Below are 57,671 nucleotides of genomic sequence, written 5' to 3'. Positions count from 1 at the left end.
CATGGATGAAATTCGTCAAGCAGGTAACATCGTACTGTTTATTGATGAGTTGCATACGTTGATTGGTGCTGGTGGAGCTGAAGGTGCTATTGATGCTTCTAATATTTTGAAACCAGCATTGGCTCGTGGTGAACTACAATGTATCGGTGCGACAACACTTGATGAGTACCGTAAATATATCGAAAAAGATGCAGCCTTAGAACGTCGTTTCCAACCTATTACTGTAGATCAACCTTCACCTGATGAAGCGGTTCAGATCTTAATGGGATTGCGCGATCGTTATGAAGCTCATCACCGTGTAAAAATTACAGATGAAGCGATTGTACAAGCTGTTAAATTGTCTGATCGTTATATCACAGATCGTTTCTTACCAGATAAAGCGATTGATTTGATCGATGAAGCAGGATCTAAAGTAAGATTAAACTCTTATACAATCCCGCCAAATCTTAAACAATTGGAAAGTCGCTTAGAAGATATCCGTAAAGAGAAAGATGCTGCTGTACAAAGCCAAGAGTTTGAAAAAGCAGCTGCTTTACGTGATACAGAACAAAAAATTCGTGAAGAATTAGATACAACGAAAAATCAGTGGAAAGAAAAACAAGGTCGTACGGATTCTGAAGTAACTCCAGAAGATATTGCTGATATCGTAGCAAGCTGGACAGGTATTCCGGTAACGAAATTGAAAGAAGAAGAAACAGATCGTCTATTGAACATGGAAGAACTGTTGCACCAACGTGTTATCGGTCAAGATGAAGCTGTTGTAGCTGTTAGCCGTGCGATTCGTCGTGCTCGTGCTGGATTGAAAGATCCTAAACGTCCAATGGGTTCCTTTATTTTCTTAGGACCTACAGGGGTTGGTAAAACAGAATTGGCTCGTGCTTTGGCAGAATCTATGTTTGGTGATGAAAATGCGATTATTCGTATCGATATGTCTGAATACATGGAGAAACATTCTACTTCACGTTTAGTAGGGGCTCCTCCAGGATATGTAGGCTATGAAGAAGGCGGCCAATTGACAGAGAAAGTACGTCGCAAACCGTATTCTGTAGTGCTATTGGATGAGATTGAAAAAGCTCACCCAGAAGTATTTAATATCTTGTTACAAGTATTAGAAGATGGACGTCTTACCGATTCTAAAGGACGTGTTGTCGATTTCCGTAATACGTTGATTATTTTGACTTCCAACGTCGGTGCAGATGCAATTCGTCGTAATTCTACGCTTGGATTTACAGCTGCTGTAGATTCTGGGGCAGATTACAAAAACATGAAGGGTAAAGTAACCGATGAACTGAAACGTAGTTTCCGTCCTGAGTTCTTGAACCGGATTGATGATACAATTGTATTCCACTCCTTGGAACAAAAACATATTGCTGAAATCGTAACGTTAATGTCTGAAGAATTGCGTAAACGTCTACGTGAATATGCAGTAGACTTTACTTTGACAGATACAGCTAAAGCATTCTTGGCAAAAGAAGGATTCGATCCTGCTTATGGTGCACGTCCATTACGTCGTGCAATCCAAAAACATATCGAAGACAAATTGTCTGAAGAATTGTTAACAGGTGGTATTGTCAAAGGAGATACGTTGATCATCGATGAAAAAGACGGTGCTTTGACTGTAGAGAAAGTAGCTAAAACAGAAGCACCTGTAGAAAACATTTCGATTGATGAATCTACATCGGATGAAGCTAAATCTTCGAACTAAGTGTAACTTATTTATCATCATTTACGTCTAACTAAAGGTTGGTCCTTGAGAGCAGAAATTGCTCCGGGATCAACCTTTTTGATGTTATAATAGAGAAGATGTATCGCAAAGATGTAAAGTTTACAATATTGTTTTACGATAAAACGTATAGAATGTTAAGCTTATAATAAGTTGACATCAATATAGAGGGAGTTATCCATGGCTAAAGTCAAAACCAAGTTTTTTTGTACAGAATGTGGATACGAATCTCCAAAATGGTATGGTAAATGTCCGGGATGTCAGTCTTGGAATAGTATGGTTGAAGAAAAAGAAAGCAATGTAAAAACACAAGGGATGAATTCTTCTTTATTTCAGACACAGACGAAGCAAAAACCGCAAGCCATTACAGAAATTGAAAGCGGCAAAGAACCTCGCATCCAGACAGGGATTGGAGAACTAAACCGTGTATTAGGTGGTGGTGTTGTTCCAGGTTCGCTAGTCTTAGTCGGTGGAGATCCGGGTATCGGTAAGTCTACATTGTTATTACAAACTTCCTATGCGCTAACACAAGCTGGATTACGTGTTCTTTATATATCAGGAGAAGAGTCGGTAAGACAGACCAAGTTACGTGCAGAACGTCTTGGAGCTTTATCAGATCAATTATTTGTACTTTGTGAAAGTAATATGGATCTGATCGAAGAAGCGATTGATCAATTAGATCCTCATTTTCTAGTGATCGATTCTATACAGACGGTATATCAACCTGAAGTTACTAGTGCACCAGGTAGTGTATCTCAAGTACGTGAGTGTACATCACGATTTATGAGAGTAGCCAAAATTCGTGGAGTGGCTACAGTGCTTGTAGGGCATGTTACCAAAGAAGGTGCAATTGCAGGCCCAAGGATGCTTGAACATATGGTAGACTGTGTACTTTATTTTGAAGGGGAACGTCATCATACGTACAGAATATTAAGAGCTGTTAAAAATCGCTTTGGTTCTACCAATGAAATGGGTATTTTTGAAATGCATGAAGATGGATTGATCGAAGTCTCCAATCCGTCTGAATTATTTATATCAGAACGTTCGATAGGTGTAGCCGGCTCTACAGTGGTTGCTAGTATGGAAGGCACACGCCCTATGCTTGTTGAACTGCAAGCGCTTGTTGCTGCAACTCATTTTCCTTCTCCACGTCGTATGGGAACAGGTGTTGATCATAACCGATTGAGTCTGATTATTGCCGTATTGGAAAAGCGGATGGGGATGTTTCTACAAAATCAGGATGCTTATCTGAATGTAGCAGGCGGAGTGAAATTAGATGAACCTGCTGTAGATCTAGCGATTGCAGTCAGTCTAGCTTCTAGCTTCAAAGACGTTCCGACCAAACCAGATGATGTGATATTTGGAGAAATTGGATTGACTGGCGAAGTGCGTGGTGTATCTCGGGCAGAACAACGGGTTAAAGAAGCTGCCAAGTTAGGATTTAAACGAGTGATTTTACCCGAAAAAAGTCTGAAAGGATGGAAGCATCCTAAAGGTATACAATTAATCGGTATTAATACAGTAGCAGAAGCATTAAAGGCTGCGTTAGATTAGGGGGACATAATGATGAAAGAACTCAGTCAGCTTGAGAAGATGAATAATTTGTTGAAAATGGTTGCGCCTGGTACAGCTTTTCGCGATGGATTAGAGAATGTATTGCGTGCCAAAACAGGAGCATTGATTGTGGTTGGTTACAGCCCGCAAGTTAGAGAAGTTGTCGATGGAGGATTCTCAATTGACTGTGATTTTTCACCAAACTATCTGTACGAACTGGGCAAAATGGATGGAGCGATCATTTTAAGTGATGATCTCAAGCGTATTTTATATGCGAATACACAGTTGATTCCTGATTCTTCGATATCTTCATCCGAAACAGGGATTCGTCACCGTACGGCAGAGCGTGTAGCCAAGCAAACAGGAGAGTTAGTCATTTCGATTTCACAGCGTCGGAATATCATTACGCTATATCAGGGTAATCTTAGATATGCACTGAAAGAAATTGGTGTTATTTTGACCAAAGCCAATCAAGCGATTCAGACATTGGAACGTTATCGGGCGGTGTTGAGTCAATCCTTTACCAACCTGACAGCTTCTGAGTTCGAACAATTAGTGACGATTACAGAAGTAGCAGGTGTAGTACAACGTGTAGAAATGGTACTACGTATACAGACAGAGATTCGGCGTTATGTTAATGAGTTGGGTGTTGAAGGTCGTCTTATCACCATGCAAATGGAAGAATTAATTGGCAATACCGAAGAAGAATTTCTATTGTTGCTTAAAGACTATGGTCGGGATAGTAGCGATGAACGTCTTAATGAAATCACCAACAGTCTCAAACGTACAACAGAAAACGAATTGTTAGATATTACACAAATTATTAAGTTGTTAGGGTATCCGACAGCAGCAGCTCAATCTGAAGAAGTTATTTCTTCTAGAGGATATCGCGTACTTAGCAAAATTCCACGTTTGCCGAATGTGATTATTCATAATTTGGTGGAACGCTTTGGTGCATTGCATCATGTGATTGCAGCAAGTATTGATGATTTGGATGAGGTAGAAGGTATTGGGGAAGTACGAGCACGGACGATTCGAGCAGGGTTACATCGCATCCAAGATCAAGTATTCATTGACAGACAAATTTAATTTAGCTACAATCGTGAGATGAACTGGTTAATATATCCATCTTTGAGGTGAAAAAATGATAACAAAGTCAATTCCAAACATTTGTACGTTATTTAACTTATGTCTTGGGATGGTAGCTATTCTAATGGCGCTTAATGATAATTACAGTCTTGCAGCCATTATGATCATAATAGCGATGTTGATGGACGGTCTGGACGGTCGTATGGCACGTGCGCTTAATGCACAGAGTGAGTTTGGAAAAGAGTTGGATTCACTGTCTGATCTTGTTTCTTTTGGCGTAGCACCTATTATTATTATGTATGATATAGCATTTAAAGAGTTAAATCCGGTATTAGCTATTTCGGCATCTTTAATTTTTCCAATGTGTGGAGCACTTCGTCTAGCAAGATTTAATGTACGGGCTGGGGTTCCAGGGTATTTCACAGGATTACCTATTCCAGCAGCTGGTGGTGTGTTAGCTACATTGTCTTTATTTCATAATGATGTGACTACACCGTATATGATTATAAGTACTATTTTATTGTCTTATTTGATGGTCAGTCGTGTGCGCTATCCTAATTTCAAAAAAGCAGGTATTCCACGTAAAGCTTTATGGTTAGCTCCTTGGGTCATTATTGCTGCGGTCTTTATTGCAGTGATGTTTCCTAATCAGGTATCCAAATTAATTTTTGTGCCGTTAGCGTTATATGCGTTATTGGGCGTGAAGCAAAGTATAGACCGCCTCATTCGTCGACGTTCTAAAAAAGAAAAAGAATCACTTCGATAACTTTTACAGCACATGTTATGCTTAAAAGCATTTATTTCTCTACTTCCCGGGAAATGAATGCTTTTTTTTCATGGAAAAAATAGATAATGTAAGGAGATTAAAAGCATGTGGCAACAATTAATAGGATCGCCCAAAGGATGGATCCAAGCACAAGAAGGTATGAATGAACTATGGATTAGTCTAGCATTTGTGATTGTAGTATTGACGGTAGCTGTACTGAGTGTACGTAAGCTCGTTTATTATGTGGAGTATACCAAGAATCATTTACTCACTGTACCTATTTCACTTGTGATGACAGGAACGATTGGACTAACGATAGGCTTGCTTGTGGGCTTACTGAGTTCATTTATTATGATATGGTTAGGGAGTATAGGAGAAATTATTAGAGCTATTTTGATGAGTATTTTTGGTTATATTGGACTGCGAATAGGACTTGCCAAAAGTCAGGATATTCTTTCATTTTGGAAAAGTGAACCTGTTGCTGTATCTCTACCCTCTACCGATCACAAAATGATCGACAGTAATATAGCGATCGATGGGCGTATTATAGAATTGTGTCAGGATCGATTTATCGAAGGACCATTACTTGTACCAGATTTTATACTTCATGAATTACAACTTCTTGCCGATTCTTCAGATACATTACGTCGTCACCGTGGAAAACGAGGACTTGAAGTGATTACTCATTTGCAACAATTAGAATCTTTGGAAGTCATTATAGAGAATACAAAGTATGAAGAAACAGAGCATACAGACAACAAGTTAATTCGACTCGCTTTGGACAAGTCAGCTACGCTTATAACCAACGATAGTAATCTACAACAACTCGCTCAGCTACAGCATATCCATGTGTTGAATCTTCATACCCTTGCTTCGATTATGAAGCCTATTCTGCGTGCAGGACAAATCGTTCAAACAACCATTATGAAATCAGGCAAAGAAGCAGGGCAAGGTATCGCTTATCTAGAGGATGGAACAATGATCGTGGTAGAGGATAGCCAATCTTATATTGGGCGAGAGTGCGAAGTTATCGTGACCAGTGTGCTACAAACAGCGAATGGAAAAATGATTTTCGCTAAATTATATCGTACGGAATAAGCTACGATTCAAAGCCAATTCCTTTTAATTGTTGTGCTGTGCCTATAGAGGGGTATATTATTAAGGAATGGAGTTTGGCACTTTGATATCTATTAAAGGGCAGGACAGCAGGTTAAGGATGGGGATTATGGAAAATAAAGCAGGTGTTATTGTTGTTGCCGCGGGTAAAGGTTCACGGATGGGCACAACAGAGAGTAAGCAATATCTAAGACTGCAAAATAAGCCGATCCTGATACATACACTGGAAGTCTTTGAACATTCATCTATTATTGATGAAATTGTTATTGTAACAGGTAAAGACGATGTACAGCGTTGTGAGGATTGGATTACAGAGTATAAACTGACCAAAGTGAAGCAAGTGGTAGTTGGAGGCTATGATCGCCAAGAATCTGTTGCTCACGGTTTACAGTATATACACTCTAATTGGATCATGGTGCATGATGGCGTACGCCCTTTTATAACACAGGATCAGATTATGGATTGTTATCACAGTGCAGTTACAACAGGAGCATCTGTATTGGCTGTACCGGTTAAAGATACGATCAAACAAGTCGATCTACAAAAACATATCTTAAGCACACCAGATCGCAGTCAATTATGGGCGATTCAGACACCGCAAACGTTTCGTACTGCTGACCTTAAACAAGCGCATCAACAAGCACTAGCTGAAGAATTTCGTGGGACAGATGACTCCATGTTGATTGAACGTATGGGTGTGACTGTATCCGTAGTAGAAGGCAGTTATGAAAATATCAAAATCACGACACCGGATGATCTGGATTATGCATCTTATTTATTGCAACGTAGGGGAGAGAAAATATAATGATTCGTATTGGCCAAGGATTCGATGTACACCAGCTTGTAGAAGGAAGAGACTGCATTATCGGAGGCATTACCCTTCCTTATGAAAAAGGATTGTTAGGTCATTCTGATGCAGACGTGCTACTACATGCCATTACAGATGCGGTATTAGGCGCACTAGCGATGGGAGATATCGGTAAACATTTTCCAGACACAGATCCTGAATTTAAAGATGCAGATAGCTTGAAATTGCTTAATCATGTATGGGCACTTATTCGTGAGCGTGGATATCGTCTAGGAAATATCGATGCAACGATTATTGCGCAAAAACCTAAAATGGCTCCTTATATTCCGCAAATGGTTGAAGTGATTGCTAAAGCATTAGAAGCTGAACTGGATCAGGTGAATGTAAAAGCAACGACTACAGAACAATTAGGATTTGCAGGCCGTGGAGAAGGTATTGCTGCACAAGCAGTGGTATGCTTAATTAAAGAGTAATAAGTGAGACTAACCGTAATACACTGAAGGAGGAAATAACAAATGACTAACGAAATTCGAGTTCGATACGCACCAAGTCCAACAGGACATTTACACATCGGGAATGCACGTACAGCCTTATTTAACTATTTATTTGCTCGTAGTCAAGGGGGCAAATTCATTATAAGAATTGAAGATACAGATATCAAACGTAATATTGAAGGTGGCGAAGAAAGCCAGCTGACGTATTTGAAATGGTTAGGTATGAATTGGGATGAAAGTATTGATGTAGGTGGCGACTATGGTCCTTATCGTCAGACAGAACGTCTAGACATCTATCGTGAATACTGGCAAGACCTGCTTGATCGTGGTCTAGCTTACAAATGTTATTGCACAGAAGAAGAACTAGAGCAAGAACGTGAAGAGCAAATTGCACGTGGCGAAAATCCTCGCTATTCAGGTAAACACCGTGATCTAACAGATGAGCAGCGTGCTGCTTTTGAAGCAGAAGGTAGAGTAGCAAGTATTCGCTTCCGTGTACCGGAAAACAAAACATTTACATTCGATGATATCGTTAAAGGTGAAATCTCATTCACAACTGAAGATACAGGCGATTTTGTTATTGTCAAAAAAGACGGTATTCCTACGTATAACTTTGCGGTAGCGATTGATGACCATTTGATGAAAATCTCTCATGTGCTACGTGGAGAAGATCATATTTCCAATACTCCTCGTCAATTGATGATCTATGAAGCGTTGAACTGGGAAGCACCTATTTTCGGACATATGACACTAATTGTGAATGAAAATCATAAAAAGTTAAGCAAACGTGATGAGTCGATTATTCAGTTTATTGAACAATATGACAATTTAGGTTATTTGCCAGAAGCGATGTTTAATTTTATTGCTTTGTTAGGCTGGTCTCCAGAAGGCGAAGAAGAAATTTTCTCTCGTGAAGAATTGACCAAAATCTTTGATGCTAAACGCTTATCGAAAAGCCCGGCTGTATTTGATACACACAAATTGTCTCATTTAAATAATGTGTATATCAAAAATGCAGATACAGATCGTATTACAGCGTTGGCTGTTCCTCATTTGCAAAAAGCAGGACGTTTACCAGCGGAACTCAGTGAAGAACAACAACAATGGGCACACGATCTTGTAGCATTGTATCAAGAGCAAATGACTTCTGCTTCCGATATTGTAGAATTATCTGAAGTGTTCTTCCGTACGCATTTACAAATGGATCATGAATCGCAATTGATTATTGGTGAAGAGCATGTAAGTACAGTGCTTAGTGCTTTACTTGAAAAAATCAAAGCTTCAGACGAATTCAGTCCTACTCGTGCAGCAGCATTGATTAAAGAAGTCCAAAAAGAAACAGGATTTAAAGGCAAACAACTATTTATGCCGATCCGTGTAGCGTTGACAGGTGAAATGCATGGACGTGATCTTAACCATACGATCTACCTTTTAGGACGCGATCGTGTTATTGAACGTCTAGCTTCACAAATAAAAGGCTAATTGGTGAACAGACTGTATTGTCTAATCGCATAGAGTTCGTTATAATGATGACCTGAGAATAATTGTTGTATACCTATAAATAGCGATGATCAGGAAAAGTAAAATGATATTGTGAATCCCAGAGACGATGATCGGATTAGATAAGAATATTATCTAATGTTGGCTGGAAATCATCTATTTACAAACATTTGAACATGCACCTGTGAGCTGTATATTTGAACCATTTCTGCCATCTTTTATCCGTATTGATTAAAAGATAGCAAGTATGAAGTAAAATATACCGACCGTTCCTCGTTAAGGAACATGATAAGTAGAGTTATTTTATTTACGTATACATCTTTTATAAGATGTAATCAATAAATAACTCAAGCAGAGTGGAACCGCGTCAATTCACGCCTCTGCAGCCTCTAAGGGGCTGTGGGGGCGTTTTTTTAATGAAGCGCAGGTTAAAAGGGGAAACGTAATGCTGAAAAATATGCGATCTGATATACAAGCTGTTTTTGATAATGATCCAGCCGCACGTAGCTGGTTTGAAGTGATTTTTACGTATTCCGGATTACACGCAATTTGGTGGCATCGGATAGCTCATGCTTTTTATCGTCGAGGTTGGTTTACAGTTGCACGAACTCTTTCACAATGTAGTCGGTTTATGACAGGGATCGAAATTCATCCAGGAGCTACAATTGGACAACGATTATTTATTGATCACGGTATGGGTGTAGTCATTGGAGAAACTTGTGAGATTGGTAATGATGTTCTGATTTATCAAGGGGTTACTTTGGGAGGAACAGGCAAAGAGAAAGGGAAACGTCATCCTACGATTGGGAATAATGTCGTGATTGGATCGGGAGCTAAGATTCTGGGTTCTTTCAAAGTAGGCGATCAAAGTAATATTGGTTCCAATTCAGTCGTTCTTCGTGAAGTTCCACCGGATAGTACAGTTGTCGGCATTCCTGGTAAAATTGTTCGACAAAATGGACAGCCTGCTGATCGCTTAAGACATCAAATGCCTGATCCAATAACAAGTAAACTCAATGAATTACAATCTGAGATCGATCAATTACGCAAACAATTAGCTACCTGCGAAGCAGAAATTAAAAAAGAGTAATGATGACCTGTTACTTTTAAACATATTCGATAAGTACTAGAGCAACATATACGAAAGGGATGACAGTATGGCATTGCAAATATATAACACGATGAGCCGTATGAAAGAAGAGTTTGTCAGTATGACGCCAGGAGAAATTAAAATGTATGTATGCGGACCTACCGTGTACGACTATATCCATATTGGTAATGCAAGACCGATGATCTTTTTCGATGTCGTTCGTAGTTATTTAGAAAATCAACAGTATAACGTAAATTATGTAGTTAACTTTACAGATGTAGATGATAAATTAATTCGCAAAGCTGAAGAATTAAATACAACAGTCGCTGATGTAGCAGAACGTTTTATTGCGGCTTACTTTGAGGACCTTGAAGGATTAGGGATTCGTCATGCAACAATGCATCCACGTGTAACAGAGAACATGGATATCATTTTGGAGTTTATCCAGAGTCTGGTAGATAAAGATTATGCTTATGCTAAAGAAGGCGATGTGTATTTCCGCACTCGCAAATTTGCAGACTATGGTAAGTTATCCCATCAGAAATTAGATGAATTACAATTTGGGATTCGTGTAGAAGTCGATAAGCGTAAAGAAAATCCAGAAGATTTCGTATTATGGAAAGCCGCTAAGCCAGGTGAAGTATCATGGGAAAGTCCTTGGGGAGCAGGTAGACCGGGTTGGCATATCGAGTGCTCTGCTATGGCGCGTCATTACTTGGGAGATACGCTAGATATTCATGGAGGCGGACAAGATTTGCAGTTCCCGCATCATGAGTGCGAATGTGCTCAATCAGAAGCTGTTACAGGCAAGCCACTTTCTAATTACTGGATGCATAATGGATTTATTCGTATAGACGATGAGAAAATGTCCAAATCTTTAGGTAACGGTATTTTGGTTAAAGATTTGCGTAAAGCACACAAACCAGCAGCGATTCGTTACTTCATGTTATCTACGCATTACCGTAATCCATTGAACTACAATGCAGATACTATTCAACAAGCCGAAAATAGTGTAGACCGTATTGCGAATGCCGTAAATAATGTGAAGCATCGCCTTTCTGCTTCAGACCAAGCTTCACCTGTAGAAGAAAGCTTGAACCGACGCTTGACTGAGATTCGTCATCTGTTTCATGAGAAAATGCAAGATGATTTCAACACACCGGATGCAATCACAGCTATTTTTGAATGGGTCAATGAAGCTAATTTGTTGTTACAAAAAGAAGTTGTAGCCAAAGCTTCGCTTGAAGCATTGCTAGATTTGTTTGATGAAATGAATGAAGTACTTCGTATTTACTGGAAAGAGGAAGAATTGGTAGATGCGGATATCGATCAATTAATTACAGAGCGTGTAGAAGCTCGTCAAAATAAAAACTGGGCACGTGCTGATGAGATTCGTGATCTGTTATCTGCGCAAGGGATCATGTTAGAAGATACTCCACAAGGCATGAGATGGCGCCGCAAATGAGTGAAGAATCGTTGAATCCCGCTCAATCTCAGAAAAGTAATAAAGGATGGTTCAGTTTTGACCCTTCCAAGCCTGTAGAGCAACTTCCCCCACTGGCACTTGCCTATATGGGGGATGCTATTCATGAAGTAGCCATCAGACAGTATTTATTATCAGGTAAAAATTTGCGTCCTCATCATTTACATCGCTCTTCTACAAGCTTTGTATCTGCGGGTGCCCAAGCCAAAATCTTAGCTCATCTTGAACCATCGTTAACAGAAGCTGAAAGTAATGTAGTACGCCAAGGGCGAAATGCCAAATCGGGAACTATTCCTAAAAATGCAAGTGTGATTGATTATCGTTATGCGACAGCATGGGAGTGTCTTTTGGGTTATCTATATTATAAAGGTGAACATGCACGTATGGAGCAGTTAATCACTGAAGGAATCCGTCATTTGGAAAAACAGTCCTAACACGGATGATACAACATTAGGAGGAAACGGTATGGAAGAGGAATATATTGCAGGTAAGCATTCAGTAACAGAAGCTTTACGTGCTGGACGTAGTATCAATAAGATCTGGATTGCTGAAGGATCGCAGAAAAATCTAACACAACCAATTATGACAGAAGCCAAGAAAAAAGGAATCGTGGTGCAATTAGTAGACAAGCGTAAGCTAGATACACTTGTGCCTGATGTACAGCATCAAGGCGTTATCGCTCAAGCTGCTCCTTATGAATATGCAGAAGTTGAAGATCTTCTACAAGCTGCTCAAGCCAAAAACGAAGCTCCATTTTTGCTTTTGCTTGATGAAATCGAAGATCCTCATAATCTAGGTTCTATTCTACGTACAGCAGATTGTACAGGTGTACATGGAGTGATCGTACCGAAGCGTCGCTCTGCTTCAATCACAGCTACCGTATCCAAAACATCAGCAGGTGCTGTTGAATATGTTCCGGTTGCACGTGTGACGAATTTAGGACAAACGATAGATCGTTTGAAAGAGCAAGGTGTCTGGGTCGTGGGAACAGACGTAGATACAGACAGTAGCTTGTATGATGCTGAAGTATTCACAGGTCCAGTAGCGATTGTTATTGGAAATGAAGGTAAAGGTATGGGGCGATTGATTCGTGAAAAATGCGATGTGTTGATCAAACTACCAATGCAAGGTCAAATTAATTCATTGAATGCTTCTGTTGCAGCAGGTGTTGTGATGTATGAAGTGCTGCGTCGCAGACAATCTTTAGGTCAAGGTTAAATGTGATGACCGATTTACGGGATGTTCTTCTAGTAGATGGCTACAACATGATCGGAGCTTGGCCTGAACTGGCTCAGCTTTCCGAAATCGGTTTAGAGGAAGCTCGCGATCGTTTATTAAACAGATTGGCTAACTATCAAGCTTTCTCAGATCGCCGAGTGATTGCTGTATTTGATGCGTACCGAGTAATCGGTCTAGGCAAATCTTTTAATCAAGGTAAAGTCGAAGTCTATTTTACAAAAGAAAAAGAAACAGCTGACGAAGCGATTGAGCGGTTTGTTCGTGAACTTGGACGCAAACGCAGACAAATTTATGTGGCGACTAGTGATATGACAGAGCAACACGTTATTTTTGGACAAGGTGCGCTCAGAGTGTCAGCAAGAGAGCTATTGATCGAAGTTCAGCTTAGTGAAAAAGAAGTAAAACAAAAAATTATAGACCATAAACAAAGTGGAGCACGTAATACGTTAGATGGTAAATTAAATTCAAAACAACGTGATCTGTTTGAAAAGTGGCGCAGAGGAGAGTGAGCTGTCAATCAAATGACAGCTTACTTACGAACCTGCGTTCTATTTAATGCTAAATATCAATAAATGTCATCAAATAAGCGGTAAATACGACATAAGTTGTTGACGATGTGAGGTTACATAATATATACTTGGGCTATATTTCATAGGGTAACGGAGACCTTGCGTTGCAACCGGAGGGATTGTTTGTGAGTGTCGACCTCAAAGATATGATGGTGTCACCGTACGATTACCAAAGTGATGAAGATCTTGTAGAAGCCGTCCGGCAAGGCGATTCTCAGGCACTAGAGTACTTAATTACTAAGTACAAAAATTTTGTGCGTGCGAAAGCCCGATCTTATTTTTTGATTGGTGCAGATCGCGAGGATATTGTGCAAGAAGGTATGATTGGTCTGTACAAGTCGATTCGTGACTTTAAAGGCGATAAACTTTCTTCGTTCAAAGCCTTTGCTGAATTATGCATTACTCGTCAGATTATTACAGCTATTAAGACGGCAACACGGCAAAAGCATATTCCGCTCAATTCGTATGTGTCACTAGACAAACCGATCTATGATGAAGATTCTGATCGAACCCTGCTTGATGTCATTTGCGGTTCTCAGGTATCTGATCCCGAAGAGCTTGTCATTAACAAGGAAGAGTTCGTAGGATTGGAAGATAAGATGTCTGAGATTTTGAGCGATTTGGAACGTAAAGTTCTAATGCTCTATCTGGATGGTCGTTCGTATCAGGAAATTGCGGTTGATCTTTGTCGTCATGTCAAGTCTATTGATAATGCACTACAACGTGTCAAACGTAAACTGGAACGCTATCTCGAAGTACGTGATAATTGAATCCGGAAGCAATCAAGCAAAGACTCTTACTCTGGAGTCTTTTTTATTTGCTCAAGGGTGTATCAAAATAGTGACCCTATGGATGGAAAATATTTGTTAATCGTTGTGCTTTATTCGTTGACAGGGTTGGAACGCTATGATAAAGTGTTTTAGGTAGGCCTAATTTCGCCTGCTTTTTAATGTGTCAACCTTTGCTTTGCGGCAAAATGATTGCATTTAAAGCAAGTGTAACCACCCTGACCGCATGGGATGCGGAATGCACTAGTTCCAGAACTTGTGATTCTCATCATGTAACCAGATAGTCTTTTGGAGGTGTAGTCGTGGCACGAAGCTTCAAGTCTGTGTTTTCCTTTTTCTCCGAAAGCTGGGCTGAACTTAAAAAGGTTCGCTGGCCTAATCGTAAAGAGCTGACTAACTATACTCTTATCGTTATTGGTACGATTTTGTTTGTCGCCATTTATTTTTGGGTTCTAGACATCGGCATTTCCGCTGTGATCGAAGCGATAATTTAAGAAGGGTTCCAGGTGGCTTGATATGGAAAAAAGATGGTACGTCGTTCATACCTATTCAGGGTATGAGAACAAAGTCAAAGCCAATTTAGAAAAACGCGTTGAGTCTATGGGCATGGAAGACAAAATTTTCCGCGTTCTTGTTCCTATGGAAGAAGAAGTGGTAAACAAAGACGGTAAGAAAAAAACCGTTATGCGTAAAGTTTACCCCGGTTATGTTCTTGTCGAAATGGTTCAAACTGACGATTCTTGGTATGTTGTGCGTAATACTCCTGGTGTAACTGGCTTTGTCGGTTCAACAGGTGCTGGCTCTAAGCCAACCGCATTACTACCAGAAGAAGTAGAACAAATTCTCAAACACATGGGTATGGATGAGCCGAAGGAAACTATTGAATTCGACATCAATGAATCTGTACGCATTAAAGTAGGACCGTTTGCGAACTTTGTTGGCTCCGTGGAAGAAATTTTGGTTGAAAAGAGCAAGCTGAAAGTACATGTTAACATGTTCGGACGGGAAACCCCGCTTGAGCTAGATTATACTCAAGTGGAAAAGATATAGTAGGTTTCTAGGATGACACGGGGAATCATTGATGATCTCGTATCACAATGGCTCCTGACCAGTGCTTCCAGTTTTACCGCACTTATGTGATTATTTCGATTTTCGTATAATGCGGCGTTTTGCGTGGGAGGGCAGCAATGTCCGTCTACCACTATTCGCAAGGAGGTGTTTTACATGGCTAAAAAGGTAATCAAAATGGTGAAACTGCAAATTCCAGCGGGTAAAGCGAATCCGGCTCCTCCAGTAGGTCCGGCATTGGGTCAAGCAGGTGTCAACATCATGGCATTCTGTAAAGAATTCAACGCTCGTACAGCTGATCAAGCAGGTTTGATCATTCCGGTTGAAATCACAGTGTTTGAAGATCGTTCTTTCACTTTCATCACTAAAACTCCACCGGCTGCAGTTCTTTTGAAAGTTGCTGCTAAGATCGAAAAAGGATCTGGCGAACCTAATAAGAAAAAAGTTGCAGTTGTTAAACGTTCCGCAGTTCGTGAAATTGCAGAACAAAAAATGCCTGACTTGAATGCAGCGTCCGTAGAAGCGGCGATGTTGATGGTTGAAGGTACAGCACGTAGCATGGGTATCACGATCGAAGACTAATTCACTCTTGTAGTGAATAGTCTCAGTACTGAGTTCGTATGAATTCAGTAATTGTGGGAGGAATATCCGCTAATACCACAAAGGAGGAATATAAAATGGCTAAACACGGTAAAAAATATTTAGAAGCTGTTAAGCTTATTGATAGCGAAGCAACTTACGAGCCTTCAGAAGCTGTTGATCTAGTGAAAAAGGCATCTACTGCAAAATTCGACGAAACTGTTGAAGCAGCAGTACGTTTGGGCGTAGACCCGCGTAAACAAGACCAAGCTGTTCGTGGTGTAGTTGTATTGCCACACGGTACTGGTAAAACTCAACGTGTCTTGGTATTCGCTAAAGGAGAAAAAGCAAAAGAAGCAGAAGCTGCTGGAGCTGATTTCGTAGGCGATCAAGATATGATTAACAAAATCCAACAAGGATGGTTCGAATTTGATGTCTGCGTAGCTACGCCTGACATGATGAGCGAAGTTGGTAAATTGGGTCGTTTGCTTGGTGGTAAAGGTCTTATGCCTAACCCTAAAGCCGGCACAGTAACTTTCGACGTTACCAAAGCTGTTCAAGAAATCAAAGCTGGTAAAATCGAATACCGTCTAGACAAAGCAGGACAAATTCACGCTCCTATCGGTAAAGTATCTTTCTCTGCTGAGCAATTAAACGAGAACCTTAAAGCTCTTGTTGAAGCTCTTAACCGCGCTAAACCAGCTGCGGCTAAAGGTATCTACCTTAAAAACATTGCGATTTCTTCGACAATGGGACCAAGCGCACGCGTAAACGCTTCTATCTACAAATAATTAGTTGTTGACAATAGTCAATATACTTGATATTATGTAAAAGTTGTGAATATGCTTGAACTTTGTACTTGCATTTACATTTGAATATGTTTAACCGTAGACAGTAGGTGCTGTAACAGGCTTAATTTCCTACCGAGGTGTTATGATAGAATACCGGATACTTGAGAGCGCAGATTAGTCTGCGTCTCGGTTCCGCTCAATCAAGCCTTCGTCATTCTGCGGGGGCTTTTTTTAATGTCCGTGTAGGAAAGTCTTTTCTTCTGACTTCTACGGAAACAGAGAAAAGCTAGAATACGATCAGGAGGTGTCCAATTTGGCAAACGCAAAAGTAATCCATGCAAAACAAGAAGCGGTAGAAGTTGTTGCAGCAAAATTGCGCGAAAGCACAACTACTGTTGTAGCTGACTATCGTGGTCTAAACGTAGCTCAAATTACAGAATTACGTAAGCAATTACGTGAAGCTGGAGTTGAGTTCCAAGTATTGAAAAATACATTGGTTCGTCGTGCTACTGAATCTGCTGATCTTGCTGGTTTGAATGAAATTCTTACCGGTCCTACTGCTATTGCTTTCAGTAAAGATGATGCAATTGCTCCAGCTAAAATTTTGAATGACTTCGCTAAGAAAAACGAAGCTCTTCAATTAAAAGGTGGAGTGGTTGAAGGACGTATTGTTGGAGCTGAAGAAATCAAAGCGTTGGCAGAATTGCCATCACGCGAAGGTTTGTTGTCTATGCTTCTCAGCGTGCTTCAAGCACCAATGCGCGGTTTTGCACTGGCTGTCAAAGCTGTTGCAGAAAAAGAAGAGCAAAGCGCGTAAGCTTTTTGCTCAACCGTTACATCTGTTTAACAGATATAACGATGGCTGTGTGATCAGCTAAAATCGATTTAAAAATAAAACCATTATATGGAGGGTTTACAAATGAGTAACGAACAAATCCTTGAAGCCATCAAAGGCATGACAGTTCTTGAATTAAACGATCTTGTAAAAGCAATTGAAGAAGAATTCGGTGTAACTGCTGCTGCTCCTGTAGCTGCTGCTGGTACTGGTGGCGGCGAAGCTGCTGCTGAGCAAACAGAATTCGAAGTTATCTTGACTTCTGCTGGCGGATCTAAAATCAACGTAATCAAAGCAGTACGCGAAATCACTGGTCTTGGCTTGAAAGAAGCTAAAGAAGTAGTAGACAACGCTCCTAAAGCAATCAAAGAAAACGTTGCTAAAGAAGAAGCTGATTCTATCAAAGAAAAATTAGAAGCAGCTGGCGCATCTGTAGAAGTAAAATAAGAGGTTTCCTCTTATTTTCGGCAAACCCCTTGAATTCGTTCAAGGGGTTTGTTTTGTAGATCAGCTTGAAAAGAGGGAGCGGAGAATATGGGAGACCATTATTATTCCAATCAGCCAGGAGCGGCACACGATCGGCGAGTCCTGGAAGCAACCTTGCGAGGTAAAGTATTTCGTTTTACAAGCGATGCCGGTGTTTTTTCCAAAACAGGCATTGACTATGGAAGCCGGGTCTTAATTGAAGCAATAGATATTGCTGAGAATGCTCATGTGTTAGATGTAGGTTGTGGTTATGGACCTATGGGGCTATCTGCGGCTTATCTTGCGACTAAAGGTCATGTAACGATGGTTGATGTGAACGAAAGAGCTGTTCAGTTAGCAAAAGAAAATGCTAAATTGAATGGGATCAGTAACGTAACTATTTTGGAAAGTGATTTGTTTAGTGCAGTCAAAGGAAAGATGTTTGATGTGATTCTGACAAATCCACCTATTCGTGCAGGTAAATCGACAGTTCACACTATTTTTGAAGAGGCAGCAGAGCATTTGCATAAAGGTGGTACACTGTGGATTGTGATTCAGAAGAAACAGGGCGCTCCTTCAGCCAAAGCAAAATTGGAAGAATTGTTTGATACTGTAGAGGAAGTAACGAAAGATAAAGGCTATCGGATTTTCAAAGCTACTAAATAAAAGTTGCTTTAGGATCATTGACTCGAAGTTCTGAACATGGTATGATTACAAAATGTCAGTATTAAGATGCCCTTCTTGGCTTTAGTTTTCTGAAATAATCATGAAAATTAGTCATCCATGAAGGTGTTTAATATTGTCTATAATCGTATATTAAGGGGTATTTCGGTCAATTTCAGCCGTAATACAGCATTCAAATGTGTAATCACATTCGTTGGTAGTTGATGCTGCTCTTTTTTCGAAAGTATTCGATAAGGGCTTTTCTCTATTTTATGGATGTGAACTTCTATGTATGCACCTATTATACGTGATCCAAACAGTAGTTCGCAATGAAATTTTTAAGCGAGTAGACATTAAGGGGTGAGTTTAAGTTGGCAGGACATCTTGTTCAATATGGTCGACGCACTCGGCGAAGTTATGCACGAATTAACGAAGTTCTTGAAGTACCTAACCTGATCGAAATCCAACAGAAATCATATCAGTGGTTTTTGGAAGAAGGTTTGCGCGAAATGTTTCACGATATCTCGCCAATCCAAGATTTTACAGGCAATTTGGTTCTCGAGTTCATCGATTACAGCCTTGGTGAGCCGAAATATACAGTAGACGACGCAAAAGAGCGTGACGTTACTTATTCTGCTCCACTTCGGGTAAAAGTCCGTCTTATCAACAGAGAAACGGGTGAAGTCAAAGAGCAGGAAGTATTTATGGGTGATTTCCCGTTGATGACGGAAACCGGTACCTTTGTTATTAATGGTGCAGAACGGGTTATTGTCAGCCAGTTGGTTCGCTCTCCCAGCGTCTATTTCAGCACTAAAGTCGATAAGAATGGTAAAACATCATATACTGCTACAGTTATTCCTAACCGTGGCGCATGGCTTGAACTTGAAATGGATGCTAAGGATATCATTTATGTTCGTATTGACCGTACTCGTAAGATTCCAGTTACAGTACTATTGCGTGCACTTGGATTCGGTACAGATGCTGAAATCCTAGACCTACTTGGTAACGATGAATATATCCGCAATACTTTAGATAAAGATAACACGGATTCTACAGACAAAGCGCTGATTGAAATTTATGAGCGTCTTCGTCCAGGTGAACCACCAACTCTCGACAATGCGAAGAGCTTGTTAGTAGCGCGTTTCTTTGATCCAAAACGCTATGATCTTGCAAACGTAGGTCGTTACAAAATCAACAAAAAACTCCATATTAAAAACCGTCTTTTCAACCAACGTTTGGCTGAGACGCTAATTGATACGGATACTGGTGAAATTATTGCTGAAGCTGGACAAATGGTAGACCGTCGTCTTTTAGACGAAATCATGCCGTATTTGGAAGGCGATTTGAATCATAAAACATATCACGTAGCTGGCGGCGTATTGGATGATAATGATATCCCAATGCAAAGCATCAATGTATTCTCTCCAATCGAAGATGGTAAAGTTGTGACTTTGATTGCGAACGGAATTATTGATAAAACAGTTAAAAATATTACTCCAGCTGACATTATCGCTTCAATCAGTTATTTCTTGAACTTGTTGAACGGTATTGGCGATACAGATGATATCGATCACTTGGGTAACCGTCGTTTGCGCTCTGTAGGTGAGCTTTTACAAAACCAATTCCGTATCGGTTTGTCCCGTATGGAACGTGTGGTTCGTGAAAGAATGTCTATTCAAGATGCTAACGTCATTACACCACAAGCTTTGATCAATATACGTCCTGTTATTGCATCGATTAAAGAGTTCTTCGGTAGCTCCCAGCTTTCACAGTTTATGGACCAAACGAACCCATTGGGTGAATTGACGCACAAACGTCGTTTATCTGCTTTGGGACCCGGCGGTTTGACTCGTGAACGCGCAGGCTTTGAAGTTCGTGACGTCCATCACAGTCACTATGGCCGTATGTGTCCGATCGAGACTCCAGAGGGACCGAATATCGGTTTGATTAACTCCTTGTCTACATTTGCACGTATCAATGAGTATGGCTTTATTGAAGCTCCATACCGTCGTGTAGATCCTAAGACAAATCGTGTTACAGATCAAATTGATTATTTGACTGCTGATGAAGAAGATAACTATGTTGTTGCTCAGGCGAATGCAGCGTTGAATGAAGACGGATCTTTCACTGACGAAATGGTTATCGTTCGTTATAACAAACAAGCGGATAACATTTTACCAATGCCAAATGAACGTGTTGATTATATGGACGTATCCCCTAAACAGGTTGTGTCTGTAGCAACAGCATTGATTCCTTTCTTGGAAAATGATGACTCCAACCGTGCATTGATGGGTTCTAACATGCAGCGTCAGGCTGTGCCTTTGCTTATTCCTAAAGCACCACTTGTTGGTACTGGTATGGAGCATAAAGCAGCAAAAGATTCAGGCGTTTGTATCGTAAGTAAACATGACGGAATCGTTGAACGTTCTACTGCTAACGAGATTACAGTACGTCGTATTGAACTCGTAGATGGCAAAGAAGTAAAAGGCGATCTTGTTAAACATAAATTACACAAATTTATGAGATCGAATCAGGGAACTTGTATTAATCAACGTCCTATCGTTAAAACAGGCGATTACGTTCAAAAAGGAGATATCCTTGCTGACGGTCCTTCGACTGAGATGGGCGAGATTGCTTTAGGACGTAACGTAGTCGTTGCCTTCATGACTTGGGAAGGTTACAACTATGAAGATGCGATCCTATTGAGTGAAAAACTTGTTAAAGAGGATGTATACACTTCGATTCATATCGAGGAATACGAATCTGAAGCTCGTGACACTAAACTTGGACCTGAAGAAATCACACGTGATATTCCTAACGTTGGTGAAGAAGCACTCAAAAATCTTGACGAACGCGGAATTATTCGTATCGGTGCTGAAATTGCTGCTGGTGATATTCTTGTTGGTAAAGTAACACCTAAAGGTGTAACTGAACTAACTGCTGAAGAACGCCTTCTGCACGCTATCTTTGGTGAAAAAGCTCGTGAAGTTCGTGACACTAGTCTTCGTGTACCGCATGGTACTGATGGTATTGTTGTAGACGTTAAAGTATTCACTAGAGAAAATGGCGATGAATTGCCACCAGGTGTTAATCACTTGGTACGTGCATATATTGCGCAAAAACGTAAAATCTCTGAAGGCGATAAAATGGCGGGACGACATGGTAACAAAGGTGTTGTAGCACGTATTTTGCCGGAAGAAGATATGCCGTTTATGCCTGATGGTACTCCAGTACAAGTTGTATTGAATCCACTAGGTGTACCTTCCCGTATGAACATCGGTCAGATTCTTGAAGTCCATTTAGGTATGGCTTCTATGAAACTTGGTATTCATGTTGCTACACCAGTATTTGATGGAGCAAAAGAGTATGATGTATTTGATACAATGGAAGAAGCAGGTATGCAACGTAACGGTAAAACGATCCTTTATGATGGTAGAACCGGTGAAGAATTTGAACGTGAAGTAACTGTTGGTGTCATGCATATGATCAAGCTGGCACACATGGTTGATGATAAAATCCATGCTCGTTCTACAGGTCCTTACTCTTTGGTTACGCAACAGCCGTTGGGTGGTAAAGCTCAATTTGGTGGACAGCGTTTCGGGGAGATGGAAGTATGGGCACTTGAAGCTTATGGTGCTGCTTACACCCTACAAGAAATCCTTACAGTCAAATCTGATGATGTCGTTGGTCGTGTGAAAACATACGAATCCATCGTTAAAGGCGAGAATGTTCCTGAACCAGGTGTTCCTGAGTCATTCAAAGTTCTAATCAAAGAATTGCAAAGTTTGGGTATGGACGTCAAAATTCTCAATGAAAATGAGAATGAGATCGAAATGCGAGAATTGGATGATGAAGAAGAGGCGAGCACGAACGATAAGCTCAGTCTTAATCTAGAAGGTTCTGAAGTCGGAGCCGAGTAACTATTGCCACTACACATTCCCTATGTGATCTAACAATGAAGATAGACCGGAGATTTATCCCGGTCTATCCCTTATTGATGAGAGGGTATATGGGAATTCATACAGTTTTTGATAAGAATGACAATAAACAGGATTTGGCCTTAGGAGGGGTGTCTTTTGATAGACGTTAACAATTTCGAATTTATGAAAATTGGGCTAGCTTCCCCAGACAAAATTCGTTCTTGGTCCCGCGGAGAAGTTAAAAAACCGGAGACAATCAACTATCGTACGCTTAAACCAGAGAAAGACGGGTTGTTCTGTGAACGTATTTTTGGACCAACCAAAGACTGGGAATGCCACTGCGGTAAATACAAACGTGTACGTTACAAAGGCGTAGTCTGCGATCGTTGCGGCGTTGAAGTAACACGCGCTAAAGTACGTCGCGAACGTATGGGACACATTGAGCTTGCAGCTCCTGTATCTCACATTTGGTATTTCAAAGGTATTCCAAGCCGTATGGGTCTAGCACTTGATATGTCTCCACGTTCTTTGGAAGAAGTAATCTACTTCGCATCTTATGTTGTAACAGATCCAGGTGAGACACCGCTGGAGAAAAAACAACTTTTATCTGAAAAAGAATACCGTAGCTACCGTGAAAAATACGGTCATGGTTTCCATGCAGGTATGGGTGCAGAAGCGATTAAACGATTGCTTCAAGACCTTGATATTGATAAAGAACTAGAATTTTTACGTGAAGAGCTACGTACAGCTCAAGGTCAACGTCGTAATCGTGCGATCAAACGCCTTGAAGTTATCGAAGCATTCCGTAACTCTGGTAACTTCCCTGATTGGATGATCATGGATGTATTGCCAGTTATCCCTCCAGAACTTCGTCCGATGGTACAGTTGGATGGTGGACGTTTTGCGACGTCTGACTTGAATGATTTGTATCGTCGTGTAATTAACCGTAACAACCGTCTTAAACGTCTATTGGATCTAGGTGCACCTGACATTATCGTACAAAATGAGAAACGTATGCTTCAAGAAGCTGTCGATGCTCTTATTGATAATGGTCGTCGTGGTCGCCCAGTAACAGGACCAGGTAACCGTCCATTGAAATCTCTTAGTCATATGCTAAAAGGTAAACAAGGACGTTTCCGTCAGAACTTACTAGGTAAACGTGTCGATTATTCTGGTCGTTCGGTTATCGTTGTAGGTCCTTACTTGAAAATGTACCAATGTGGTCTTCCAAAAGAGATGGCACTAGAGTTATTCAAACCTTTTGTTATGAAAGAATTGGTTAACAAAGGTCTTGCTCATAATATCAAGAGCGCAAAACGCAAAGTAGAACGTGTAAGTCCAGAAGTATGGGATGTACTTGAAGAAGTTATTAAAGAACATCCAGTTCTTCTAAACCGTGCACCTACTCTGCATAGACTTGGTATTCAAGCATTTGAACCTATTTTGGTTGAAGGACGTGCAATTCGTCTTCACCCACTCGTATGTACAGCATATAATGCTGACTTTGATGGTGACCAAATGGCGGTTCACGTTCCATTGTCTGCTGAAGCGCAAGCGGAAGCACGTATCTTGATGCTTGCATCTGGTAACATTTTGAACCCTAAAGATGGTAAACCAGTTGTTACTCCTTCACAGGATATGGTCTTGGGCTCATTCTATCTAACTATGGATAATGATGAAGCTAAAGGTTCAGGTATGATTTTACGTACAGTGAACGAAGCAGTATCGGGTTACCAACGTGGCGTTGCTTCATTGCATGCTCGTGTAGCAATCCCTGTTAAAGCTTTGAACAAAACAAGCTTTACAGAGAAGCAACAAACAGGAATGATGGTAACAACTATCGGACGAATTATCTTTAACGAGATTTTCCCTGAATCATTCCCTTACATTAATGAGCCAACGCGTCGTAACTTGTTCCAAGGTACACCGGATCATTACTTTATCTATGATAAAGGTGTGAATATCCGTGAATTTATCAGTAGTGTTCCTCAAACAGGCGCTATCGGTAAAGAGTATTTAGGTTCAATTATCGCTCGTTGTTTTGAAATCTACCATACAACATTAACATCTATTATTTTGGATAAAATCAAGCAACTTGGATTCACTTATTCTACGCGTGCAGGTATTACTGTTGGTGTATCTGACGTTATTGTTCCTGTTGAAAAACAAGGAATCTTGGATGAGTCTGATAAAAAAGTTGCTGTTATTACGAATCAATACCGTCGTGGTTTGATTACGAATGAAGAGCGTTATGATCGTGTTATTGAGATCTGGTCTCGTACGAAGGATGATATTACTGAAGTCCTTATGAAATCAATGGATCGCTATAACTCTATTATGCTTATGGTTGACTCCAAAGCTCGTGGTAACAAATCGCAGATCACTCAGCTTGGTGGTATGCGCGGTCTGATGGCGAATCCATCGGGTCGTATCATCGAACTTCCAATTAAATCGAATTTCCGTGAAGGTCTGACAGTATTAGAATACTTCCTTTCTACTCACGGAGCGCGTAAAGGTTTGGCGGATACAGCACTTCGTACTGCTGACTCAGGTTACCTAACTCGTCGTCTAGTTGACGTAGCACAAGATGTAATCGTACGTGAAGAAGATTGTGGAACAGATAAAGGTTTCACTGTAAGCCGTATTCAAGATGGCAAAGAAGTTATCGAAGATCTTTATGATCGTTTAGAAGGTCGTTATTGCTTCGAAACTGTTCGTCATCCAAAAACAGGTGAGATTCTTGCTCGTCGTAACGAATTGCTAGATTCGGATAAAGCTGAAGCGATCGTTGAAGCTGGAGTTGAAAAACTTCAAATCCGTTCAGTATTAAGTTGTCGTGCAAAACACGGAGTATGTAAAACATGTTACGGTCGTAACCTTGCTACTGGTAAACACGTTGAGATTGGTGAAGCAGTTGGTATTATTGCAGCACAATCTATCGGTGAACCAGGAACACAGCTTACAATGCGTACGTTCCATACTGGTGGTGTTGCAGGGGACGATATTACTCAAGGTTTGCCGCGTATTCAAGAGCTTTTCGAAGCGCGTAATCCTAAAGGTCAAGCAATCATCAGTGAAATTGATGGTGTGGTTAAAGAAATCCGTGAAACTAAAGACCGTCGTGAAATCGAGGTTGAAGGTGAAGCAGAGACTAAAGTTTACCCTGTAACTTACGGTTCCCGCCTAAGAGTTAAAGAAGGTATGGAAATCGAAGCTGGGGATGAACTAACAGATGGTTCGATTGACCCTAAAGAAATGCTACGTATCAAAGGTATCCGTGGCGTACAGAACTATATCCTGCAAGAAGTACAACGTGTATATCGTAACCAGGGTGTAGAAATCAATGATAAGCACGTTGAAGTTATGATCAGACAGATGTTACGTAAAATCCGTATCATCGATGCTGGTGAAACAACATTGTTGCCAGGTTCATTTGTTGATATGTACGAATATGAGAATGCGAACAGAGTGGCAATCATGGCTGACAAAGAGCCAGCAGTTGCTAAACCAGTATTGCTTGGTATTACTAAAGCATCTCTGGAAACTGATTCCTTCTTGTCTGCGGCATCCTTCCAGGAAACAACTCGTGTCCTGACAGATGCAGCAATCAAAGGTAAAGTCGATAAATTACTTGGTCTTAAAGAGAACGTTATTATCGGTAAGTTGATTCCAGCTGGTACAGGGATGAACCGTTATCGTAGCGTTAAATTTGAAGATGCAGAAAAGTTTGAAGCCAAGAAACCTGGTCTTGAAACGGTAACTGTTGAGTAATTTGTTAATCTCGTTATAATGTAATCTTATATTGCTCATAAATAAGCGGCTGAACTGAACAACAGTTGATGTTATTCAGTTCTAGCTGCTGTTTAATGGGTGAAGTCAAAGAAATATAATGATTATTTATGAAATAGAATTATAGTTATCTATTGACAGTATCCTTTAGCTAATGGTACTATAGCAAAGGTGCGTGAATAGCATGCTGATCCCTGATCTTTTGGAGGAAATCGGAAGATGACTAATGACAAAGGATTAAAGGATGCCCGGATCAAAGTAGGCACAAAGCAGACAATGCGGATGGTCGAGACGGGTCAAGCTGAAGAAGTCTATGTTGCGCAGGATGCGGAAAATCATCTCATCTCGAAAATCGTTCAATTATGCTCGACTCATTCTGTTAAGATCACATATGTGGATACAATGAAAGAATTGGGCAAAGCTTGCGGAATCGAAGTGGGAACTGCTATGGCCGTTGTCCTTAAATAATGCAATCAGGAATGTTTTTGCTGGTCGTGAGTGGCAGGCAAGGACTTTTCATTTGTTCTTTTATGAACCACCTGGGTCTGTGGACTTAAGATATGGTTTATATTGGAACTACAAATATGGGAAGGGGGTGGCAACACAATGCCAACTATTAATCAATTAGTCCGTAAAGGACGTCAAGCTAAAATTGAGAAATCAAAATCACCTGCACTTCAAAAAGGGTATAATGCTTTGAAACGTCAAGAGACGAACATTAGCGCTCCACAAAAACGTGGTGTATGTACTCGTGTAGGTACTATGACTCCAAAAAAACCGAACTCCGCACTTCGTAAGTATGCTCGTGTTCGTTTAACGAACCGTATCGAGGTTACTGCTTACATTCCAGGTATCGGTCATAACCTTCAAGAACACAGCGTGGTACTTATCCGCGGTGGACGGGTTAAAGATTTACCAGGGGTTCGTTATCATATCGTTCGTGGTGCTTTGGATACAGCAGGCGTAAACAATCGTATGCAATCACGTTCTAAATACGGTACAAAACGTCCGAAAGAAAAAAAATAATCCAGTAGCGCAGATCACTGCGCTTTATATCTAAGGAAGGGGGATAACCATGCCAAGAAAAGGTCCAGTAATGAAAAGAGACGTATTGCCAGATCCTATGTATAACAGCAAGTTGGTTACACGTTTGATCAACCGCATTATGGTCGACGGAAAACGTGGGGTTGCTCAAAGCATCCTTTACAATTCTTTTAAATTGATTCAAGAACGTACAGGTAACGATCCTATGGAAGTATTTGAGGCGGCAATCAAGAACATTATGCCGGTCCTCGAAGTTAAAGCTCGCCGTGTAGGTGGCGCTAACTATCAAGTTCCGATCGAAGTTAAACCTGAAAGACGTACTACATTGGGACTTCGTTGGTTAGTGAATTATTCACGTAGCCGCGGAGAGAAAACAATGGAAGAACGTTTAGCAGCTGAAATCATTGATGCTTCTAACAATACAGGCGCAGCAGTGAAAAAACGCGAAGATACACACAAAATGGCTGAAGCGAATAAAGCATTCGCTCACTACCGCTGGTAGGATCAAAGCCTTTATTTCAAAAATTGATATTTTTGAAGGGAGCACCCATTCATGGCAAAAAGAGAGTTCTCCTTAGAAAATACACGTAATATTGGTATCATGGCTCATATCGATGCTGGTAAAACTACCACTACAGAACGTATCTTGTTCTATACAGGCCGTACGCACAAAATCGGTGAAGTTCACGAAGGCGCTGCTACAATGGACTGGATGGAGCAAGAGCAAGAGCGCGGAATCACTATTACATCCGCAGCTACTACGGCTCAGTGGAGAGGCTACCGCGTTAATATCATTGATACTCCAGGTCACGTTGACTTTACAGTTGAAGTTGAACGTTCCCTGCGTGTATTGGACGGAGCAGTAGGCGTATTTAGTGCAAAAGAGGGTGTAGAACCACAATCCGAGACTGTTTGGAGACAAGCAGATCGTTATGGTGTACCTCGTATAGCATATGTTAATAAAATGGATATTATTGGTGCTGACTACCTTAACGTTGTTAAAGACATGCGTGAACGTCTGCAAGCGAACGCAGTAGCGATTCAATTGCCGATCGGCGCAGAGAATGACTTCGTTGGTATTATCGATATCATCGAGCAAACAGCTATCGAATATCAAGATGATCTTGGACGCGATCCAGTATCTATCGAAATTCCAGAAGATCTTAAAGCAACAGTTGAAGAACTGCGTGCTGACTTGATCGAAAGAGTTGCAGAACTAGATGAAGATCTAATGATGAAATATCTTGAAGGAGAAGAGCCAACAATCGCTGAGATTAAGGCTGCTCTACGTAAAGGTGTTTGTGACGTTAAAATCTTCCCAGTAATCTGTGGTTCTTCTTACCGTAACAAAGGTGTTCAACCTATGTTGGATGCTGTTATCGACTACCTTCCGGCTCCTACGGATGTTCCGGCAATTAAAGGTTTGCACGAAGACGGCACAGAGGCAATTCGTCATTCTTCTGATGAAGAGCCATTTTCTGCACTAGCGTTCAAAATTATGACAGACCCTTACGTGGGTAAACTTACGTTCTTCCGCGTATATTCTGGCGTATTGCAATCCGGTTCTTACGTTCTAAATGCTACTAAAGGCAAACGTGAACGTATTGGTCGTATCCTGCAAATGCATGCTAACGCTCGTCAAGAAATCAGCGAAGTTTTCGCTGGTGATATTGCAGCAGCTGTTGGTTTGAAAGATACAGGTACAGGTGATACACTATGTGATGAAAAAGATACTGTTATCTTAGAATCCATGAATTTCCCTGACCCAGTTATTGAAGTTGCAGTGGAACCAAAAACAAAAGCTGACCAAGATAAAATGGGTATTGCTTTGTCCAAATTGACTGAAGAAGATCCAACTCTTCGTGCTCATACGGATGAAGAAACTGGCCAAACAATCTTGGCGGGGATGGGTGAGCTTCACCTTGAAATTATCGTTGACCGTATGCGTCGCGAATTCAAAGTGGAGACTAACGTAGGTAAACCTCAGGTTGCTTATCGTGAAACATTCCGTCAACCAGCTCGCGTTGAAGGTAAATTCGTTCGTCAATCCGGTGGTCGTGGTCAATACGGTCATGTATGGGTTGAGTTCGAACCATTGGAAGCAGGTACAGGTAGCCAGTTCGAAAGTAAAGTTGTCGGTGGTTCCGTACCAAGAGAATATGTTGGTCCTGCATTGCAAGGTATTGAAGAAGCAATGAAGAACGGTGTTATCGCCGGTTTCCCACTTGTAGACGTAAAAGCTACAGTAGTAGACGGATCTTATCATGATGTCGATTCCAATGAAATGGCATTTAAAATTGCCGGATCTATGGCGCTTAAAGCTGCAAAAGACAAATGTCGTCCTGTATTGCTTGAGCCACTTATGAAAGTTGAAGTAACAGTACCTGAAGAATACATGGGTGATGTTATGGGTATGCTGAACTCCCGTCGTGGTCGTATCGAAGGTATGGACTCACGCGGTGGTACTCAAATCATTCGTGCAAAAGTACCTTTATCTGAAATGTTTGGATATTCCACAACACTTCGTTCTGGTACACAAGGTCGCGGTGTATTCTCTATGGAACTTTCTCATTATGAAGAAGTACCTAAGAGCATCGCTGACGAAATCAGTACCAAAGCAAACGGCTAAGTTTTCAATCCGTTTTCACTTATGGGATGTACAGAAAGTAGCATGACTGCTCTCTGTACGTTTCAAACTAAAATACAAACAAAACTCTACCTTCAAGGAGGCAACGTTTAACATGGCAAAGGCTAAATTTGAACGTAATAAAACGCACGTTAACATCGGAACTATTGGTCACGTCGATCATGGTAAAACAACTTTGACTGCTGCAATCACAACTGTATTGTCTAAAACTTACGGCGGTGCTGCTGTAGCATTTGATCAAATCGATAAAGCTCCAGAAGAGCGCGAACGCGGTATCACAATCTCAACTGCACACGTTGAGTACGAAACACCTAACCGTCACTATGCACACGTTGACTGCCCAGGTCACGCCGATTATGTTAAAAACATGATCACTGGTGCTGCACAAATGGACGGAGCGATCTTGGTTGTATCTGCAGCTGACGGTCCTATGCCACAAACTCGCGAGCACATCTTGTTGTCTCGTCAAGTAGGCGTACCTTACATCGTTGTATTCTTAAACAAATGCGACATGGTTGAAGACGAAGAGCTTTTGGAATTGGTTGAAATGGAAGTTCGTGACCTTCTTAACGAATATGAGTTCCCTGGTGACGATACTCCAATCACTCGTGGATCTGCTCGTGAAGCATTGGCTAACCCTGATGGCGAATGGGCTCAAAAAATCGTTGACATGTTTACTGAAATCGATACTTACATTCCAGATCCAGAGCGCGACACTGACAAACCTTTCTTGATGCCTGTTGAGGATGTATTCTCGATCACTGGTCGTGGTACAGTTGCAACTGGTCGTGTTGAGCGTGGTACTGTTAAAGTCGGCGAAGAGATCGAAATCGTTGGTATCCATGAAGAAACTAAGAAATCCGTTGTTACAGGCGTAGAAATGTTCCGTAAATTGTTGGATTCCGCACAAGCGGGCGACAACATCGGCGCATTGTTGCGTGGTGTAGAACGTACTCAAATCGAACGTGGTCAAGTACTTTCTAAACCAGGTACTGTTAAACCTCATACTGAGTTCACTGCTCAAGTATACGTTTTGACTAAAGAAGAAGGCGGACGTCACAAACCTTTCTTCACTGGTTACCGTCCACAGTTCTACTTCCGTACAACTGACGTAACTGGCGTTATTTCTTTACCAGAAGGTACTGAAATGGTTATGCCTGGTGATAACATCACTGTTACTGTATCCCTAATCAATCCAATCGCGATTGAAGAAGGTACACGTTTCGCTATTCGCGAAGGTGGACGTACAGTAGGCGCTGGCGCTGTAGCATCTATCCAAAAATAATTAAATCTTCATTGTGAATCGGAAACGATTTGAAGATTTTAATATAAGCAACATTGTACTGTAACGAAGCAACATTGTACTGTAAACGAAAGACCAAATGAGGCCTGTTTCCTTATAAGGGAGACAGGTCTTATTTTTTTATGTAAATGTTTCAAAAAAGACTTGCATAACTGTTTGTTATCATATACAATAATAAATGTTGTTCTGAGACGTTGCGATGACGTGAGAGGTTACCGACACACCCGGCTCCTTTGCCATGGACGGTATGCCGGAAAATTTTCACTGAGTATGTCCGATACCAAATTGGGCGATAGAAGGAGGGACTAAAAATGGCAAAGCAAAAAATTCGTATTCGTTTGAAAGCATACGATCATAGAATTCTTGATCAATCCGCAGAGAAAATCGTTGAAACAGCTAAACGTTCTGGCGCAGGAGTATCTGGACCAATTCCGCTTCCTACTGAAAAACAGATTATTACTGTTCTTCGTGCGGTTCATAAATACAAGGATTCTCGTGAGCAATTCGAGCAACGTACACATAAACGTTTGATCGATATTGTTAACCCAACTCCACAAACTGTGGATGCATTGATGCGTTTGGACTTACCGTCTGGCGTAGATATCGAAATTAAATTATAATCCACATAGATGTGGTAACACGTAAAATGAAAAGAGGTGTCAACATGAAAGGTATCTTAGGAAGAAAATTGGGTATGACTCAAGTCTTTACTGCGGAAGGTAACGTAATTCCTGTAACGGTTATCGAAGCTGGACCATGTGTGGTTCTGCAGAAGAAAGACCTGGAAAATGACGGATACGAAGCGGTACAAATCGGTTTTGCTGATAAAAAAGCAAGCAGATCTAACAAACCGGAAGCAGGACACGCTACTAAAGCGAATACTGTGCCTAAGCGCTACGTTCGCGAAATTCGCGGTGTTGACCTCGCAAATGTCGAGGTTGGCCAGGAACTCAAAGCAGACTTGTTTGCTCAAGGTGAGTTCGTTGACGTAACGGGTATTTCAAAAGGTAAAGGTTTTGCCGGCGTTATCAAACGTTGGGGCCAAAGCCGCGGACCAATGTCTCACGGTTCCCGTTATCATCGCAGACCAGGTTCAATGGGTTCTATCCAAGCGAACCGTGTACCGAAAGGTAAACGTCTGCCAGGTCACATGGGTCACGATACAGTAACGATCCAACGCCTCGAAGTTATCAGAGTAGATGCTGAACGTAACGTAATTCTCGTTAAAGGCTCTATCCCTGGTGCTAAAAATAGTTATGTAAAAGTAAGAGAAACGGTTAAAAAATAACCAATCAAGAAAGGAGGAACAGGAAATGCCAAAAGTAGCACTTTACAGTATCGACGGTAGCCAAGTTGGCGAAGTTGAATTGAGTGATTCCGTATTCGGTATCGAACCTAACACTCATGTGCTTCATGATGCAGTCATTATGCAACGTGCTTCCCTTCGTCAAGGTAATCACAAAGTAAAAGGACGCTCTGAAGTTCGTGGTGGTGGACGTAAACCATGGAAACAAAAAGGAACAGGACGTGCGCGTCAAGGTTCTATTCGTTCTCCACAATGGAAAGGCGGCGGCGTAGCATTTGGACCGACTCCACGCAGCTATGCTTACAAACTGCCTAAGAAAGTTCGTCGTTTAGCAATCAAATCTGCTTTGTCTTCTAAAGTAGTAGCTAACGAAATCATCGTTTTGGATGCACTAAGCTTTAGCGCACCGAAAACAAAAGAGTTCGCAGCAATTTTAAACAACCTTAAAGTAGATCGCAAAGTATTAATCGTAACTCCTAGTTATGATGATAATGTTGCACTATCTGCTCGTAACATCCCAGGTGTTAAATTCGTTGCAGCTGACGGCGTTAATGTTCTAGACGTACTTACGTACGATAAGCTGATCCTTACTAAGGATGCAGTTCACAAGGTAGAGGAGGTGTTCGCGTAATGAAAGATCCTCGTGATATTATTAAGCGTCCGGTAATTACTGAGCGCACTGCCGAGTACATGAGTGAACTGAAATATGCTTTCGAAGTAGACATTCGTTCTAATAAAACGGAAGTTAAAAAGGCAATTGAAGAAATTTTCAAAGTGAAAGTGTCTAAAGTAAACACTCTTCGCATGCCTGCTAAACCGAAACGTTATGGACGTCATTCCGGCTACACTTCCGAATGGAAGAAAGCTATCGTAACTTTGGCTCCAGAAAGTAAACCGCTTGAGTTTTTTGAATCTGTAGAGTAAGGAGGAATAAACAGTGCCAATTAAAAAGTACAAACCGACATCCCCGGCTCGTCGTAACATGAGTGTTTCTACATTCGAAGAGATTACAACGAACCAACCGGAGAAATCGTTGTTGGCTCCGCTTTTCAAAAGAGCAGGCCGCAACAACCAAGGTAAAATTACAGTTCGTCACCATGGCGGCGGACACAAACGTAAATACCGTATTATTGACTTCAAACGTACTAAAGATGGAATACCAGGTAACGTTGCTACAATCGAGTACGATCCTAACCGTACTTCTAACATTGCTCTGATCCACTATGCTGATGGAGAGAAACGTTATATCATCGCTCCTAAAGGATTAAAAGTTGGAGATCAAATTTTCTCTGGCGTAGGATCTGATATCAAAATCGGTAACTGCCTTCCATTGGAAAACATTCCAGTTGGTACAGTTATTCACAATATCGAATTGAAACCAGGTAAAGGTGGTCAGCTCGTTCGCGCAGCTGGTACGGAAGCTCAATTACTTGGTAAAGAAGAAAAATATGTCTCCATTCGCCTTTCTTCTGGTGAAGTACGTCGCGTACTTAAAGTATGTCGTGCTACAATCGGATCAGTTGGTAATGAAGATCATGAATTGATTAAAATCGGTAAAGCCGGTCGTAATCGCTGGTTGGGCAAACGTCCACAAGTTCGAGGCGTAGTAATGAACCCTAATGATCACCCACACGGTGGTGGTGAAGGTAAAGCTCCAATCGGACGTAAATCTCCAATGTCTCCATGGGGTAAACCTACTCTTGGTTACAAAACACGTAAAAAAGGTAAGGCTTCCGATCAATACATCATTCGCCGCCGCACGAAGTAAGATTTGTGCTTGAATGCTTGTAAAGTGTGAAGTGACGAAAAGATGAAGGGAGGATTCAACCTATGAGCCGTAGTCTTAAAAAAGGTCCTTTCGTGGACGGGTACTTGCTTAAAAAAGTAGAAGTATTGAACGAAGACGATAAAAAAGTCGTAATCAAAACTTGGTCCCGTCGCTCGACGATTTTCCCACAATTTATCGGACATACATTCGCTGTTTATGATGGTCGCAAACATGTACCGGTATATGTAACGGAAGATATGGTCGGACACAAGCTTGGTGAGTTCGCACCAACTCGTACGTACAAAGGTCATGCTAATGACGACAGAAAAACAAGACGTTAATATATAAGGATTTAAAGTAAGAGAGGAGGTCACGCAATGCAAGCGAAAGCACACGCAAAGTTTGTACGCATCGCTCCGCGTAAAGTTCAATTAGTAGTTGACTTGATCCGCGGTAAGCAAGTTGGAGAAGCGATCGCGATTCTGCGTCATACGCCGAAATCCGCATCCCCAATTGTTGAGAAGCTTCTTAACTCCGCAATTGCCAACGCTGAGTTCATTAGCTCAGAAAAAGAGTTGACTTTTGATGTTAACAACTTGGTAATTTCTCAGGTTTATGTTAACCAAGGACCAACACTAAAACGTTTCCGCCCTCGTGCAATGGGACGTGCAAGTAAAATCAACAAACGCACCAGCCATATTTCTTTGGTGGTAGCTGAAAAATAAGATAGAAGGAGGGAAAACGTGTGGGCCAAAAAGTAAATCCCGTCGGATTACGTGTAGGTATTATCCGTGATTGGGAATCTAAATGGTATGCTGGTAAAGACTTTGGCGATCTTCTTATCGAAGACGTTAAAATCCGTGAATACCTTAAAACCAAACTTAAAGAGTCTGCTGTCTCTCATATCGAAATCGAGAGAGCGGCTAATCGTGTTAACGTAACGATCCATACAGCTAAACCTGGTATGGTTATCGGACGCGGTGGTTCAGAAGTTGAAGTTCTTCGTACACAAGTAACTAAAATTGCTGGTGGCAAAAAAGTTCATATCAACATTTCTGAAATCAAAAATCAAGAGCTTGATGCAATTCTAGTTGCAGAAAGTATTGCACAACAATTGGAACGTCGTGTTTCTTTCCGTCGTGCATTGAAACAAGCAATTCAAAGAACTATGCGTTCAGGCGCTAAAGGAATTAAAACAGCAGTTAGCGGACGTCTTGGCGGTGCTGAAATTGCCCGTTCTGAAGGCTACAGCGAAGGAACTGTTCCACTTCATACGCTTCGTGCCGATATTGACTATGGTACAGCAGAAGCGCATACTACTTATGGTCGTATTGGCGTAAAAGTATGGATTTATCGTGGAGAGGTTCTTCCTACGGCTAAGAAACAAGCTGCTCAGGAAGGAGGCAACTAATCATGTTGGTACCAAAACGTGTAAAACACCGTAAACAACAACGCGGAAGCATGTCAGGTCGCGCTAAAGGCGGTACTGAATTGAACTTCGGAGAATTCGGTTTGCAAGCTACTGAGCCTTCTTGGATCACTAACCGTCAAATCGAAGCTGCTCGTATTGCTATGACTCGTTATATCAAACGTGGTGGTAAAGTATGGATTAAAATTTTCCCGGATAAGCCAATTACTCAAAAGCCTCTTGAGGTTCGTATGGGTAGTGGTAAAGGTAACGTAGAAAAATGGGTTGCCGTTGTTAAACCAGGTAAAATTATGTTTGAACTTGCAGGTGTTTCTGAAGAGATCGCGCGTGAAGCTATGCGTCTTGCTTCTCACAAGTTGCCTGTAAAAACTAAGTTTGTGAAACGTGAAGAATTGGGTGGTGAAGCAAATGAAAGCTAATGAATTGCGCAACCTTACCACTGCTGAAATCGAGCAAAAGATTGCTGGTTTTAAAGAGGAACTCTTTAACCTGCGCTTTCAACTTGCTACCGGTCAATTGGATAACCCTACTCGTATCAGCGCTGTGCGTAAACAAATTGCACGTGCTAAAACAGTAGTTCGTGAAAGAGAACTTGGAATCACATCGTAATCCAATATTTGAGAGCTTAAATGCTATCAGCTAGGAAGGAGATTAACTATGAGCGAACGCAATGCCCGTAAAGTACAAGTAGGCAAAGTGGTCAGTGATAAAATGGATAAAACCATCGTTGTTGCTGTAGAAACTTATAAAAAGCATGACTTGTATCACAAACGTATTAAATATACGAAAAAATTCAAGGCTCATGATGAAAATAACACTGCTAAAATTGGTGATGTTGTTAAAATCATGGAGACACGTCCATTATCTAAAGATAAAAACTGGAGATTAGTGGAAGTAGTAGAAGAAGCAATCATCATTTGATGAATGATGCAAACCTGTCTGGAAGGAGGAACTAACAATGATTCAACCATTTACACGTTTGGCTGTAGCCGATAACTCTGGCGCAAAAGAACTTATGTGTATCCGCGTACTAGGTGGTACTGGACGTCGTACAGCTGCAATCGGCGATTTGATCGTTTGTTCTGTAAAACAAGCAACACCAGGCGGCGTTGTCAAAAAGGGTGATGTTGTAAGAGCGGTAATCGTTCGTACAAAGAGTTCCGTTCGTCGTAAAGACGGATCTTACATCGCATTTGATGAGAATGCAGCAGTAGTCGTTAAAGATGACAGAGGCCCTCGTGGTACTCGTATCTTTGGACCAGTTGCTCGTGAATTGCGTGATAAAGACTTCATGAAAATCGTTTCTTTGGCTCCGGAAGTTATCTAAACGATTTGTAAGATATAAAGGCTATGGCCTGAAGTGAGTTATAGGAGGTGTACACAAATGGCGAAAGTGAAAAAAGTGTTGGAATCTCACAACCACAAACTTCACGTGAAAAAAGATGATACGGTTCTTGTAATCAGCGGTAAAGACAAAGGTAAAAAAGGTCGCGTTATCGCAGCGTATCCTCGTGAAAACCGCGTGTTGGTTGAAGGCGTGAATATGATCACCAAACACCAAAAACCAACTCAACTGAATCCGCAAGGAGGACGTGTTGAGCAAGAAGCGCCGATCCACGTTTCGAACGTAATGCACGTTGATCCTAAGGACGGAAAAAAAGTAACCCGTATCGGTTACAAAACATTGGATAACGGCAAAAAAGTTCGCGTAGCTAAACGCTCCGGTGAAACAATCGACTAATACTAATTGTTACGGAAAGGAGGATCTTCCAACATGGCAACAAGAATGAAAGAGCTTTACTTGAATGAAATTTCCCCAGCTTTGGTACAAAAATTCAACTATACAACGGTTATGCAAGTACCGAAAGTTGAAAAAGTTGTTATCAACATGGGTGTAGGTGAAGCAGTATCGAACTCCAAAGTATTGGATTCTGCTGTTAGCGATCTTCAATTGATCTCTGGTCAAAAACCAGTTATCACACGTGCTAAAAAATCTATCGCTGGATTTAAGCTTCGTGAAAACATGCCTATCGGTGTTAAAGTAACACTTCGTGGCGATCGTATGTATTATTTCTTGGATAAATTGTTCAACATTACACTTCCACGTGTACGTGACTTCCGTGGTGTATCTTCTAAAGCGTTCGACGGACGCGGTAACTATACACTAGGTTTGAAAGAACAATTGATCTTCCCTGAAATCGAGTATGATAAAGTAGACAAAGTTCGCGGTATGGATATCGTTATTGTAACGACAGCTAAAACTGACGAAGAGTCTCGTGAATTGCTTACCCAATTGGGAATGCCTTTCGTAAAATAATTATTGAAACGTACAGGGTTCGAATATAAACCCTAGTTCTCCGAAAATATTAGGAGGTGTCAGGCTAAGTGGCTAAAACTTCAATGAAAGTTAAACAACAACGCACACCGAAGTTCAAAGTACGTGCATACACACGTTGCGAACGTTGTGGTCGTCCACACTCGGTATTGCAAAAGTTCAAAATTTGCAGAATTTGCTTCCGTGAATTGGCTCATAAAGGCCAGATCCCTGGTGTGAAAAAAGCAAGCTGGTAAACATTTGATTAAGGGGAAGGAGGTTTACACACATGACTATGTCAGATCCAATTGCTGATATGCTTACTCGTATTCGTAACGCGAACGTTGTGCGTCACGAAACAGTTGAAGTTCCTGCTTCTACAATGAAGAAGCAAATCGCTGATATCCTAAAACGCGAAGGTTTCATTCGTGATGCTGAAGTTGTTGAGGATAACAAACAAGGAATTATCCGTATTTTCTTGAAATACGGTCAAAATAACGAACGTGTAATTACTGGTTTGAAACGTATCAGTAAACCAGGACTTCGTGTTTACACGAAAAGCAATGAAATCCCTCGCGTACTAGGTGGACTGGGAATCGCTATCATCTCTACTTCTAAAGGGGTAGTAACTGATAAAGAAGCTCGTCAATCGAAAAGCGGCGGCGAAGTCGTTTGCTACGTTTGGTAATTAACGTCATATAATAAGGAGGTGCAACTCTATGTCTCGTATTGGCCGCAAACCAATCGAAGTACCAAGTGGTGTTGAAATTAACTTGGATAATACTCAAATTACGGTAAAAGGACCGAAAGGTACGCTTTCCCGTGAGATTCATAAAGATATGAAAGTAAACATCGAAGAGAACGTGATCACAATCGAACGTCCTTCTGATAATAAGACTCATCGTTCCCTGCACGGCACTACTCGTAGTGTAGTAAGTAATATGGTGAGTGGAGTAACTACAGGTTTCTCCAAATCCCTAGAGCTAGTTGGAGTTGGATACCGCGCAAGCAAATCTGGCGACAAAATTGTTCTAAACGTGGGTTACTCTCATCCAGTGGAAATTTCTCCTGAACCAGGCATCGAGTTCGATGTTCCTACAAATACGAAAATCATCGTTAATGGAATCGATAAAGAGCGCGTAGGAGCTTACGCTGCTAAAATCCGTTCCGTACGTGAACCAGAACCATATAAAGGTAAAGGTATCAAGTATGAAGGCGAGCGTATTCTTCGTAAAGAAGGTAAAGCTGGTAAGAAAAAATAAGATAAAGGAATACGTTCCTTTACCTTATGCGTGTTGAAGTGAGCCTGTGAAGGCAACGTGAAAGGAGTGAAATGTACAGTCATGATTACAAAAGCAGATAAAAATAAAGCGCGTCTGAAAAGACACCTACGTGTTCGTAAGAACATCACTGGTACTTCTCAACGTCCACGTTTGAACATATTCCGTTCTGCTAAACATATCTACGCTCAATTGATCGATGACGTAGCGGGTGTAACTTTAGTTTCCGCTTCGACTCTTGATAAAGAACTTGCAGATATTAAAAACGGCGGTAGCGTAGAAGCTGCTACTAAAGTTGGCGAATTGGTTGCAAAACGTGCATCTGAAAAAGGGCACACAGCTGTTGTATTTGATCGCGGAGGCTACTTGTATCACGGACGGATTCAAGCCTTGGCAGATGCAGCTCGTGAAGCTGGTCTTCAATTCTAAAACATTGTAAAAAGGAGGTTAACGACTTGCGTATTGATCCAAACACTTTAGAGCTGACTGAAAGAGTTGTAAACATTAATCGTGTAGCTAAAGTAGTTAAGGGTGGACGTCGTTTCAGCTTTAGCGCACTTGTAGTAGTGGGCGATGGTAATGGCTGGGTAGGCGCTGGTATCGGTAAAGCCGGTGAAGTACCTGACGCTATCCGTAAAGGCATCGAAGATGCTAAGAAAAACTTGATTCATGTTCCTATCGTTGGAACAACAATTCCTCACCTTGTTACAGGTAAATTCGGAGCAGGACGTGTATTGTTGAAACCAGCATCCGAAGGTACTGGAGTTATTGCTGGTGGACCGGTTCGTGCTGTATTAGAACTTGCTGGTGTAGGCAATATCTTGACTAAATCTCTGGGTTCTTCGAATTCCATGAACATGGTTAACGCAACGTTGGAAGGCTTGTCTCGTTTGAAACGTGCTGAAGACGTGGCTAAACTGCGTGGAAAATCTATCGAAGAGTTGCTCGGTTAAGGAGGGAACCTCATGGCTAAATTGGAAATTACCCTCGTCCGTAGCGTGATCGGTCGTTCAGAGAAACAACGTACTACTGTTAAAACACTAGGACTACGTAAAATGAATCACTCAGTAGTTCAAAACGATAATGCTGCTATGCGCGGTATGATCAAACAAGTACAACATTTAGTATCTGTAAAAGAAATCGAAGGTTAATTGATCAAAAATTAACCTATTATTAATAAGGAGGTGCAACGAACGATGAAATTGCATGAGCTTTCACCAAGCCCAGGTTCACGCAAGGAACGCAAACGTGTAGGTCGCGGTCCAAGTAGTGGTACTGGTAAAACATCGGGTCGTGGTCACAAAGGACAAAACTCTCGTTCAGGCGGGGGCGTTCGTCCAGGATTTGAAGGCGGACAAAACCCATTGTATCGTCGTTTGCCTAAACGCGGATTTGTTAACCCTACTCGTAAAGAATATGCACTCGTAAACATCGAAGATTTAAACAGCTTTGCTGCTGATACAGAAGTAACTCCTACGTTCTTGATGGAACAGGGAATCGTTAAAAATGCAAGAAGCGGAATTAAAATTCTTGGTAATGGCGACATCACTGTGAAATTGACTGTAAAAGCGAATAAGTTCTCTCAATCTGCGGTAGAGAAAATCGAGGCTGCCGGCGGTAAAACCGAGGTGATCTAATGTTCAAGACCCTAAAGAATATATGGCGGGTTGAGGATCTTAGAAATCGGATTATCTTTACCTTGCTGGTGCTCATTGTCTACCGTATCGGTGCGTTTGTACCGGTTCCGGGTGTAGACAAAAGTGTATTCCAGTCTGCTAACGCTCAAGGTAAAGAATTGTTCGGTCTTCTAAATACTTTCTCAGGGGGAGCTTTGGGGCATTTCTCCATTTTTGCCCTTGGGATCATGCCGTATATCACTGCATCCATTATAGTTCAACTATTATCTATGGATGTCATTCCGAAATTTGCGGAATGGGCCAAACAAGGGGAACACGGTAAAAAGAAACTGGCACAGATTACCCGGTATGGTACTGTTATTCTGGGTCTTATCCAAGCCTTTGGTACATCGATCGGTTTCAACCGTTTATACAATGCAGAAATGATTCCTAACGCTACAGCGGTAGATTACATCATTATTGCTATTGTGTTAACGGCAGGTACATCATTCTTGATGTGGCTTGGGGAACAAATCACTGAAAAAGGAATCGGTAACGGTATTTCGATCATCATCTTCGCTGGTATTGTTGCAGCTATTCCGCAGCATATCCGTGATATGGTTCAATCGGATTTCCTGCAACAAGGTCAGACATTCTTTAATGTTGCGAAGTTAGCCATCGTTGTTATCGTCGTGATTTTCATTGTTGTCGGAGTTATCTTTATCCAACAGGGTATTCGTAAAATTCCAGTACAATATGCAAAACGCGTTGTAGGTAACAAAATGTATGGTGGACAGAATACACATATTCCGTTGAAAGTTAACTCAGCGGGTGTTATCCCTGTTATCTTTGCCGTTTCATTACTACAGTTTCCAGTTATTTTAGCTAGTTTTTGGTCTACCCATGAATGGGCTAAATGGATTACTCTTAATTTGAGTTATAACCGACCGCTTGGTATGGTGCTGTATGTTATAATGATCATAGGTTTTACTTTCTTCTATACATTTGTGCAAATGAATCCTACGCAAATGGCAGATAATATGAAAAAGAATGGTGGATATATCCCGGGTGTTCGTCCAGGTAAGCCAACGGCTACTTATTTGACTCGTGTTATGACTCGTTTGACCATGACAGGATCATTATTCCTTGCGGTCATCTCGGTATTACCAGTATTCTTAGGAGCTATTTCAGGTTTGCCACAATCTGTGCAAATCGGCGGTACATCGCTTCTTATCGTAATCGGGGTTGCACTTGATACGATGAAAACGATCGAAAGCCAGCTCATTAAACGCCATTACAAAGGTTTTATCAATAAATAGACGGCAGGTTCCGGCTGGGACAAGTCATGCTTGTTCACACCGGCGCCTTTCCGTGCTGTTCTTGCAGCATTAGTCTTAGGGGGAGTGACATTACGTGAACATCATATTCATGGGGCCTCCGGGAGCAGGAAAAGGAACACAAGCAGCAGTGATTGTGAAAGAGCTAGGTATTCCTCATATTTCTACAGGCGATGCATTTCGTCTAGCGATCAAACAGGAAACTCCAATTGGAGTAAAAGCCAAAGAGTTCATCGATCAGGGTTTGCTTGTACCGGATGACGTAACGAACGGAATTGTGGAAGAGCGTCTTGCTCAGCCCGATTGTAAAAAAGGTTTCTTGCTTGACGGTTTTCCAAGAACTTTAGCTCAAGCTGAAGCGTTGGATAAAATGCTGGCAGCAATGGAGCGTAAGCTGGACCACGTGATCAATTTAAAAGTAGATCTTAACAAATTGCTTGTTCGGATTACCGGACGACGTATTTGCAAAACTTGTGGAGCTACTTACCATATTGAGTTCAATCCGCCGAAGCAAGAAGGCGTATGCGATATTGATGGTGGTGAACTTTATCAACGTGCTGATGATAACGAAGAAAGCGTAGGAACGCGTCTGAATGAGTATCATACGAAAACAGAAGCGCCACTTATTGCTTACTACGGTGATCAAAAGCTATTGAGAGAGATTGATGGCGATCAAAGTATTGATGCGGTATCTAAGGATATTGTTTCATTGCTTAGAGGTTAAGCAGAATGATCATTTGCAAATCCGAAACAGAACTAGGATTTATGCGGGAAGCAGGTCGAATTGTAGCTGAGACGCATCGTCTAATCAAGCAAGCGATCGAGCCAGGTATTACGACCGAACATCTTGATCAGATTGCAGACCGTTATATTCGCAGTCAAAATGCCTTACCGTCATTCAAAGGATACAATGGTTTTCCTGCCAGCATTTGTGCTTCGGTTAATGAGCAATTAGTTCATGGATTCCCGAATAAACGCAAATTGCAAGAAGGCGACATCGTTACACTTGATATTGGTGCTGAATACCGAGGTTATCATGGAGATTCTGCATGGACTTATCCGGTAGGACAGATTTCTGATGATGCAAAAAAACTTTTGGAAGTAACTGAAGGTTCTTTGTATGCAGGACTTGAACTGGTCAAGCCAGATGTACGCTTGTTTACAATATCGCATGCGATACAGCGTTTTATTGAAGATGCCGGTATGTCTGTCGTACGTGAATACGTAGGACATGGTATCGGAGCGAAGCTGCACGAAGCCCCTCAAATTCCAAACTATGGAGTTGCGGATCGCGGACCGAGGCTGAAGCCGGGAATGGTTCTGGCAATCGAGCCGATGGTAAATGCCGGCAAGCAACATGTCAAAACGCTTGAAGACAAATGGACAGTAGTTACTGTTGATGGCTCATTATGTGCCCATTTTGAACATACAGTTGCGGTTACACCAGACGGTATGGAAATTTTCACAAAACTAAACTAAATGCGTAGGTGATTCTTGTGAAAACAACAATGAACCCGCAGGTCGGTCAAATTGTGAAAGTGTTAAAAGGTCAGGGAGCTTCTCAACCTGCTGTTATCATTGCAGTACCGGATGAAAAGTTTGTTTATATCGCCGACGGGAACAAACGAAAGTTTGACCAGCCGAAGAAGAAGAATCTGCTTCATCTGGAGCTAATGCCGGTGATTAGCAGCGAAGTAGTAAACAGTTTGCAAGAAAGCGGTCGGGTCACGAACGGGAAATTGCGCTATGCAGTTACCAAGTTCTTGGAATCTGCCGAAAACAATGTTGAACAGAAAGGAGACTGACTGTGGCCAAGGAAGATGTTATTGAGGTAGAAGGCGTGGTTCTTGAACCCTTGCCAAATGCAACGTTCAAAGTTGAATTAGAGAATGGTCATCAGATTCTCGCTCATGTTTCTGGAAAGCTACGGATGCACTTTATCCGTATTTTGACTGGAGATAAAGTAGTTGTACAATTGTCACCTTATGATTTGACAAAAGGTCGTATAACTTACCGCAAATAGACACTTTAACACTAATCTATGTTATAATAGATGTTTATGAAATCATTGCTTGTCAGCAGATACAATGATTACAAGTAAGTTTTACGGACGTAAAACTTGAGGAGGTAATTAACATGAAGGTAAGACCTTCTGTAAAACCCATCTGCGAAAAATGCAAAGTCATTCGCCGCAAAGGGAATGTAATGGTAATTTGTGAGAATCCTAAACACAAACAAAAACAGGGATAATTATCTAGGGGGTGTAGCGTAAAATGGCACGTATAGCTGGCGTGGATTTACCACGTGATAAACGCGTTGAGATCGCCTTGACATATATTTTCGGAATCGGTAAAACGACTTCCCAGAAAATTCTGAGTGATACTGGTATTGACCTGAACACTCGTGTCCGCGATCTTACAGAAGATGAAGTTGGAAAATTGCGTGAAGTAATTGGTAGTACTAAAGTTGAAGGTGATCTTCGTCGTGAGATCTCTCTAAACATTAAGCGTCTAATTGAAATCGGATGTTACCGTGGTGTTCGTCACCGTCGTGGATTGCCGGTTCGTGGACAACGTACTAAAACTAATGCTCGTACACGTAAAGGTCCTCGTCGTACTGTAGCGAACAAGAAGAAGTAAGGGGGGTATAACACACAATGGCTAAAGCTAAAAAAGTCGTACGTACAAAACGTCGTGACCGTAAAAATATTGAATCTGGCGTGGCGCACATCCGTTCCACGTTTAATAATACGATCGTTACAATTACGGACCCTCATGGTAACGCGATTTCCTGGGCAAGCTCAGGCGGTCTAGGTTTCAGAGGATCTCGTAAGTCTACTCCATTCGCAGCGCAATTAGCAGCTGAAACAGCAGCTAAAGCAGCAATGGAACACGGTATGAAAGCCGTTGAGGTTATGGTTAAAGGTCCAGGAGCTGGACGCGAAGCAGCAATTCGTTCTTTGCAAGCAGCTGGTCTTGAAGTTAACCTAATCAAAGATGTAACGCCAATCCCGCATAACGGATGCCGTCCACCAAAACGTCGCCGCGTATAATTGAAGCATGTCTCTTTATTTTGTAGTATAATTCCCGGCAAAGGTAAAGATCCGTTTACCGGGTATACTACTGCATGTCTATTTGTAAGTATTCAGCGACAGTTTCACAGGAGCGACGTTTTGAAGGAGGGATATTGCAGTGATAGAAATCGAAAAGCCGAAAATTGAGACCGTAGATGTAAATGATGAAGGTAACTACGGTAAATTCATCATTGAACCGCTCGAACGTGGTTATGGCACAACACTTGGCAACTCACTTCGTAGAATTTTGTTATCTTCTCTTCCGGGAGCAGCAGTAACATCTGTTCAAATCGATGGTGTATTGCATGAGTTCTCAACGGTTCAAGGTGTGATGGAAGACGTTACAGAAATCATTCTGAACCTCAAGGCCCTTTCGCTTAAGATCCACTCTGATGAAGAAAAAGTGTTGGAGATTGATGCGGAAGGAGAAGGGGCGATCACTGCAGGAGATATCCGTGCAGACAGTGATGTTGAAATCCTGAATCCGGATCTTCATATCGCCACTTTAGCTCCAGGTTCTAGACTTCACATGCGTATTTTTGCAAATCGTGGTCGTGGCTATGTTGCTGCAGATAAGAATAAACGTGATGATCAACCAATTGGTGTCATTCCTGTAGATTCTATCTATACTCCGATTTCCCGCGTTAACTATGGCGTGGAAAATACTCGTGTAGGTCAAGTAACGAACTATGATAAGCTAACTATTGAAATCTGGACGGATGGTAGCATTCGCCCTGAAGAAGCAGTTAGTCTGGGCGCTAAAATTTTGACTGAGCATTTGATGTTATTTGTTGGTCTAACTGACGAAGCAAAAGATGCTGAAATCATGGTCGAAAAAGAGGAAGATAAAAAAGAGAAAGTGCTCGAGATGACTATCGAAGAGCTTGATCTCTCTGTACGTTCTTACAACTGCTTGAAACGTGCTGGTATTAATACCGTACAAGAGCTAACTACGAAATCCGAAGACGATATGATGAAAGTCCGCAACTTGGGCCGCAAATCGCTTGAGGAAGTTCAAGAGAAGCTTGAAGAATTAGGATTAGGACTTCGTCAAGAAGACTAATCATTTAATAGTGTAATGAAGGAGGGAAAAACAACATGGCATACCAAAAATTGGGTCGTAACTCCAGCGCTCGTAAAGCTTTGTTTCGTGACCTGGTAACTGACCTGTTCTTGTATGAGCGTATTCAAACGACTGAAGCTAAAGCGAAAGAAGTTCGTTCTATCGCTGAAAAACTGATCACCCTTTCTAAACGTGGAGATCTTCATGCTCGTCGTCAAGTAGCTGCTTATGTTCGTCGCGAGTCTCTCGATGGTGGACAAGATGCTATCCAAAAATTGTTTTCTGATTTAGCAACTCGCTATGCAGAGCGTCCAGGTGGATACACTCGTATTCTTAAATTAGGACCTCGTCGCGGCGATGCTGCACCTATGGTTTATCTTGAATTGGTAGACCGCGCGTAACATGCAGATGAGGAAAGGGTGGACAGGGTCAACAGATTCTGACAAAACCCTTTTTTTCTCTGTTTGGAACATGCAGTGTTTGAGGATAATGAGGGAGGGAGCTCCATTAGGGGCTCCCTTGCTTTGTATAAAAGGTGAGGATATATGAGGAATCTTTGTATGACTGTCAATTATGATGGAACCAGATATAACGGATTTCAGACCCAACCGGACGGAAATACGATTCAGGATCATTTAGAAAAAGCAATTGCCTCGATCATTGGAGAAAAACCAAAGATTCATGGCTCAGGTCGTACAGATGCAGGTGTACATGCGATTGGACAAGTCTTTCATTTCTTGACTGAATCAACTGTCCCAGCAGAACGCTGGCCACTTGCTTTAAATGGTCGCTTGCCCAAAGATATTATTGTTACAAATGCGCGCGAGGTTCATTTGGACTTCCACTCACGGCGCTCAGCCAAACGAAAAACATATCGATACACGATTAACGCTAATCAATATCCAGATGTTTTTCTAAGGCATATGCAATTACATCATCCAGGCAAACTGAATATTGAAGCAATGCGTGAAGCTCTTTCCCACTTTATAGGTACTCATGACTTCACAACCTTTGCTTCAAAACATTCTGAAAAGCAAAGTCATATCCGTACAATCTATGAGGCACGATTGGAAGTAGATTATTCTATGACCCGTCCTGATACAAGAGACCAAGGTATTCTACACTTTTATATAACGGGCAGTGGATTTTTACAGCATATGGTACGTATTATTATGGGGACACTGGTACAAGTGGGAGAAGGTAAACACGCACCAGATGCTATTTCTAATATGATTGCTGCGGAGGATCGTAGTGAGGCAGGACCAACTGCAGTCAGCAAAGCGTTGACGATGTGGGGGGTTCACTATGAGGAGTTTAATACATAGTAAAATTTCAAAGCAAATGCCTACGAAATTTTTTCTAGAAAAACTTCAAATAGTTCTTGCTTAACGTGTTTTTATGCTGTAAAATAAAGTTTGTGTTTTCTTAAGGCTATCCCACAGCCCCATTAAGAATAACACCACCTAAAATTTTTAATCCATCACTTAATAACTATGTAACACTGTGTACTAACAACACTAACTCAAGAACGAAGATATATGAGAATATACCGTAATGATATATTTTCAAAAGCACACTAAGGAGGAACTTTTCATGCGTACGACGTACATTGCCAAGCCAAGTGAAGTAGAACGCAATTGGCACATTATCGATGCTGAAGGCAAAACGCTTGGTCGTTTGGCTAGTGAAGCAGCTGCACTTATTCGCGGCAAACACAAACCACAATTTACCCCTCATGTAGACGGTGGAGATTTCGTTATCGTAATCAATGCTGACAAAATCCACTTGACTGGTAAAAAATTGCAAGACAAAAAATACTACCGTCACTCAATGCATCCAGGTGGTCTTAAAGTTACCACTGCTGATGAAATGCTTAAAAACAAACCAGAACGTGTAATCGAATTTGCAGTTCATGGTATGCTTCCAAAAACTCGTATGGGTAACCAAATGAAGTTAAGATTGAAAGCATATGCTGGCGTAGAACACCCACATGCAGCACAAAAACCGGAAGTTTACGAACTTCGCGGCTAATTAAAAGGAGGACAGTTTCATGGCACAAGTACAATACTATGGGACAGGTCGTCGTAAACATTCGGTAGCACGTGTTCGCCTTGTACCGGGTGAAGGACGCATTGTCATCAATAAACGCGACATCAATGAATATTTCGGTTTAGATACACTTAAACTGATCGTTAAACAACCACTTAACTTGACAGAAACGATCGGAAGCTACGATGTAATCGTATTGGCTCACGGTGGTGGTATTTCTGGTCAAGCAGGAGCAATCCGTCACGGTATCTCCCGTGCATTGCTTAAAGCTGATCCTGAACTTCGTGGATCTTTGAAAAAAGCTGGATTCCTGACTCGTGACCCTCGTATGAAAGAGCGTAAAAAATACGGTCTTAAAGCAGCACGTCGCGCACCTCAGTTCTCCAAACGTTAATATTCCTTGTATATCAAGGTTTACAAAGACCTCTTACCAGAAATGGTGGGAGGTTTTTTTGTGTTTAAAAGAAACGTGACCACATTTTGACCACCATTTTATATGTGTATAACCCTGTGTACAATCATAAATATCAATATCAATATCAATAGCAATTAAAATTAAATATAGAATCGGTTGTACAAAATTGTGAATAACTTGTGATTAACTCCAAAAATACTATTGAATCCCCAACCATTAAGTACTATAATATACATAATTCTTAGTTGTTTAGTCGGCTTTAATTTGAATCCTTTTAAAAGTGTAGTCATTTATTGAAGGTACTTAAAACCAAAATGGTAAAATGAATTCCAAAGATGGGGGAACTAAATATGAATCTGTTGGAAAAAGAAGAGTTAGCTCGAGTAAAAGCGGAAGAGTTAGAACATGCTACAGCTGAACAAGTCATCCGTTGGGCTGTGGATAATTTTGAAAGTCTTACTTTTGCTTGTAGTTTTGGAGCTGAAGATGTAGTCATTGTGGATATGTTACAGAATATCAGCCCGTCCACTGATATTTTCTATTTAGATACTGATTTCCATTTTAAAGAAACCTATGAGACTCGCGATCGTATGATTGAGCGTTATGGTATGGAATTTGTTAAAGTAGCTCCAAAGCTGACTCCTGAAGAACAAGCTGCTGCTCATGGAGAATCGCTATGGACTGTCGATCCTAATGCTTGCTGCAATATTCGCAAAGTAGAACCTTTAACTCGGATATTATCTCAATATGATTCATGGATTACGGGTATTCGGCGTGACCAAGCACCCACTCGTGCAAATGCTAAAAAGATCGAGTATGATTCTAAATTTGGTTTGATGAAGTTTAACCCTATTGCAGATTGGACTTCTGAAGAGGTATGGCAGTATATTCGAGATAACGATATTATTTATAATCCTCTGCATGATCAACATTACCCTAGTATTGGTTGTGAACAATGTACACGTCAGGTTATGCCAGGCGAAGATCCTCGTGCTGGACGTTGGGCTAACTCTGATAAAACAGAATGTGGATTACACAAATAATTCAACATTATGACTAACATAGATAATCTCAGCCGATCAAGTGATTTTTAGCATTTGGTCGGCTTCATGTATACTTAGGCAGATAGATTTTATAGCATACACATTTATGATGAGACAGGAGCGATTACAGAATGACAACAATTTTGCCACATGGGGGTCAATTGGTTCAGCGTATTGTAAAAGAGGAAGAGCGCGATCAGTTATTGGCTCAAGCTCAACAGTGGAAACAAATTCCTATCAATACATGGACTATCTCCGATCTTGATCTTATAGGTGTAGGAGCCTTTTCGCCACTTGAAGGATTTATGGAAGAAGCAGATTATCATTCTGTTCTCGAAAATATGAGATTATCAAATGGAACAGTATGGAGTATTCCAATTACACTTGCTTTAGATGAATCTATTACTTCCACTCTTCAAATAGGTGAGCAAGTAGCATTAGTAGGAGAGCAGGATGGAGTGATCTACGGTACATTAGAGGTACGTAGCATCTATACAGTAGATCAACAACAAGAAGCGGTGAAAATCTTTAAAACAGATGATCCTGAACATCCAGGGATACAAAAATTATTCAGTCGTTCTTCGATCTATGTAGGAGGACCTATTCAAGTATTAAAACGTCCTCAACCTGAAAAGTTCGGTGAGTTTTATTTTGATCCTGAACAAACCAGAAAGATTTTTGCAGATAAAGGATGGAAAACAGTCGTCGGTTTCCAAACTCGTAACCCTGTGCATCGTGCTCATGAATATATTCAAAAAAGTGCAATGGAGATTGTAGATGCATTATTTTTGAATCCATTGGTAGGTGAAACAAAGTCAGATGATGTACCTGCGAATGTACGGATGCGTAGTTATTTAGTTCTTTTAGAAAATTACTATCCAAAAGATCGTGCCTTTTTAGGAGTATTTCCAGCAGCAATGCGTTATGCAGGACCAAGAGAAGCCATATTCCATGCAATGGTTCGCAAAAATTATGGATGTACACACTTTATTGTTGGTCGCGACCACGCGGGTGTAGGTGACTATTATGGAACGTATGAAGCTCAAGAAATTTTCACTAACTTTACGGCAGAGGAATTAGGAATTACTCCACTATTCTTTGAACATAGCTTTTTCTGTACCAAATGCGGTAACATGGCATCAAGCAAAACTTGCCCGCATTCTAAAGAAAATCATTTAACTCTTTCTGGCACAAAAGTGAGAGCATTACTAAGAGATGGTCAATGCCCTCCACCGGAATTTACCCGTCCAGAAGTAGCAGAAGTATTAATTGAAGGTATGGCAGAACATAACAAACTCTAAATTAGTCACTATGTATTCCAAACCGCTTTACTTTAGTCATGTGATCATGATTTGAAGTGAAGCGGTTTTTTTATATAAGAAATGAAGCCGATCGATGTAGAAACATTTTATTTATACTTTTACGGTGTACGATTCGCGAATCAATAATATAAAATGGTATAATATAACGTATTGTTGCATTAGCGCATGGTTGTCTTTATAACGATATATTCAATCTAACCACATAAGGAGTGCACCTCATATGTTATCAAGAGACTATGTTTTGGAATTATTAAGTACGGTTACAGATCCGCAGTACGAATTTCCTCTATTGGAAATGCAATTTATTCGCGATGTTATGATCAAAGATACCAGAATTTCATTAACTGTAGTGGGTATTGAATTAGGTCAAGAATATAAAGATGCTATAGAGCAATCGATTCGAGCTGCTCTTAAAATTGTTGAACCGATTGACCTACATATTCGTTTCAGAGCCCCTTCTGAGCTTGAAATGGCTACAGTACGTCAATTACTATCTCCAGACACAGAAGAAGCACTACCGCCTGAATCTGAGACGCACAAAGGTCATGCAGCAGGTCTAGAGGAGCTTCCTATCATTCATCAGAATTCCGGTGTACGTTTTATCGCTGTAGCTAGTGGTAAGGGTGGTGTCGGTAAATCTACTGTTACAGTAAATTTAGCAACTGCTTTAGTCCGCCAAGGAAAAAGGGTAGGCATTATTGATGCTGATATTTACGGATTCAGTATTCCAGATATGATGGGAATAGAAGAAGGCCCTACTGTAGAAGAAGGACGTATTCAACCGGTAGAACGATTCGGCGTTCAAGTAATGTCGATGGGATTCTTTATTCGAGAAAATAATCCTGTAATCTGGCGTGGACCGATGCTGGGTAAAATGCTTCGTCAGTTTTTTGCTGATGTGGACTGGGCTCCATTGGATTATATGTTACTAGATCTACCTCCAGGAACAGGGGATGTAGCATTGGATGTACATCAGATTCTTCCACAAAGTAAAGAAATACTGGTAACTACTCCACATGCAACAGCAGCATTTGTAGCAGCACGTGCGGGAACGATGGCATTACAGACCGATCATGAGATTCTGGGTGTTGTCGAAAATATGTCTTACTACCAAGCAAGAGATGGACAGAAAGAGTATGTCTTCGGTAGAGGGGGCGGTGGACAGCTTGCAGAAACACTGCATACTGAACTACTAGCTCAAATTCCGTTAGGCGCACCAGACAATTTACCAACAGATCCTGACTTTTCACCTTCTGTATACAAAGAAGATAGTGAAATTGGTCAACTATATAATGAGTTAGCTCTAAAAGTAATTGAGAAACATGGCTAAACCTCAATACTAATAAATATAGGATTGATTTCAATAACCGATAGATAGAGAGGAAGGCGTATCATACCTTGCTCTCTATTTTTATCTATTTACCAAATTGTGTTGTAAAGGAGTAGAATATATGGCTTCATTGTTTTCATTGCGTACTTTTTGGCGTGATCTTAAATCTAACAAATCAATGTTATTGGTTTCTACCATTCTGTTTGCAGTAGGAATTGTAGCAGGAATCTTATTAGTAGAACCATTGGGTAACTATTTAAGAGAACAACTTCAGCAACTACAAGTAGTCAAAGAGCAGCTTAACCAAGGACAGCATGTAGAACTTAACTATTTTGTGTTTATCTTTCTAAACAATGCGATCAAAAGTGTTCTTATTATTTATTTAGGAATATTTATAGGGATCATTCCAGTAATCTTTTTAGTTATGAACGGAATGATTATTGGATTTCTACTACGTACCTATGATATGCAGGGACAGGATGTAGTGACTTTAATAGTTAAAGGATTATTACCACATGGAATCTTTGAAATTCCTGCTATTCTTATCGCCGCCGCTTATGGTCTGAAATTTGGTAAATTGGTATTGGATAGTCTAACCACATGGAGTCCAGCAGGAAGAGTACAACTCAGAGTAGCTTGGAAACAGTTTATGAGATCTACAATCACAGCTTCATTTTGGCTAGTCATTATTCTTTTTGTAGCAGCGATTATAGAGAGTACGGTAACATTCTGGTTAATGCAGGCTTAGTTATTTACAAAAAATCACATACAAACAGTTACAAGTATGCCTAATTAGGTTAATTCATCACTATCCACAAGGCTGTTATTGCATGTAAATGGATTGAGATTGATACATCTACACATAGCAGCCTAATAGATATACTGTGAGGAGTTACAATCTAGGGAGGATATTCATATGCTTGGAATGTTATTAAACGATAAAGAATGTAAAGAGATGGCTTATGTATTACGTAAAGAATTAGATGAAATGTTATTCGATCTAAGTGATCAACGTCTAAATCAGGATATACGCAAATCAATTGATAAAAGATACAAAACGATTTTTCAAATGTATGCACGTTTCGCACCACAAAAGGAACTATCCAAATACGTACGAAACGGACGCTACAAAGAGACTAATAATTAAATTGTAAAAAACTATTGACGTAATCTATAAATATATGATAAATTAATTCTCGCACTGTTTTTAATGTTTAAAAGTGTTGAACGCAATGAAAGAGATTAACAAATTTCAACATTGCAGATCACTTGAAAAAAAGATTGAAAAAAAGTGTTGACGAAATGAAATGAGCATGATATATTATAAGAGTTGCTGATGCGATAACGCGTCGGTGCACAAAGGCAAAATAACGAAATGTTTGATCTTTGAAAACTGAACAACGAGTGAGTAATGAAGGTCTTAGCCGACCTTTAAAAAATAGAGAACTTCGGTTCTCGCCAGTTTTAGATTTGAGCACGTCAAACACTTTATGGAGAGTTTGATCCTGGCTCAGGACGAACGCTGGCGGCGTGCCTAATACATGCAAGTCGAGCGGAGTTGACGAGAAGCTTGCTTCTTTGATGCTTAGCGGCGGACGGGTGAGTAACACGTAGGCAACCTGCCCTCAAGCTTGGGACAACTACCGGAAACGGTAGCTAATACCGAATACATGATTTGTTCGCCTGAACGAATCTGGAAAGACGGAGCAATCTGTCACTTGAGGATGGGCCTGCGGCGCATTAGCTAGTTGGTGAGGTAACGGCTCACCAAGGCGACGATGCGTAGCCGACCTGAGAGGGTGATCGGCCACACTGGGACTGAGACACGGCCCAGACTCCTACGGGAGGCAGCAGTAGGGAATCTTCCGCAATGGACGCAAGTCTGACGGAGCAACGCCGCGTGAGTGATGAAGGTTTTCGGATCGTAAAGCTCTGTTGCCAGGGAAGAACGTCCGATAGAGTAACTGCTATCGGAGTGACGGTACCTGAGAAGAAAGCCCCGGCTAACTACGTGCCAGCAGCCGCGGTAATACGTAGGGGGCAAGCGTTGTCCGGAATTATTGGGCGTAAAGCGCGCGCAGGCGGCTTTTTAAGTCCGGTGTCACAGCCCAAGGCTCAACCTTGGGTCGCACTGGAAACTGGAGAGCTTGAGTACAGAAGAGGAAAGTGGAATTCCACGTGTAGCGGTGAAATGCGTAGAGATGTGGAGGAACACCAGTGGCGAAGGCGACTTTCTGGGCTGTAACTGACGCTGAGGCGCGAAAGCGTGGGGAGCAAACAGGATTAGATACCCTGGTAGTCCACGCCGTAAACGATGAATGCTAGGTGTTAGGGGTTTCGATACCCTTGGTGCCGAAGTTAACACATTAAGCATTCCGCCTGGGGAGTACGGTCGCAAGACTGAAACTCAAAGGAATTGACGGGGACCCGCACAAGCAGTGGAGTATGTGGTTTAATTCGAAGCAACGCGAAGAACCTTACCAAGTCTTGACATCCCTTTGACCGGACTAGAGATAGTCTTTTCCTTCGGGACAAAGGAGACAGGTGGTGCATGGTTGTCGTCAGCTCGTGTCGTGAGATGTTGGGTTAAGTCCCGCAACGAGCGCAACCCTTATGCTTAGTTGCCAGCACATCATGGTGGGCACTCTAAGCAGACTGCCGGTGACAAACCGGAGGAAGGTGGGGATGACGTCAAATCATCATGCCCCTTATGACTTGGGCTACACACGTACTACAATGGCCGGTACAACGGGAAGCAATATCGCAAGATGGAGCCAATCCTTAAAAGCCGGTCTCAGTTCGGATTGCAGGCTGCAACTCGCCTGCATGAAGTCGGAATTGCTAGTAATCGCGGATCAGCATGCCGCGGTGAATACGTTCCCGGGTCTTGTACACACCGCCCGTCACACCACGAGAGTTTGCAACACCCGAAGTCGGTGGGGTAACCTGCAAAGGAGCCAGCCGCCGAAGGTGGGGTAGATGATTGGGGTGAAGTCGTAACAAGGTAGCCGTATCGGAAGGTGCGGCTGGATCACCTCCTTTCTATGGAGAATCGTTTCCTGCAACGGAAACATTCGAACGTCGTTCTTTTCGGAGAACGGCAAACGCAGAACACTCCGGTGGATCTGTGGTCATTCATTGAATGACAAAACTCACTCGTTGTTCAGTTTTGAAAGAGTAAACCTCTTTCAAACTGTTGATCCTTGAAAACTGGATACCGAAAACGAAACATCGCGTTTTAGAATGTTTCTTCTCTACGACTGTGTTAAACAGCAGTAGGCGAGAAATAATATACACCGTTTCTATGTTATAGAAACACTTAGGTTAAGCTACTAAGAGCACACGGTGGATGCCTAGGCGCTAGGAGCCGATGAAGGACGTGGCGAACAACGATAAAGCCTCGGGGAGCTGTAAGCAAGCTGTGATCCGGGGATGTCCGAATGGGGAAACCTAACTGGATTCATCTCCAGTTACTCACACCTGAATACATAGGGTGTGCAGAGGCAGACGAGGGGAACTGAAACATCTAAGTACCCTCAGGAAAAGAAAACAAGAGTGATTCCGTCAGTAGCGGCGAGCGAACGCGGAACAGCCCAAACCAAGAAGCTTGCTTCTTGGGGTTGTGGGACGTCTCTTTGGAGTTACAAAGGAATGAGGTAGGCGAAGAGGTCTGGAAAGGCCCGCAAGACAAGGTGAAAGCCCTGTAGCTTAAATCTCATTCTCTCCGAGACGGATCCCGAGTAGTGCGGGGCACGTGAAACCCCGTATGAATCTGCCAGGACCATCTGGTAAGGCTAAATACTCCCTAGCGACCGATAGTGAAGCAGTACCGTGAGGGAAAGGTGAAAAGGACCCCGGAAGGGGAGTGAAATAGAACCTGAAACCGTGTGCTTACAAAAAGTCAGAGCCCTATGAATGGGTGATGGCGTGCCTTTTGTAGAATGAACCGGCGAGTTACGTTCCCGTGCAAGGTTAAGGTGAAAAGCCGGAGCCGCAGCGAAAGCGAGTCTGAATAGGGCGACTGAGTACGTGGACGTAGACCCGAAACCAGGTGATCTACCCCTGTCCAGGGTGAAGGTACGGTAACACGTACTGGAGGCCCGAACCCACGCACGTTGAAAAGTGCGGGGATGAGGTGGGGGTAGCGGAGAAATTCCAATCGAACCTGGAGATAGCTGGTTCTCCCCGAAATAGCTTTAGGGCTAGCCTCGGAAGTTGAGTCGTGGAGGTAGAGCACTGATTGGATGCGGGGCCCGCAAGGGTTACCAAGTTCAGTCAAACTCCGAATGCCACAGACTTTATTCCGGGAGTCAGACAGTGAGTGCTAAGATCCATTGTCGAAAGGGAAACAGCCCAGACCATCAGCTAAGGTCCCCAAGTGTGTGTTAAGTGGGAAAGGATGTGAAGTTGCACAGACAACCAGGATGTTGGCTTAGAAGCAGCCACCATTGAAAGAGTGCGTAATAGCTCACTGGTCGAGTGACTTTGCGCCGAAAATGTAACGGGGCTAAACACACCACCGAAGCTATGGCTTGATACTTTGTATCAGGGGTAGGGGAGCGTTGAATGAAGATTGAAGGTGTACCGCAAGGAGCGCTGGACCTCATTCAAGTGAGAATGCCGGTATGAGTAACGAAAAGATCAGTGAGAATCTGATCCGCCGAAAACCCAAGGATTCCTGAGGAAGGCTCGTCCTCTCAGGGTAAGTCGGGACCTAAGGCGAGGCCGAAAGGCGTAGTCGACGGACAACAGGTTGAAATTCCTGTACCACCGAAAGCCGTTATGAGCAATGGGATGACGCAGGAGGATAGTGACGCGGACTGATGGATGTCCGTTCAAGCAGTGAGGCTGGTATGTAGGCAAATCCGCATACCGCAAGGCCAGGCTGTGATGAGGAGCGAAAATTGTAGTAGCGAAGGTCATGATTTCACACTGCCAAGAAAAGTCTCTAGCCAGGAAGCAGGTGCCCGTACCGTAAACCGACACAGGTGGGTGAGAAGAGA

General features: G+C 41.6%; 67 protein-coding genes, 2 rRNA genes and 1 other annotated feature (2 of these 70 only partly in view). All 69 genes read left to right on the top strand.

Going from position 1 to position 57,671, the window contains the following annotated elements:
• Positions 1–1,705 carry the 3' portion of an ATP-dependent protease ATP-binding subunit ClpC gene (clpC, locus tag PO903_RS02270; protein WP_069328325.1) on the top strand. 791 nt of this gene lie to the left of the window's left edge, so only the last 1,705 of its 2,496 coding nucleotides appear in the window; its start codon lies beyond the left edge, outside the window; the stop codon is at positions 1,703–1,705.
• A gap of 198 nt (positions 1,706–1,903) precedes the next feature.
• Positions 1,904–3,277 (top strand): DNA repair protein RadA, encoded by a 1,374-nt coding sequence (gene radA / locus PO903_RS02265; protein WP_069328326.1) that lies wholly within the window; start codon positions 1,904–1,906, stop codon positions 3,275–3,277.
• A 12-nt stretch (positions 3,278–3,289) separates the two neighbouring features.
• Positions 3,290–4,366 carry a DNA integrity scanning diadenylate cyclase DisA gene (disA, locus tag PO903_RS02260; protein ID WP_069328327.1) on the top strand — a complete coding sequence of 359 codons (1,077 nt, stop codon included), beginning with the start codon at positions 3,290–3,292 and terminating at the stop codon, positions 4,364–4,366.
• Between the two features lie 55 nt (positions 4,367–4,421).
• Positions 4,422–5,132, top strand: a complete 711-nt coding sequence (gene pssA, locus PO903_RS02255; protein WP_069328328.1) for a CDP-diacylglycerol--serine O-phosphatidyltransferase — start codon at positions 4,422–4,424, stop codon at positions 5,130–5,132.
• Positions 5,133–5,237: 105 nt separating this feature from the next.
• Positions 5,238–6,230 (top strand): PIN/TRAM domain-containing protein, encoded by a 993-nt coding sequence (locus tag PO903_RS02250; RefSeq protein ID WP_273592466.1) that lies wholly within the window; start codon positions 5,238–5,240, stop codon positions 6,228–6,230.
• A gap of 127 nt (positions 6,231–6,357) precedes the next feature.
• Positions 6,358–7,053 carry a 2-C-methyl-D-erythritol 4-phosphate cytidylyltransferase gene (ispD, locus tag PO903_RS02245; protein ID WP_273592465.1) on the top strand — a complete coding sequence of 232 codons (696 nt, stop codon included), beginning with the start codon at positions 6,358–6,360 and terminating at the stop codon, positions 7,051–7,053.
• Positions 7,053–7,529: a 2-C-methyl-D-erythritol 2,4-cyclodiphosphate synthase gene (gene ispF / locus PO903_RS02240; RefSeq protein ID WP_273592464.1), complete on the top strand. Its 477-nt coding sequence runs from the start codon at positions 7,053–7,055 to the stop codon at positions 7,527–7,529. The genes ispD and ispF overlap by 1 nt, the downstream gene beginning before the upstream one ends.
• A gap of 42 nt (positions 7,530–7,571) precedes the next feature.
• On the top strand, positions 7,572–9,032 hold the full coding sequence (gene gltX / locus PO903_RS02235) for a glutamate--tRNA ligase (protein ID WP_273592463.1): 1,461 nt from the start codon (positions 7,572–7,574) through the stop codon (positions 9,030–9,032).
• Between the two features lie 415 nt (positions 9,033–9,447).
• On the top strand, positions 9,448–10,140 hold the full coding sequence (gene cysE / locus PO903_RS02230; RefSeq protein WP_241669445.1) for a serine O-acetyltransferase: 693 nt from the start codon (positions 9,448–9,450) through the stop codon (positions 10,138–10,140).
• 67 nt (positions 10,141–10,207) lie between these two features.
• Entirely contained in the window at positions 10,208–11,605 is a 1,398-nt protein-coding gene (cysS, locus tag PO903_RS02225; RefSeq protein WP_273592462.1) for a cysteine--tRNA ligase, read from the top strand.
• On the top strand, positions 11,602–12,057 hold the full coding sequence (locus tag PO903_RS02220; RefSeq protein WP_273592461.1) for a Mini-ribonuclease 3: 456 nt from the start codon (positions 11,602–11,604) through the stop codon (positions 12,055–12,057). Before cysS ends, PO903_RS02220 begins: the two co-directional genes overlap by 4 nt.
• Before the next feature lie 31 nt (positions 12,058–12,088).
• The gene (rlmB, locus tag PO903_RS02215) at positions 12,089–12,841 is read left to right on the top strand and encodes a 23S rRNA (guanosine(2251)-2'-O)-methyltransferase RlmB (protein ID WP_137225648.1); all 753 of its coding nucleotides are present in this window, start codon (positions 12,089–12,091) and stop codon (positions 12,839–12,841) included.
• 5 nt (positions 12,842–12,846) lie between these two features.
• Positions 12,847–13,371 (top strand): NYN domain-containing protein, encoded by a 525-nt coding sequence (locus tag PO903_RS02210; RefSeq protein WP_273592460.1) that lies wholly within the window; start codon positions 12,847–12,849, stop codon positions 13,369–13,371.
• 185 nt (positions 13,372–13,556) lie between these two features.
• Positions 13,557–14,201 (top strand): RNA polymerase sporulation sigma factor SigH, encoded by a 645-nt coding sequence (sigH, locus tag PO903_RS02205; RefSeq protein ID WP_069328338.1) that lies wholly within the window; start codon positions 13,557–13,559, stop codon positions 14,199–14,201.
• A 320-nt stretch (positions 14,202–14,521) separates the two neighbouring features.
• Positions 14,522–14,713 (top strand): preprotein translocase subunit SecE, encoded by a 192-nt coding sequence (gene secE / locus PO903_RS02200; RefSeq protein ID WP_069328339.1) that lies wholly within the window; start codon positions 14,522–14,524, stop codon positions 14,711–14,713.
• Between the two features lie 22 nt (positions 14,714–14,735).
• The gene (gene nusG / locus PO903_RS02195; RefSeq protein WP_069328340.1) at positions 14,736–15,269 is read left to right on the top strand and encodes a transcription termination/antitermination protein NusG; all 534 of its coding nucleotides are present in this window, start codon (positions 14,736–14,738) and stop codon (positions 15,267–15,269) included.
• Between the two features lie 174 nt (positions 15,270–15,443).
• On the top strand, positions 15,444–15,869 hold the full coding sequence (gene rplK, locus PO903_RS02190) for a 50S ribosomal protein L11 (RefSeq protein ID WP_069328341.1): 426 nt from the start codon (positions 15,444–15,446) through the stop codon (positions 15,867–15,869).
• A 95-nt stretch (positions 15,870–15,964) separates the two neighbouring features.
• Positions 15,965–16,657, top strand: a complete 693-nt coding sequence (gene rplA / locus PO903_RS02185; protein WP_069328342.1) for a 50S ribosomal protein L1 — start codon at positions 15,965–15,967, stop codon at positions 16,655–16,657.
• A 76-nt stretch (positions 16,658–16,733) separates the two neighbouring features.
• Positions 16,734–16,898: a sequence feature (ribosomal protein L10 leader region), on the top strand.
• A gap of 72 nt (positions 16,899–16,970) precedes the next feature.
• Positions 16,971–17,474: a 50S ribosomal protein L10 gene (rplJ, locus tag PO903_RS02180; RefSeq protein WP_069328343.1), complete on the top strand. Its 504-nt coding sequence runs from the start codon at positions 16,971–16,973 to the stop codon at positions 17,472–17,474.
• Between the two features lie 102 nt (positions 17,475–17,576).
• Positions 17,577–17,939, top strand: coding sequence for a 50S ribosomal protein L7/L12 (rplL, locus tag PO903_RS02175; protein ID WP_069328344.1), 363 nt, complete (start codon positions 17,577–17,579; stop codon positions 17,937–17,939).
• An 87-nt stretch (positions 17,940–18,026) separates the two neighbouring features.
• Entirely contained in the window at positions 18,027–18,623 is a 597-nt protein-coding gene (locus PO903_RS02170) for a class I SAM-dependent methyltransferase (RefSeq protein ID WP_069328345.1), read from the top strand.
• A gap of 368 nt (positions 18,624–18,991) precedes the next feature.
• A complete protein-coding gene (gene rpoB / locus PO903_RS02165) occupies positions 18,992–22,540 on the top strand; it encodes a DNA-directed RNA polymerase subunit beta (protein ID WP_069328346.1) in 3,549 nt (1,182 codons plus the stop codon).
• Between the two features lie 156 nt (positions 22,541–22,696).
• Entirely contained in the window at positions 22,697–26,311 is a 3,615-nt protein-coding gene (gene rpoC, locus PO903_RS02160; RefSeq protein ID WP_069328347.1) for a DNA-directed RNA polymerase subunit beta', read from the top strand.
• A 237-nt stretch (positions 26,312–26,548) separates the two neighbouring features.
• Complete coding sequence (locus PO903_RS02155) at positions 26,549–26,797, top strand: ribosomal L7Ae/L30e/S12e/Gadd45 family protein (RefSeq protein ID WP_069328348.1); 249 nt, start codon at positions 26,549–26,551, stop codon at positions 26,795–26,797.
• Positions 26,798–26,935: 138 nt separating this feature from the next.
• Complete coding sequence (rpsL, locus tag PO903_RS02150; protein ID WP_069328349.1) at positions 26,936–27,355, top strand: 30S ribosomal protein S12; 420 nt, start codon at positions 26,936–26,938, stop codon at positions 27,353–27,355.
• Positions 27,356–27,404: 49 nt separating this feature from the next.
• Entirely contained in the window at positions 27,405–27,875 is a 471-nt protein-coding gene (gene rpsG, locus PO903_RS02145) for a 30S ribosomal protein S7 (protein WP_069328350.1), read from the top strand.
• Between the two features lie 51 nt (positions 27,876–27,926).
• Positions 27,927–30,002, top strand: coding sequence for an elongation factor G (fusA, locus tag PO903_RS02140; RefSeq protein WP_069328351.1), 2,076 nt, complete (start codon positions 27,927–27,929; stop codon positions 30,000–30,002).
• Positions 30,003–30,114: 112 nt separating this feature from the next.
• Positions 30,115–31,305, top strand: a complete 1,191-nt coding sequence (gene tuf, locus PO903_RS02135) for an elongation factor Tu (protein WP_069328352.1) — start codon at positions 30,115–30,117, stop codon at positions 31,303–31,305.
• A 329-nt stretch (positions 31,306–31,634) separates the two neighbouring features.
• Positions 31,635–31,943, top strand: coding sequence for a 30S ribosomal protein S10 (gene rpsJ, locus PO903_RS02130; RefSeq protein ID WP_028609655.1), 309 nt, complete (start codon positions 31,635–31,637; stop codon positions 31,941–31,943).
• A 44-nt stretch (positions 31,944–31,987) separates the two neighbouring features.
• On the top strand, positions 31,988–32,611 hold the full coding sequence (rplC, locus tag PO903_RS02125; RefSeq protein WP_069328353.1) for a 50S ribosomal protein L3: 624 nt from the start codon (positions 31,988–31,990) through the stop codon (positions 32,609–32,611).
• Positions 32,612–32,636: 25 nt separating this feature from the next.
• The gene (rplD, locus tag PO903_RS02120) at positions 32,637–33,260 is read left to right on the top strand and encodes a 50S ribosomal protein L4 (RefSeq protein ID WP_069328354.1); all 624 of its coding nucleotides are present in this window, start codon (positions 32,637–32,639) and stop codon (positions 33,258–33,260) included.
• Positions 33,260–33,553, top strand: coding sequence for a 50S ribosomal protein L23 (rplW, locus tag PO903_RS02115; RefSeq protein ID WP_069328355.1), 294 nt, complete (start codon positions 33,260–33,262; stop codon positions 33,551–33,553). The genes rplD and rplW overlap by 1 nt, the downstream gene beginning before the upstream one ends.
• A 13-nt stretch (positions 33,554–33,566) precedes the next feature.
• Positions 33,567–34,397 (top strand): 50S ribosomal protein L2, encoded by an 831-nt coding sequence (gene rplB / locus PO903_RS02110; RefSeq protein WP_069328356.1) that lies wholly within the window; start codon positions 33,567–33,569, stop codon positions 34,395–34,397.
• A 62-nt stretch (positions 34,398–34,459) separates the two neighbouring features.
• Positions 34,460–34,738 (top strand): 30S ribosomal protein S19, encoded by a 279-nt coding sequence (rpsS, locus tag PO903_RS02105; RefSeq protein ID WP_069328357.1) that lies wholly within the window; start codon positions 34,460–34,462, stop codon positions 34,736–34,738.
• A gap of 36 nt (positions 34,739–34,774) precedes the next feature.
• Positions 34,775–35,122 (top strand): 50S ribosomal protein L22, encoded by a 348-nt coding sequence (gene rplV, locus PO903_RS02100; RefSeq protein ID WP_069328358.1) that lies wholly within the window; start codon positions 34,775–34,777, stop codon positions 35,120–35,122.
• A 20-nt stretch (positions 35,123–35,142) separates the two neighbouring features.
• Entirely contained in the window at positions 35,143–35,808 is a 666-nt protein-coding gene (gene rpsC / locus PO903_RS02095; RefSeq protein WP_069328359.1) for a 30S ribosomal protein S3, read from the top strand.
• A 2-nt stretch (positions 35,809–35,810) separates the two neighbouring features.
• Positions 35,811–36,245, top strand: coding sequence for a 50S ribosomal protein L16 (rplP, locus tag PO903_RS02090; RefSeq protein ID WP_069328360.1), 435 nt, complete (start codon positions 35,811–35,813; stop codon positions 36,243–36,245).
• Positions 36,235–36,435, top strand: a complete 201-nt coding sequence (rpmC, locus tag PO903_RS02085) for a 50S ribosomal protein L29 (RefSeq protein ID WP_017815370.1) — start codon at positions 36,235–36,237, stop codon at positions 36,433–36,435. The genes rplP and rpmC overlap by 11 nt, the downstream gene beginning before the upstream one ends.
• Positions 36,436–36,483: 48 nt before the next feature.
• Entirely contained in the window at positions 36,484–36,747 is a 264-nt protein-coding gene (gene rpsQ, locus PO903_RS02080; protein ID WP_017815371.1) for a 30S ribosomal protein S17, read from the top strand.
• 37 nt (positions 36,748–36,784) lie between these two features.
• On the top strand, positions 36,785–37,153 hold the full coding sequence (gene rplN, locus PO903_RS02075) for a 50S ribosomal protein L14 (RefSeq protein ID WP_069328361.1): 369 nt from the start codon (positions 36,785–36,787) through the stop codon (positions 37,151–37,153).
• A 57-nt stretch (positions 37,154–37,210) separates the two neighbouring features.
• The gene (gene rplX / locus PO903_RS02070; RefSeq protein ID WP_069328362.1) at positions 37,211–37,567 is read left to right on the top strand and encodes a 50S ribosomal protein L24; all 357 of its coding nucleotides are present in this window, start codon (positions 37,211–37,213) and stop codon (positions 37,565–37,567) included.
• Positions 37,568–37,600: 33 nt separating this feature from the next.
• A complete protein-coding gene (gene rplE, locus PO903_RS02065; RefSeq protein WP_069328363.1) occupies positions 37,601–38,143 on the top strand; it encodes a 50S ribosomal protein L5 in 543 nt (180 codons plus the stop codon).
• A gap of 68 nt (positions 38,144–38,211) precedes the next feature.
• Positions 38,212–38,397, top strand: coding sequence for a type Z 30S ribosomal protein S14 (locus PO903_RS02060; RefSeq protein ID WP_037291562.1), 186 nt, complete (start codon positions 38,212–38,214; stop codon positions 38,395–38,397).
• A 32-nt stretch (positions 38,398–38,429) separates the two neighbouring features.
• On the top strand, positions 38,430–38,828 hold the full coding sequence (gene rpsH / locus PO903_RS02055) for a 30S ribosomal protein S8 (RefSeq protein ID WP_069328364.1): 399 nt from the start codon (positions 38,430–38,432) through the stop codon (positions 38,826–38,828).
• Positions 38,829–38,859: 31 nt separating this feature from the next.
• The gene (gene rplF, locus PO903_RS02050; protein ID WP_069328365.1) at positions 38,860–39,402 is read left to right on the top strand and encodes a 50S ribosomal protein L6; all 543 of its coding nucleotides are present in this window, start codon (positions 38,860–38,862) and stop codon (positions 39,400–39,402) included.
• Positions 39,403–39,483: 81 nt separating this feature from the next.
• A complete protein-coding gene (rplR, locus tag PO903_RS02045; protein WP_069328366.1) occupies positions 39,484–39,849 on the top strand; it encodes a 50S ribosomal protein L18 in 366 nt (121 codons plus the stop codon).
• A 26-nt stretch (positions 39,850–39,875) separates the two neighbouring features.
• Entirely contained in the window at positions 39,876–40,373 is a 498-nt protein-coding gene (rpsE, locus tag PO903_RS02040) for a 30S ribosomal protein S5 (RefSeq protein WP_069328367.1), read from the top strand.
• Between the two features lie 12 nt (positions 40,374–40,385).
• Positions 40,386–40,571, top strand: a complete 186-nt coding sequence (gene rpmD, locus PO903_RS02035) for a 50S ribosomal protein L30 (RefSeq protein ID WP_069328368.1) — start codon at positions 40,386–40,388, stop codon at positions 40,569–40,571.
• A gap of 45 nt (positions 40,572–40,616) precedes the next feature.
• A complete protein-coding gene (gene rplO, locus PO903_RS02030; RefSeq protein ID WP_069328369.1) occupies positions 40,617–41,057 on the top strand; it encodes a 50S ribosomal protein L15 in 441 nt (146 codons plus the stop codon).
• The gene (gene secY, locus PO903_RS02025) at positions 41,057–42,355 is read left to right on the top strand and encodes a preprotein translocase subunit SecY (protein WP_273592459.1); all 1,299 of its coding nucleotides are present in this window, start codon (positions 41,057–41,059) and stop codon (positions 42,353–42,355) included. Before rplO ends, secY begins: the two co-directional genes overlap by 1 nt.
• 94 nt (positions 42,356–42,449) lie before the next feature.
• Positions 42,450–43,097, top strand: coding sequence for an adenylate kinase (locus tag PO903_RS02020; protein ID WP_069328371.1), 648 nt, complete (start codon positions 42,450–42,452; stop codon positions 43,095–43,097).
• A 5-nt stretch (positions 43,098–43,102) separates the two neighbouring features.
• Positions 43,103–43,852: a type I methionyl aminopeptidase gene (map, locus tag PO903_RS02015; protein WP_137225640.1), complete on the top strand. Its 750-nt coding sequence runs from the start codon at positions 43,103–43,105 to the stop codon at positions 43,850–43,852.
• Between the two features lie 29 nt (positions 43,853–43,881).
• Positions 43,882–44,178, top strand: a complete 297-nt coding sequence (locus tag PO903_RS02010; protein WP_069328384.1) for a KOW domain-containing RNA-binding protein — start codon at positions 43,882–43,884, stop codon at positions 44,176–44,178.
• 2 nt (positions 44,179–44,180) lie between these two features.
• Positions 44,181–44,396: a translation initiation factor IF-1 gene (gene infA, locus PO903_RS02005; RefSeq protein WP_017815385.1), complete on the top strand. Its 216-nt coding sequence runs from the start codon at positions 44,181–44,183 to the stop codon at positions 44,394–44,396.
• Between the two features lie 113 nt (positions 44,397–44,509).
• Positions 44,510–44,623 carry a 50S ribosomal protein L36 gene (gene rpmJ / locus PO903_RS02000; RefSeq protein WP_003333770.1) on the top strand — a complete coding sequence of 38 codons (114 nt, stop codon included), beginning with the start codon at positions 44,510–44,512 and terminating at the stop codon, positions 44,621–44,623.
• A gap of 23 nt (positions 44,624–44,646) precedes the next feature.
• Entirely contained in the window at positions 44,647–45,012 is a 366-nt protein-coding gene (gene rpsM, locus PO903_RS01995; protein WP_069328373.1) for a 30S ribosomal protein S13, read from the top strand.
• Between the two features lie 17 nt (positions 45,013–45,029).
• The gene (rpsK, locus tag PO903_RS01990; protein ID WP_017815387.1) at positions 45,030–45,425 is read left to right on the top strand and encodes a 30S ribosomal protein S11; all 396 of its coding nucleotides are present in this window, start codon (positions 45,030–45,032) and stop codon (positions 45,423–45,425) included.
• 139 nt (positions 45,426–45,564) lie between these two features.
• Positions 45,565–46,509 (top strand): DNA-directed RNA polymerase subunit alpha, encoded by a 945-nt coding sequence (locus PO903_RS01985; protein ID WP_069328374.1) that lies wholly within the window; start codon positions 45,565–45,567, stop codon positions 46,507–46,509.
• A gap of 35 nt (positions 46,510–46,544) precedes the next feature.
• Positions 46,545–46,910 carry a 50S ribosomal protein L17 gene (gene rplQ, locus PO903_RS01980; RefSeq protein ID WP_069328375.1) on the top strand — a complete coding sequence of 122 codons (366 nt, stop codon included), beginning with the start codon at positions 46,545–46,547 and terminating at the stop codon, positions 46,908–46,910.
• 144 nt (positions 46,911–47,054) lie between these two features.
• Entirely contained in the window at positions 47,055–47,834 is a 780-nt protein-coding gene (gene truA, locus PO903_RS01975; protein ID WP_273592458.1) for a tRNA pseudouridine(38-40) synthase TruA, read from the top strand.
• 268 nt (positions 47,835–48,102) lie between these two features.
• Positions 48,103–48,540 (top strand): 50S ribosomal protein L13, encoded by a 438-nt coding sequence (gene rplM, locus PO903_RS01970; RefSeq protein WP_069328377.1) that lies wholly within the window; start codon positions 48,103–48,105, stop codon positions 48,538–48,540.
• Positions 48,541–48,559: 19 nt separating this feature from the next.
• Entirely contained in the window at positions 48,560–48,952 is a 393-nt protein-coding gene (gene rpsI, locus PO903_RS01965; RefSeq protein ID WP_069328378.1) for a 30S ribosomal protein S9, read from the top strand.
• Positions 48,953–49,323: 371 nt separating this feature from the next.
• Positions 49,324–50,016, top strand: coding sequence for a phosphoadenylyl-sulfate reductase (locus PO903_RS01960; protein ID WP_069328379.1), 693 nt, complete (start codon positions 49,324–49,326; stop codon positions 50,014–50,016).
• Between the two features lie 131 nt (positions 50,017–50,147).
• Entirely contained in the window at positions 50,148–51,317 is a 1,170-nt protein-coding gene (gene sat, locus PO903_RS01955) for a sulfate adenylyltransferase (protein WP_273592457.1), read from the top strand.
• A gap of 241 nt (positions 51,318–51,558) precedes the next feature.
• On the top strand, positions 51,559–52,668 hold the full coding sequence (gene salA, locus PO903_RS01950; protein ID WP_069328381.1) for an iron-sulfur carrier protein/transcriptional regulator SalA: 1,110 nt from the start codon (positions 51,559–51,561) through the stop codon (positions 52,666–52,668).
• 121 nt (positions 52,669–52,789) lie between these two features.
• Positions 52,790–53,416, top strand: coding sequence for a stage II sporulation protein M (locus tag PO903_RS01945; RefSeq protein ID WP_273592456.1), 627 nt, complete (start codon positions 52,790–52,792; stop codon positions 53,414–53,416).
• A gap of 168 nt (positions 53,417–53,584) precedes the next feature.
• Positions 53,585–53,815 carry a hypothetical protein gene (locus PO903_RS01940; protein ID WP_069328383.1) on the top strand — a complete coding sequence of 77 codons (231 nt, stop codon included), beginning with the start codon at positions 53,585–53,587 and terminating at the stop codon, positions 53,813–53,815.
• 340 nt (positions 53,816–54,155) lie between these two features.
• Positions 54,156–55,710 (top strand): 16S ribosomal RNA (locus PO903_RS01935).
• Positions 55,711–55,990: 280 nt separating this feature from the next.
• Positions 55,991–57,671, top strand: a 23S ribosomal RNA gene (locus PO903_RS01930) (it continues 1,379 nt past the right edge of the window).
• The 16S and 23S rRNA genes sit together here, the layout of an rRNA operon.

This window comes from Paenibacillus sp. PK4536 (assembly GCF_028594455.2).
Classification (GTDB): domain Bacteria; phylum Bacillota; class Bacilli; order Paenibacillales; family Paenibacillaceae; genus Saccharibacillus; species Saccharibacillus nuruki.
Note: the sequence above shows the minus strand (reverse complement) of the source record. Positions and strands in the feature narration are given on the sequence as shown.

Excerpts from the sequence above, each read along its gene's own strand:
- radA (WP_069328326.1), top strand. The coding sequence starts at position 1,904 with ATGGCTAAAGTCAAAACCAAGTTTTTTTGTACAGAATGTGGATACGAA.
- disA (WP_069328327.1), top strand. The coding sequence starts at position 3,290 with ATGAAAGAACTCAGTCAGCTTGAGAAGATGAATAATTTGTTGAAAATG.
- pssA (WP_069328328.1), top strand. The coding sequence starts at position 4,422 with ATGATAACAAAGTCAATTCCAAACATTTGTACGTTATTTAACTTATGT.
- PO903_RS02250 (WP_273592466.1), top strand. The coding sequence starts at position 5,238 with ATGTGGCAACAATTAATAGGATCGCCCAAAGGATGGATCCAAGCACAA.
- ispD (WP_273592465.1), top strand. The coding sequence starts at position 6,358 with ATGGAAAATAAAGCAGGTGTTATTGTTGTTGCCGCGGGTAAAGGTTCA.
- ispF (WP_273592464.1), top strand. The coding sequence starts at position 7,053 with ATGATTCGTATTGGCCAAGGATTCGATGTACACCAGCTTGTAGAAGGA.
- gltX (WP_273592463.1), top strand. The coding sequence starts at position 7,572 with ATGACTAACGAAATTCGAGTTCGATACGCACCAAGTCCAACAGGACAT.
- cysS (WP_273592462.1), top strand. The coding sequence starts at position 10,208 with ATGGCATTGCAAATATATAACACGATGAGCCGTATGAAAGAAGAGTTT.
- PO903_RS02220 (WP_273592461.1), top strand. The coding sequence starts at position 11,602 with ATGAGTGAAGAATCGTTGAATCCCGCTCAATCTCAGAAAAGTAATAAA.
- rlmB (WP_137225648.1), top strand. The coding sequence starts at position 12,089 with ATGGAAGAGGAATATATTGCAGGTAAGCATTCAGTAACAGAAGCTTTA.
- PO903_RS02210 (WP_273592460.1), top strand. The coding sequence starts at position 12,847 with ATGACCGATTTACGGGATGTTCTTCTAGTAGATGGCTACAACATGATC.
- nusG (WP_069328340.1), top strand. The coding sequence starts at position 14,736 with ATGGAAAAAAGATGGTACGTCGTTCATACCTATTCAGGGTATGAGAAC.
- rplK (WP_069328341.1), top strand. The coding sequence starts at position 15,444 with ATGGCTAAAAAGGTAATCAAAATGGTGAAACTGCAAATTCCAGCGGGT.
- rplA (WP_069328342.1), top strand. The coding sequence starts at position 15,965 with ATGGCTAAACACGGTAAAAAATATTTAGAAGCTGTTAAGCTTATTGAT.
- rplL (WP_069328344.1), top strand. The coding sequence starts at position 17,577 with ATGAGTAACGAACAAATCCTTGAAGCCATCAAAGGCATGACAGTTCTT.
- PO903_RS02170 (WP_069328345.1), top strand. The coding sequence starts at position 18,027 with ATGGGAGACCATTATTATTCCAATCAGCCAGGAGCGGCACACGATCGG.
- PO903_RS02155 (WP_069328348.1), top strand. The coding sequence starts at position 26,549 with ATGACTAATGACAAAGGATTAAAGGATGCCCGGATCAAAGTAGGCACA.
- rpsL (WP_069328349.1), top strand. The coding sequence starts at position 26,936 with ATGCCAACTATTAATCAATTAGTCCGTAAAGGACGTCAAGCTAAAATT.
- rpsG (WP_069328350.1), top strand. The coding sequence starts at position 27,405 with ATGCCAAGAAAAGGTCCAGTAATGAAAAGAGACGTATTGCCAGATCCT.
- fusA (WP_069328351.1), top strand. The coding sequence starts at position 27,927 with ATGGCAAAAAGAGAGTTCTCCTTAGAAAATACACGTAATATTGGTATC.
- tuf (WP_069328352.1), top strand. The coding sequence starts at position 30,115 with ATGGCAAAGGCTAAATTTGAACGTAATAAAACGCACGTTAACATCGGA.
- rpsJ (WP_028609655.1), top strand. The coding sequence starts at position 31,635 with ATGGCAAAGCAAAAAATTCGTATTCGTTTGAAAGCATACGATCATAGA.
- rplC (WP_069328353.1), top strand. The coding sequence starts at position 31,988 with ATGAAAGGTATCTTAGGAAGAAAATTGGGTATGACTCAAGTCTTTACT.
- rplD (WP_069328354.1), top strand. The coding sequence starts at position 32,637 with ATGCCAAAAGTAGCACTTTACAGTATCGACGGTAGCCAAGTTGGCGAA.
- rplW (WP_069328355.1), top strand. The coding sequence starts at position 33,260 with ATGAAAGATCCTCGTGATATTATTAAGCGTCCGGTAATTACTGAGCGC.
- rpsS (WP_069328357.1), top strand. The coding sequence starts at position 34,460 with ATGAGCCGTAGTCTTAAAAAAGGTCCTTTCGTGGACGGGTACTTGCTT.
- rplV (WP_069328358.1), top strand. The coding sequence starts at position 34,775 with ATGCAAGCGAAAGCACACGCAAAGTTTGTACGCATCGCTCCGCGTAAA.
- rplP (WP_069328360.1), top strand. The coding sequence starts at position 35,811 with ATGTTGGTACCAAAACGTGTAAAACACCGTAAACAACAACGCGGAAGC.
- rpmC (WP_017815370.1), top strand. The coding sequence starts at position 36,235 with ATGAAAGCTAATGAATTGCGCAACCTTACCACTGCTGAAATCGAGCAA.
- rpsQ (WP_017815371.1), top strand. The coding sequence starts at position 36,484 with ATGAGCGAACGCAATGCCCGTAAAGTACAAGTAGGCAAAGTGGTCAGT.
- rplN (WP_069328361.1), top strand. The coding sequence starts at position 36,785 with ATGATTCAACCATTTACACGTTTGGCTGTAGCCGATAACTCTGGCGCA.
- rplX (WP_069328362.1), top strand. The coding sequence starts at position 37,211 with ATGGCGAAAGTGAAAAAAGTGTTGGAATCTCACAACCACAAACTTCAC.
- rplE (WP_069328363.1), top strand. The coding sequence starts at position 37,601 with ATGGCAACAAGAATGAAAGAGCTTTACTTGAATGAAATTTCCCCAGCT.
- rpsH (WP_069328364.1), top strand. The coding sequence starts at position 38,430 with ATGACTATGTCAGATCCAATTGCTGATATGCTTACTCGTATTCGTAAC.
- rplF (WP_069328365.1), top strand. The coding sequence starts at position 38,860 with ATGTCTCGTATTGGCCGCAAACCAATCGAAGTACCAAGTGGTGTTGAA.
- rplR (WP_069328366.1), top strand. The coding sequence starts at position 39,484 with ATGATTACAAAAGCAGATAAAAATAAAGCGCGTCTGAAAAGACACCTA.
- rpmD (WP_069328368.1), top strand. The coding sequence starts at position 40,386 with ATGGCTAAATTGGAAATTACCCTCGTCCGTAGCGTGATCGGTCGTTCA.
- rplO (WP_069328369.1), top strand. The coding sequence starts at position 40,617 with ATGAAATTGCATGAGCTTTCACCAAGCCCAGGTTCACGCAAGGAACGC.
- secY (WP_273592459.1), top strand. The coding sequence starts at position 41,057 with ATGTTCAAGACCCTAAAGAATATATGGCGGGTTGAGGATCTTAGAAAT.
- map (WP_137225640.1), top strand. The coding sequence starts at position 43,103 with ATGATCATTTGCAAATCCGAAACAGAACTAGGATTTATGCGGGAAGCA.
- PO903_RS02010 (WP_069328384.1), top strand. The coding sequence starts at position 43,882 with ATGAACCCGCAGGTCGGTCAAATTGTGAAAGTGTTAAAAGGTCAGGGA.
- rpmJ (WP_003333770.1), top strand. The coding sequence starts at position 44,510 with ATGAAGGTAAGACCTTCTGTAAAACCCATCTGCGAAAAATGCAAAGTC.
- rpsM (WP_069328373.1), top strand. The coding sequence starts at position 44,647 with ATGGCACGTATAGCTGGCGTGGATTTACCACGTGATAAACGCGTTGAG.
- rpsK (WP_017815387.1), top strand. The coding sequence starts at position 45,030 with ATGGCTAAAGCTAAAAAAGTCGTACGTACAAAACGTCGTGACCGTAAA.
- rplQ (WP_069328375.1), top strand. The coding sequence starts at position 46,545 with ATGGCATACCAAAAATTGGGTCGTAACTCCAGCGCTCGTAAAGCTTTG.
- truA (WP_273592458.1), top strand. The coding sequence starts at position 47,055 with ATGAGGAATCTTTGTATGACTGTCAATTATGATGGAACCAGATATAAC.
- rplM (WP_069328377.1), top strand. The coding sequence starts at position 48,103 with ATGCGTACGACGTACATTGCCAAGCCAAGTGAAGTAGAACGCAATTGG.
- rpsI (WP_069328378.1), top strand. The coding sequence starts at position 48,560 with ATGGCACAAGTACAATACTATGGGACAGGTCGTCGTAAACATTCGGTA.
- PO903_RS01960 (WP_069328379.1), top strand. The coding sequence starts at position 49,324 with ATGAATCTGTTGGAAAAAGAAGAGTTAGCTCGAGTAAAAGCGGAAGAG.
- sat (WP_273592457.1), top strand. The coding sequence starts at position 50,148 with ATGACAACAATTTTGCCACATGGGGGTCAATTGGTTCAGCGTATTGTA.
- salA (WP_069328381.1), top strand. The coding sequence starts at position 51,559 with ATGTTATCAAGAGACTATGTTTTGGAATTATTAAGTACGGTTACAGAT.
- PO903_RS01945 (WP_273592456.1), top strand. The coding sequence starts at position 52,790 with ATGGCTTCATTGTTTTCATTGCGTACTTTTTGGCGTGATCTTAAATCT.
- PO903_RS01940 (WP_069328383.1), top strand. The coding sequence starts at position 53,585 with ATGCTTGGAATGTTATTAAACGATAAAGAATGTAAAGAGATGGCTTAT.